This window comes from Micromonospora sp. NPDC050686, assembly GCF_040654475.1.
Lineage (GTDB): Bacteria > Actinomycetota > Actinomycetes > Mycobacteriales > Micromonosporaceae > Micromonospora.
On sequence record NZ_JBFAID010000004.1, the window covers coordinates 169,577 to 225,827 of the forward strand.

52 protein-coding genes (2 of these 52 cut by a window edge) are annotated in these 56,251 nt (G+C 73.5%); 26 read left to right on the top strand and 26 right to left on the bottom strand.

Annotated elements, in window-relative coordinates; genetic code table 11:
* Positions 1-1,194, bottom strand: partial view of a penicillin-binding transpeptidase domain-containing protein gene (locus tag AB0H57_RS06005; protein WP_357503147.1) — the 5' portion only. Its footprint begins 774 nt before the window's first position; only the first 1,194 of its 1,968 coding nucleotides appear in the window; it begins with the start codon at positions 1,192-1,194; its stop codon lies beyond the left edge, outside the window.
* Between the two features lie 276 nt (positions 1,195-1,470).
* Between AB0H57_RS06005 and AB0H57_RS06010 the strand changes: the two genes are divergently transcribed.
* Positions 1,471-6,525, top strand: coding sequence for an NAD-glutamate dehydrogenase (locus AB0H57_RS06010; protein WP_357503149.1), 5,055 nt, complete (start codon positions 1,471-1,473; stop codon positions 6,523-6,525).
* A 63-nt stretch (positions 6,526-6,588) separates the two neighbouring features.
* Here AB0H57_RS06010 and AB0H57_RS06015 read toward each other — a convergent pair whose 3' ends face one another.
* Both AB0H57_RS06015 and AB0H57_RS06020 read right to left on the bottom strand, forming a co-directional pair.
* Positions 6,589-7,380, bottom strand: coding sequence for a class F sortase (locus AB0H57_RS06015; protein ID WP_357503320.1), 792 nt, complete (start codon positions 7,378-7,380; stop codon positions 6,589-6,591).
* A gap of 79 nt (positions 7,381-7,459) precedes the next feature.
* The gene (locus AB0H57_RS06020) at positions 7,460-8,560 is read right to left on the bottom strand and encodes a hypothetical protein (protein WP_357503151.1); all 1,101 of its coding nucleotides are present in this window, start codon (positions 8,558-8,560) and stop codon (positions 7,460-7,462) included.
* A gap of 547 nt (positions 8,561-9,107) precedes the next feature.
* Between AB0H57_RS06020 and AB0H57_RS06025 the strand changes: the two genes are divergently transcribed.
* Complete coding sequence (locus AB0H57_RS06025) at positions 9,108-10,898, top strand: glycoside hydrolase family 6 protein (RefSeq protein ID WP_357503153.1); 1,791 nt, start codon at positions 9,108-9,110, stop codon at positions 10,896-10,898.
* 157 nt (positions 10,899-11,055) lie between these two features.
* Here AB0H57_RS06025 and AB0H57_RS06030 read toward each other — a convergent pair whose 3' ends face one another.
* From AB0H57_RS06030 to AB0H57_RS06040, 3 genes are all read right to left on the bottom strand, one after another.
* Positions 11,056-11,430 (bottom strand): hypothetical protein, encoded by a 375-nt coding sequence (locus tag AB0H57_RS06030; protein ID WP_357503155.1) that lies wholly within the window; start codon positions 11,428-11,430, stop codon positions 11,056-11,058.
* A gap of 355 nt (positions 11,431-11,785) precedes the next feature.
* Positions 11,786-12,763 carry a hypothetical protein gene (locus AB0H57_RS06035; protein ID WP_357503157.1) on the bottom strand — a complete coding sequence of 326 codons (978 nt, stop codon included), beginning with the start codon at positions 12,761-12,763 and terminating at the stop codon, positions 11,786-11,788.
* A 13-nt stretch (positions 12,764-12,776) separates the two neighbouring features.
* On the bottom strand, positions 12,777-13,373 hold the full coding sequence (locus AB0H57_RS06040) for a hypothetical protein (RefSeq protein WP_357503159.1): 597 nt from the start codon (positions 13,371-13,373) through the stop codon (positions 12,777-12,779).
* A gap of 288 nt (positions 13,374-13,661) precedes the next feature.
* On the opposite strand from AB0H57_RS06040, the gene AB0H57_RS06045 reads away from it, so the two are divergent.
* The 7 genes from AB0H57_RS06045 (at position 13,662) to AB0H57_RS06075 (ending at position 22,315) form a co-directional block, all read left to right on the top strand.
* A complete protein-coding gene (locus AB0H57_RS06045) occupies positions 13,662-16,151 on the top strand; it encodes a nitrate- and nitrite sensing domain-containing protein (protein ID WP_357503161.1) in 2,490 nt (829 codons plus the stop codon).
* Positions 16,148-16,567, top strand: a complete 420-nt coding sequence (locus tag AB0H57_RS06050; protein WP_357503163.1) for a roadblock/LC7 domain-containing protein — start codon at positions 16,148-16,150, stop codon at positions 16,565-16,567. Before AB0H57_RS06045 ends, AB0H57_RS06050 begins: the two co-directional genes overlap by 4 nt.
* Positions 16,557-16,946, top strand: a complete 390-nt coding sequence (locus tag AB0H57_RS06055) for a DUF742 domain-containing protein (RefSeq protein WP_357503165.1) — start codon at positions 16,557-16,559, stop codon at positions 16,944-16,946. Before AB0H57_RS06050 ends, AB0H57_RS06055 begins: the two co-directional genes overlap by 11 nt.
* A gap of 28 nt (positions 16,947-16,974) precedes the next feature.
* Positions 16,975-17,529 carry an ATP/GTP-binding protein gene (locus AB0H57_RS06060; protein ID WP_357503322.1) on the top strand — a complete coding sequence of 185 codons (555 nt, stop codon included), beginning with the start codon at positions 16,975-16,977 and terminating at the stop codon, positions 17,527-17,529.
* A gap of 128 nt (positions 17,530-17,657) precedes the next feature.
* The gene (locus AB0H57_RS06065) at positions 17,658-18,692 is read left to right on the top strand and encodes a lactonase family protein (RefSeq protein WP_357503167.1); all 1,035 of its coding nucleotides are present in this window, start codon (positions 17,658-17,660) and stop codon (positions 18,690-18,692) included.
* A 191-nt stretch (positions 18,693-18,883) separates the two neighbouring features.
* Positions 18,884-20,626, top strand: a complete 1,743-nt coding sequence (locus tag AB0H57_RS06070; RefSeq protein WP_357503169.1) for a substrate-binding domain-containing protein — start codon at positions 18,884-18,886, stop codon at positions 20,624-20,626.
* A 204-nt stretch (positions 20,627-20,830) separates the two neighbouring features.
* Positions 20,831-22,315, top strand: a complete 1,485-nt coding sequence (locus tag AB0H57_RS06075; RefSeq protein ID WP_357503171.1) for a sugar transferase — start codon at positions 20,831-20,833, stop codon at positions 22,313-22,315.
* Between the two features lie 37 nt (positions 22,316-22,352).
* Here AB0H57_RS06075 and AB0H57_RS06080 read toward each other — a convergent pair whose 3' ends face one another.
* The gene (locus AB0H57_RS06080) at positions 22,353-23,483 is read right to left on the bottom strand and encodes a PP2C family protein-serine/threonine phosphatase (RefSeq protein ID WP_357503173.1); all 1,131 of its coding nucleotides are present in this window, start codon (positions 23,481-23,483) and stop codon (positions 22,353-22,355) included.
* 97 nt (positions 23,484-23,580) lie between these two features.
* Here AB0H57_RS06080 and AB0H57_RS06085 point away from each other — a divergent pair, with 97 nt between their 5' ends.
* The gene (locus tag AB0H57_RS06085; protein WP_357503175.1) at positions 23,581-24,096 is read left to right on the top strand and encodes a MarR family transcriptional regulator; all 516 of its coding nucleotides are present in this window, start codon (positions 23,581-23,583) and stop codon (positions 24,094-24,096) included.
* A 127-nt stretch (positions 24,097-24,223) separates the two neighbouring features.
* Here the strand turns inward: AB0H57_RS06085 and AB0H57_RS06090 are convergent, their stop codons facing one another.
* Positions 24,224-25,408: a PP2C family protein-serine/threonine phosphatase gene (locus AB0H57_RS06090; protein ID WP_357503177.1), complete on the bottom strand. Its 1,185-nt coding sequence runs from the start codon at positions 25,406-25,408 to the stop codon at positions 24,224-24,226.
* Positions 25,409-25,441: 33 nt separating this feature from the next.
* On the bottom strand, positions 25,442-26,701 hold the full coding sequence (locus AB0H57_RS06095) for an ROK family protein (RefSeq protein WP_357503179.1): 1,260 nt from the start codon (positions 26,699-26,701) through the stop codon (positions 25,442-25,444).
* Positions 26,702-26,754: 53 nt separating this feature from the next.
* Between AB0H57_RS06095 and xylA the strand changes: the two genes are divergently transcribed.
* From xylA to AB0H57_RS06110, 3 genes are all read left to right on the top strand, one after another.
* The gene (xylA, locus tag AB0H57_RS06100) at positions 26,755-27,942 is read left to right on the top strand and encodes a xylose isomerase (RefSeq protein ID WP_357503181.1); all 1,188 of its coding nucleotides are present in this window, start codon (positions 26,755-26,757) and stop codon (positions 27,940-27,942) included.
* Positions 27,943-27,954: 12 nt separating this feature from the next.
* Positions 27,955-29,442 carry a xylulokinase gene (gene xylB / locus AB0H57_RS06105; RefSeq protein ID WP_357503183.1) on the top strand — a complete coding sequence of 496 codons (1,488 nt, stop codon included), beginning with the start codon at positions 27,955-27,957 and terminating at the stop codon, positions 29,440-29,442.
* Between the two features lie 135 nt (positions 29,443-29,577).
* On the top strand, positions 29,578-30,993 hold the full coding sequence (locus AB0H57_RS06110; RefSeq protein ID WP_357503324.1) for an MFS transporter: 1,416 nt from the start codon (positions 29,578-29,580) through the stop codon (positions 30,991-30,993).
* 52 nt (positions 30,994-31,045) lie between these two features.
* Here AB0H57_RS06110 and AB0H57_RS06115 read toward each other — a convergent pair whose 3' ends face one another.
* From AB0H57_RS06115 to AB0H57_RS06135, 5 genes are all read right to left on the bottom strand, one after another.
* A complete protein-coding gene (locus AB0H57_RS06115; protein WP_357503326.1) occupies positions 31,046-32,725 on the bottom strand; it encodes a glycoside hydrolase family 13 protein in 1,680 nt (559 codons plus the stop codon).
* 82 nt (positions 32,726-32,807) lie between these two features.
* Entirely contained in the window at positions 32,808-33,884 is a 1,077-nt protein-coding gene (locus AB0H57_RS06120) for a LacI family DNA-binding transcriptional regulator (protein ID WP_357503185.1), read from the bottom strand.
* A 62-nt stretch (positions 33,885-33,946) separates the two neighbouring features.
* The gene (locus AB0H57_RS06125) at positions 33,947-34,906 is read right to left on the bottom strand and encodes a carbohydrate ABC transporter permease (protein ID WP_357503187.1); all 960 of its coding nucleotides are present in this window, start codon (positions 34,904-34,906) and stop codon (positions 33,947-33,949) included.
* A gap of 1 nt (position 34,907) precedes the next feature.
* Positions 34,908-35,954 (bottom strand): sugar ABC transporter permease, encoded by a 1,047-nt coding sequence (locus AB0H57_RS06130; RefSeq protein WP_357503189.1) that lies wholly within the window; start codon positions 35,952-35,954, stop codon positions 34,908-34,910.
* A 68-nt stretch (positions 35,955-36,022) separates the two neighbouring features.
* Positions 36,023-37,366 carry an ABC transporter substrate-binding protein gene (locus AB0H57_RS06135; RefSeq protein ID WP_357503191.1) on the bottom strand — a complete coding sequence of 448 codons (1,344 nt, stop codon included), beginning with the start codon at positions 37,364-37,366 and terminating at the stop codon, positions 36,023-36,025.
* A 258-nt stretch (positions 37,367-37,624) separates the two neighbouring features.
* Between AB0H57_RS06135 and AB0H57_RS06140 the strand changes: the two genes are divergently transcribed.
* Positions 37,625-38,398: a peptidoglycan DD-metalloendopeptidase family protein gene (locus tag AB0H57_RS06140; RefSeq protein WP_357503193.1), complete on the top strand. Its 774-nt coding sequence runs from the start codon at positions 37,625-37,627 to the stop codon at positions 38,396-38,398.
* Between the two features lie 46 nt (positions 38,399-38,444).
* On the opposite strand, the gene AB0H57_RS06145 is transcribed toward AB0H57_RS06140, so the two are convergent.
* The 5 genes from AB0H57_RS06145 to AB0H57_RS06165 all read right to left on the bottom strand — a co-directional run bounded on the left by AB0H57_RS06145 (position 38,445) and on the right by AB0H57_RS06165 (position 41,077).
* Positions 38,445-38,942, bottom strand: coding sequence for a TspO/MBR family protein (locus tag AB0H57_RS06145; RefSeq protein ID WP_357503195.1), 498 nt, complete (start codon positions 38,940-38,942; stop codon positions 38,445-38,447).
* A gap of 155 nt (positions 38,943-39,097) precedes the next feature.
* On the bottom strand, positions 39,098-39,241 hold the full coding sequence (locus tag AB0H57_RS06150; protein WP_222955619.1) for a GPGG-motif small membrane protein: 144 nt from the start codon (positions 39,239-39,241) through the stop codon (positions 39,098-39,100).
* A 42-nt stretch (positions 39,242-39,283) separates the two neighbouring features.
* Positions 39,284-40,006: a metallophosphoesterase gene (locus tag AB0H57_RS06155; RefSeq protein ID WP_357503197.1), complete on the bottom strand. Its 723-nt coding sequence runs from the start codon at positions 40,004-40,006 to the stop codon at positions 39,284-39,286.
* 13 nt (positions 40,007-40,019) lie between these two features.
* The gene (locus tag AB0H57_RS06160; protein ID WP_255609217.1) at positions 40,020-40,229 is read right to left on the bottom strand and encodes a hypothetical protein; all 210 of its coding nucleotides are present in this window, start codon (positions 40,227-40,229) and stop codon (positions 40,020-40,022) included.
* Between the two features lie 62 nt (positions 40,230-40,291).
* On the bottom strand, positions 40,292-41,077 hold the full coding sequence (locus AB0H57_RS06165; protein ID WP_357503199.1) for a nucleotidyltransferase: 786 nt from the start codon (positions 41,075-41,077) through the stop codon (positions 40,292-40,294).
* Here AB0H57_RS06165 and AB0H57_RS06170 point away from each other — a divergent pair.
* Positions 41,028-41,774, top strand: coding sequence for a dTMP kinase (locus tag AB0H57_RS06170; protein WP_357503201.1), 747 nt, complete (start codon positions 41,028-41,030; stop codon positions 41,772-41,774). The genes AB0H57_RS06165 and AB0H57_RS06170 overlap by 50 nt on opposite strands.
* Positions 41,775-41,789: 15 nt before the next feature.
* On the opposite strand, the gene AB0H57_RS06175 is transcribed toward AB0H57_RS06170, so the two are convergent.
* The gene (locus AB0H57_RS06175; RefSeq protein WP_357503204.1) at positions 41,790-42,473 is read right to left on the bottom strand and encodes an SDR family NAD(P)-dependent oxidoreductase; all 684 of its coding nucleotides are present in this window, start codon (positions 42,471-42,473) and stop codon (positions 41,790-41,792) included.
* A gap of 309 nt (positions 42,474-42,782) precedes the next feature.
* Between AB0H57_RS06175 and AB0H57_RS06180 the strand changes: the two genes are divergently transcribed.
* The 3 genes from AB0H57_RS06180 to AB0H57_RS06190 all read left to right on the top strand — a co-directional run bounded on the left by AB0H57_RS06180 (position 42,783) and on the right by AB0H57_RS06190 (position 46,010).
* Complete coding sequence (locus tag AB0H57_RS06180) at positions 42,783-43,697, top strand: MurR/RpiR family transcriptional regulator (protein WP_357503206.1); 915 nt, start codon at positions 42,783-42,785, stop codon at positions 43,695-43,697.
* Positions 43,694-44,650, top strand: coding sequence for an N-acetylmuramic acid 6-phosphate etherase (gene murQ, locus AB0H57_RS06185; RefSeq protein ID WP_357503208.1), 957 nt, complete (start codon positions 43,694-43,696; stop codon positions 44,648-44,650). The genes AB0H57_RS06180 and murQ overlap by 4 nt, the downstream gene beginning before the upstream one ends.
* A gap of 370 nt (positions 44,651-45,020) precedes the next feature.
* Positions 45,021-46,010, top strand: a complete 990-nt coding sequence (locus AB0H57_RS06190; protein WP_357503210.1) for a sigma-70 family RNA polymerase sigma factor — start codon at positions 45,021-45,023, stop codon at positions 46,008-46,010.
* Between the two features lie 80 nt (positions 46,011-46,090).
* Here AB0H57_RS06190 and AB0H57_RS06195 read toward each other — a convergent pair whose 3' ends face one another.
* Positions 46,091-47,092: an NlpC/P60 family protein gene (locus AB0H57_RS06195; RefSeq protein ID WP_357503212.1), complete on the bottom strand. Its 1,002-nt coding sequence runs from the start codon at positions 47,090-47,092 to the stop codon at positions 46,091-46,093.
* 499 nt (positions 47,093-47,591) lie between these two features.
* Between AB0H57_RS06195 and AB0H57_RS06200 the strand changes: the two genes are divergently transcribed.
* On the top strand, positions 47,592-48,107 hold the full coding sequence (locus AB0H57_RS06200; RefSeq protein WP_357503214.1) for a DUF6232 family protein: 516 nt from the start codon (positions 47,592-47,594) through the stop codon (positions 48,105-48,107).
* A 9-nt stretch (positions 48,108-48,116) separates the two neighbouring features.
* Here AB0H57_RS06200 and AB0H57_RS06205 read toward each other — a convergent pair whose 3' ends face one another.
* Entirely contained in the window at positions 48,117-48,446 is a 330-nt protein-coding gene (locus AB0H57_RS06205) for a DUF3817 domain-containing protein (protein WP_357503216.1), read from the bottom strand.
* Between the two features lie 26 nt (positions 48,447-48,472).
* The gene (locus tag AB0H57_RS06210) at positions 48,473-48,889 is read right to left on the bottom strand and encodes a hypothetical protein (protein ID WP_357503218.1); all 417 of its coding nucleotides are present in this window, start codon (positions 48,887-48,889) and stop codon (positions 48,473-48,475) included.
* 121 nt (positions 48,890-49,010) lie between these two features.
* Between AB0H57_RS06210 and AB0H57_RS06215 the strand changes: the two genes are divergently transcribed.
* The 3 genes from AB0H57_RS06215 to AB0H57_RS06225 are packed head-to-tail and all read left to right on the top strand — an operon-like array spanning position 49,011 to position 50,225.
* Positions 49,011-49,325: a DUF6158 family protein gene (locus AB0H57_RS06215; protein WP_357503220.1), complete on the top strand. Its 315-nt coding sequence runs from the start codon at positions 49,011-49,013 to the stop codon at positions 49,323-49,325.
* Positions 49,325-49,648, top strand: coding sequence for a hypothetical protein (locus AB0H57_RS06220; protein WP_357503222.1), 324 nt, complete (start codon positions 49,325-49,327; stop codon positions 49,646-49,648). Before AB0H57_RS06215 ends, AB0H57_RS06220 begins: the two co-directional genes overlap by 1 nt.
* 34 nt (positions 49,649-49,682) lie before the next feature.
* Positions 49,683-50,225 (top strand): DUF1360 domain-containing protein, encoded by a 543-nt coding sequence (locus tag AB0H57_RS06225; RefSeq protein WP_357503224.1) that lies wholly within the window; start codon positions 49,683-49,685, stop codon positions 50,223-50,225.
* Between the two features lie 53 nt (positions 50,226-50,278).
* Here the strand turns inward: AB0H57_RS06225 and AB0H57_RS06230 are convergent, their stop codons facing one another.
* From AB0H57_RS06230 to AB0H57_RS06240, 3 genes are all read right to left on the bottom strand, one after another.
* Complete coding sequence (locus AB0H57_RS06230) at positions 50,279-50,488, bottom strand: hypothetical protein (protein ID WP_357503226.1); 210 nt, start codon at positions 50,486-50,488, stop codon at positions 50,279-50,281.
* A gap of 71 nt (positions 50,489-50,559) precedes the next feature.
* The gene (locus AB0H57_RS06235) at positions 50,560-50,784 is read right to left on the bottom strand and encodes a hypothetical protein (protein ID WP_357503228.1); all 225 of its coding nucleotides are present in this window, start codon (positions 50,782-50,784) and stop codon (positions 50,560-50,562) included.
* A gap of 28 nt (positions 50,785-50,812) precedes the next feature.
* On the bottom strand, positions 50,813-51,922 hold the full coding sequence (locus AB0H57_RS06240; protein WP_357503230.1) for a 3-deoxy-7-phosphoheptulonate synthase: 1,110 nt from the start codon (positions 51,920-51,922) through the stop codon (positions 50,813-50,815).
* Positions 51,923-52,242: 320 nt separating this feature from the next.
* Between AB0H57_RS06240 and AB0H57_RS06245 the strand changes: the two genes are divergently transcribed.
* The 4 genes from AB0H57_RS06245 to AB0H57_RS06260 form a co-directional block, all read left to right on the top strand.
* Positions 52,243-52,458, top strand: coding sequence for a hypothetical protein (locus tag AB0H57_RS06245; protein WP_357503232.1), 216 nt, complete (start codon positions 52,243-52,245; stop codon positions 52,456-52,458).
* Positions 52,459-52,569: 111 nt separating this feature from the next.
* Positions 52,570-53,862 (top strand): pitrilysin family protein, encoded by a 1,293-nt coding sequence (locus AB0H57_RS06250; RefSeq protein WP_357503234.1) that lies wholly within the window; start codon positions 52,570-52,572, stop codon positions 53,860-53,862.
* Positions 53,859-55,205 carry a pitrilysin family protein gene (locus AB0H57_RS06255; RefSeq protein WP_357503236.1) on the top strand — a complete coding sequence of 449 codons (1,347 nt, stop codon included), beginning with the start codon at positions 53,859-53,861 and terminating at the stop codon, positions 55,203-55,205. The genes AB0H57_RS06250 and AB0H57_RS06255 overlap by 4 nt, the downstream gene beginning before the upstream one ends.
* A 108-nt stretch (positions 55,206-55,313) precedes the next feature.
* On the top strand, positions 55,314-56,251 hold the 5' portion of the coding sequence (locus tag AB0H57_RS06260; protein ID WP_357503238.1) for an aspartate-semialdehyde dehydrogenase. 88 nt of this gene lie beyond the right edge of the window; 938 of the gene's 1,026 nt are visible here — the first part of the coding sequence; its start codon is at positions 55,314-55,316; its stop codon lies beyond the right edge, outside the window.

Below are 56,251 nucleotides of genomic sequence, written 5' to 3' on the forward strand. Positions count from 1 at the left end.
CTGCCCGGCCGGCCCCGGACCGTTCGCCACGGCCACCACGGCGCCGTCACTGATCCGCATCGCGACCAGGGCGGCCCGTCGCTTCTCCCCGCGCAGCGCCGTGTCGGCGGCGTTCTGGGTGGCGACGTCCAGCGTGGTCCGCACCGGCTCGCCGGCCTTCGGCTCGACCGTGAACAGGACCTTTCCGGCCGGCTCCGGCTGGCCGTCGGGGCGGGTCCGGGTGACGCTCACGGTGAGTCCGGCCGTCCCGCCCAGCCGCTCGTCGTACCGGCCCTGGAGGCCGCCGTGGCCGACCAGGTCGCCCTCCCGGTAACGGTCCGGGTGGGCCTTCAGGTCGTCGGCGGTCGCCTGGTCGACGGAGCCGAGCAGGGCTCGGGCGAACTCCCGGGTGGGCGCCAGCTGGCGCTCGCTGGACGGGAACTTCACCCCCGGCAGGTCGTAGATCCTGGGCTTGATCTGCTGGTACGCCTCGTCTCGCAGGGTCACCACGCCGACCAGCGCGGTGGGCTTCGCCGAGGCGAGGCGCTTCGGCAGGTCGGCGAGGTCGACCGGGGGCGTGATCGGCGGGCGGATGGCCTTGAAGGCGGCGTCCAGCTTCGCGATCGTGCCGGGCACGTCGGACACCTGGTTGGGCTGGATGCTGACGTCGATCACTCTGCGCGGCGCCACGATCGGCTGACCGGCGGCGTCCAGGATGCTGCCGCGGGTGGCGCCGTTGCGTGCCACCACCAACCGCTCGCCGGTCTCGAGCTGCTCGTGCACCAGGGTCGGCTCCCAGATCACCTGCCACTTGTCGTCGCCGCCCCGGCGCAGGTTCAGCTGCCGGTCGTACGCCCACTTCGCGCCCTGCGGGAGCGCCCACTCGACCCGGTAGCCGGCGGTGGCGATGTCCTTCGTGATCTTCGGATCGCCGGAGCGGCGCAGCGTCGGCGGGGTGGCGGCCAGCTCCCCGGAGAGGTCCTTGAGCTCCTTGCCGACCTCGCCGGCCGGCACCTTCGCCCCGGTCGGGTCGACGAAGCCCACGGCGTTCAGGTCGCCCGAGCGCCAGCCGGCCAGGAACGCGTCGACGCTGCCCTCCGGGCCGTCCCCGCCGGAGCACCCGGTCAGCGCGCCGGCGGCCAGCACGACAGCGGTCAGTGGGGCCAGCATCGCCCGAACGGGTGAACGGCGGCGGTCGGGGTACGACACGGGCATGGAGCTTCCCTCCGGTTTTGGGCTGTCCTGCACGGTAGTACGCCCTGGCCGTTCGCACCGCCCGCCCGGTGCGCGACAAGGTGGTCGCGCCATGTGATGAACATCGCCGCGCGGGGTAATCCGCGAGCGGCCAACCTCGTGCCCGCAACGGGCGAAAGGACGAAGTCCCGGACCGGACGTCCGGTCGGAGGTCCGCCGACACACGGAAAGGGCGGCGGGCCTAGGCTTGGGCGGCAGAGTGACCCACAACGCGGTGGGTCGAGGGGAGTGGCACCGATGGACCGGCGTCCGGCGATCAAACCGGGACCCGACCTCCGGCAGGATGACACCGGCCGGGACGACGACAGCTTCGATTCGGCGACCGACGGGGACGGCTACGGCCGCCTCGACACAGGAGTGACCGGGATGACCGGTTCGAGCATCGACACCATCTACGATCTGGGTCTGCCGCCGGAGGCGTTGGGCGACGACGTGGAGGACGCCGAGCTCGACGAGCCGGTGCCGAACGCGGAGCGCCTGGTGGCTCAGGCGGTGGCGTTGGCCGGCGACGACCACGACGCGGCGACCCTGGTCAGCCGCTTCTGGCGGTTCGCGCCGGACGAGGAGCTGATCGGCTTCACCGCCGAGGAGATGCTGGCGGCCGCCCGGGCACACCGGGAGTTGGCCCAGCAGCGGGTGCCCGGCGAGTTGAAGCTGCGGATCCACGAGCCGCACGCCGACCAGCACCACACGGTCGTCGAGATAGTCGCCGACGACATGCCGTTCCTGGTCGACTCGGTGACGGCGCTGCTCAACACCCACCACCTGGACGTGCACCTGCTGGTGCACCCGTTGGTGGTGGTGCGCCGGGAGCCGCTGGGCCGGCTGACCGAGGTCTGCGCCGACGTCGAGCCGGACGACGCCATCGCCGGCGACCTGATCGAGAGCTGGATGCGGATCGAGATCGACCCGGTCCGCGACCCGGCGGAGCGGGAACGGCTGCGCCGCGAGTTGCAGCGGGTGCTGACCGACGTGCGGGAGGCGGTGGAGGACTGGCCGAAGATGCGCCAGCGCGCGCTGGCCCTCGCCGACGAGCTGGCCGCCGCCCGCACCTCGGACAACCGCCCGCCGGTGCCGGAGAAGGACATCACCGACTCGGTGGAGCTGCTCCGCTGGTTGGCCCACGACCACTTCACCTTCCTCGGCTACCGGGAGTACCGGCTGGTCGACGCCGCGGAGGGCGGGCAGGCGCTGGAGGCGGTGCTCGGCACCGGGCTGGGCATCCTGCGGCAGGACTCCCCGGAGGCCCGCTCGCTGAACTCCATGACGCCGGAGGCGCACGAGAAGGTCACCGAGAAGCGCCTGCTGATCATCACCAAGGCGAACTCGCGGGCCACCGTGCACCGGTCGGCCTACCTCGACTACATCGGGTTCAAGATCTTCAACGACGCGGGCGAGGTGGTCGGCGAGCGGCGCTTCCTCGGCCTGTTCTCCACCGCCGCGTACCGGACCAGCGTCCGGGAGCTGCCGGTGGTCCGCCGCAAGGTGGCCGAGGTGCTCGACCGCTCGGGCCTGAGCCAGCGCAGCCACTCCGGCAAGGACCTGCTCCAGATCCTGGAGACCTACCCGCGCGACGAGCTGTTCCAGATCAAGACCGACGACCTGTACCACGCGGTGATCGGCGTGCTGCGGATGGCCGGCCGCCGGCAGCTGCGGGTCTTCCTGCGGCGGGACGCGTACGGGCGGTTCATCTCCTGCCTGATCTACCTGCCGCGGGACCGGTTCACCACCCAGAACCGGCTGCGCATGCAGGACATCCTGCTTCGCGAGCTGAACGGCGTCGGGGTGGACTACACCACCCGGGTCACCGAGTCGATGCTGGCCCGGGTGCACTTCATCGTGCGTACCGACCCCACCAACCCGCCCGGCGACATCGACGCCGACCTGCTCGCCGAGGAGTTGGCCGACGCCACCCGGCTCTGGGACGACGACTACCGGCTGGTGCTGGAGCGCAAGCTCGGCGACGAGCAGGCCAAGCACCTGTTCGCCCGGTACGCCGACGCGTTCCCGGAGGGCTACAAGGACGGGCACACGCCGTACGAGGCGATGAAGGACCTGGCCAAGCTGGAGCTGCTGGAGGAGCCCGGCCAGCTCGAGATGCACCTGTTCCGCAAGCAGCTCGCGCCGCGCGTCAACGACTCCGGCCGGGACGCCGACGAGAGCATGGACGTCCGGTTCAAGGTCTACCGGTACGGCGAGCCGATGATGCTCTCCGCGGTGCTGCCGGTGCTGCACTCGCTGGGCGTGAAGGTGGTCGACGAGCACCCGTACGAGGTGGACCGGGTCGACGGCCGGGTCTTCCTGTACGACTTCGGCCTGCGCCTCCCCGAGGCGCACCAGGAGCTGGCCGAGGTGCGCCCGCACGTGGAGAACGCCTTCGCGGCGGCCTGGCGGGGCGAGGCCGAGGTGGACGGCTTCAACGAGTTGGTGCTGCGCGGCGGCCTCACCTGGCGGCAGGTGGTGGTGCTGCGGGCGTACGCGAAGTACCTGCGGCAGGCCGGCACGGTCTTCTCGCAGGACTACATGGAGTCCACCTTCATCGCGTACCCGCAGATCACCCGGCTGCTGGTGGAGCTCTTCGAGGCCCGGTTCGCCCCGGGCGCGGCCACCCTGGACGAGCGCCGGCAGCGCGGCGGCGAGCTGGTCGCCGCCATCGGTGAGGCGCTGGACGAGGTGGCCAGCCTCGACCAGGACCGGATCCTGCGGGCGTACCTGACGCTGATCCAGGCCACCCTGCGCACCAGCTTCTACCAGAAGCCGGTCGGCGGCCGGCCGAAGCCGTACGTGGCCTTCAAGCTGGACCCGCAGGCCATCCCGGACCTGCCGGCGCCGCGGCCGAAGTTCGAGATCTTCGTGTACTCGCCCCGGTTCGAGGGCGTGCACCTGCGGTACGGCCCGGTGGCCCGTGGTGGCCTGCGCTGGTCCGACCGGCGGGAGGACTTCCGCACCGAGGTGCTCGGCCTGGTCAAGGCCCAGATGGTGAAGAACGCCGTGATTGTGCCGGTGGGCGCCAAGGGCGGCTTCGTGCTGAAGCAGAAGCCGGGGGACCGGGACGAGGCGGTCATCTGCTACAAGGAGTTCATCTCCGCCCTGCTGGACGTCACCGACAACATCGCCAGCGGCGAGATCGTCCCGCCGGCCGACGTGGTGCGGCACGACGCGGACGACCCGTACCTGGTGGTGGCGGCGGACAAGGGCACCGCATCGTTCTCCGACATCGCCAACGAGATCTCCGCGGCGCACCACTTCTGGCTGGGCGACGCGTTCGCCTCCGGCGGTTCGGCCGGCTACGACCACAAGAAGATGGGCATCACCGCCCGGGGCGCCTGGGAGTCGGTGAAGCGGCACTTCCGGGAGCTGGGCCACGACACCCAGACCCAGGACTTCACGGTGACCGGCGTCGGCGACATGTCCGGCGACGTCTTCGGCAACGGGATGCTGCTGTCCAAGCACATCCGGCTGGTGGCCGCCTTCGACCACCGGCACATCTTCCTGGACCCGGATCCGGACGCCGCCACCTCGTGGGAGGAGCGCAAGCGGCTGTTCGAGCTGCCCCGGTCGTCCTGGGCGGACTACAACCCGGAGCTGATCTCGGAAGGCGGCGGCGTCCATCCGCGTACCGCCAAGTCGGTGCCGATCACGCCGCAGGTCCGCGCGGTGCTCGGGCTGGACGACGACGTCACCCAGCTCAGCCCGCAGGAGCTGATGAAGGCGATCCTGACCGCGCCGGTCGACCTGTTCTGGAACGGCGGCATCGGCACCTACGTCAAGGCGTCGACGCAGACCAACGCCGAGGTCGGGGACAAGTCCAACGACGCCATCCGGGTGGACGGCAAGAGCCTGCGCTGCCGGGTGGTCGGCGAGGGCGGCAACCTGGGCTTCACCCAGCACGGCCGGATCGAGTACGCCGTCGGAGGCGGCCGGATCTACACCGACTTCATCGACAACGCGGCCGGGGTGGACTGCTCCGACCACGAGGTGAACATCAAGATCCTGCTGAACACGGCGGTCGCCGACGGCGCGCTGACCGTCCCGGAGCGGGACGAGCTGCTCGCCCAGATGACCGACGAGGTCGCCGAGCTGGTGTTGCAGGACAACTACGACCAGGCCCGGGCGCTCAACACGGCCCAGGCCCAGGCCGCCTCGCTGCTGCCGGTGCACCGGCGGATGATCACCGATTTGGAGCGGGCCGGCCAGCTGAACCGGGCGCTGGAGGCGCTGCCGCCGGACGAGGAGCTGGCGGTGCGCACCGAGTCCGGGCTCAGCGCGCCGGAGTTCGCGGTGCTGCTGGCGTACGTCAAGATCGTCCTGGAGAAGGAGATCCTGGCCGAGGGACTCGCGGACGAGGAGTGGACGACCGAGGTCCTGGTCAACTACTTCCCGACCCCGATGCGGGAGCGCTTCGCCGACCGGATGGCCCGGCACCGGTTGCGCCGGGACATCGTCACCACGGTCCTGGTCAACGAGGCGATCAACCGGGGCGGCATCTCGTTCGTCTTCCGGGTGGTCGAGGAGACGGCCGCCTCGGCGGCGGACGTGATCCGGGCGTACGTGGTGGTCCGCGAGGTGTTCGGGCTGCGCGAGGTGTGGGACGCGGTCGAGGCGCTGGACAACAAGGTCTCGCCGGAGCTGCAGACCGCCGTCTACCTGGACACCCGGCGGCTGCTCGACCGCGCGGTGCGCTGGCTGGTCACCAACCGGCGCTCGCCGATCGACGTGCCGGCGGAGATCGCCCGGCTGCGTGACGGCGTCGCCCGGCTGCTGCCCGGGCTCGAGGAGCTCTTCTACGGCAGCGAGCGGGAGTCGATCGTCGCGCACATGGACGGGATGATCGGGAAGGGGCTGCCGCGCGGGCTGGCCGAGCAGGCGACCCGGCTGATGTACAGCTTCGGCCTGCTGGACGTGGTGGAGACCGCGGCCAGCCGGCGGCGGGAGGTCGGCGAGGTGGCTCCGGTCTACTTCGTCCTCTCCGACCGGTTCCGGGTGGACAGCCTGCTGTCGAAGATCTCCCTGCTGCCGCGCGAGGACCGCTGGCAGACCCTGGCCCGGATGGCGCTGCGCTACGACCTGTACGCCGCGCTGGCCGCGCTCACCGCGGAGGTGCTCGACTCCACCCCGGACTCGCTGCCACCGCACGAGCGGGTGCAGCAGTGGGAGCAGTCGAACGCGACCTCGATCCACCGCGCCCAGCGGGCGATGGGCGAGTTCGACGAGTCCCGGGCCGACCTGGCGGCCCTGTCCGTGCTGCTGCGGCAGATCCGTACCCTGGTGCGGACCTCCGCCGCCGCCTGATCCACGACGCGGCGCGGCCCGGTGCGGGGGATCACCCCACGCACCGGGCCGCGCCCGATCCGCTCAACTCGTCATCGTGGCGTAGACGACGATGTTGTTCAGGTAGCTGCCGGCGGCCTGGTCGAAGGTGCCCCCGCAGGTCACCACCCGCAGGCCGGCCTGGTCGTTCGGGCCGTAGACCTGGTCGGCCGGGAACTGGGTCTTCGGCACCGACGCCACCTGGTCCACGGTGAAGGTGACGCTCCGCCCGTCCTGCCGGGCGACCGTGATGGTGTCGCCGGGTTGCAGCGCCCCGAGGTTGAAGAAGACCGCCGGCCCGATCTTCGCCGAGTCGACGTGGCCGACGATGACCGTGTTACCGGTCTCGCCGGGGCTGGCCCCCGGTTCGTACCAGCCGGCCTTGAGGGCGTCGTCCAGCGGCGGCACCTGGACGGTGCCGTCCGGGTTGGTGCCCAGGGACATGATCTCGGCCTGCACCCCGATCCGGGGGATCGAGATGGTGGTGGGGGCGGATCGGGCCAGCGGGGCGGGCCCGGCCGGGCCCGCACCGGGTACGTCCGGCGCGGCGGCCCCCAGTGGCAGGGGCGCGTCCGGCGTGCGGGCGGCGTCGGGGGTGCCGGCGGGGTCCGGCGCCAGCGCGACACCGGGGGCCGCCGCGGCGCCGGCCGCCGGCGTGGTCGCCGCCGGGTCCGGTGCGGCGGTCTCCGCCGAGGGCTGCTCGATGCCGGCATCCGGCCAGGCCGGAACGGTCCCGGTGGTCGTCGTGACCGGGCCGGCCTGGGCCAGTGGCTGCGGTGGGCGCAGCGGGAGGGCGCCGCCCCGGGTCGAGGCGCCGATCATCCCGGCGCCCATCATGGCCAGCAGGACGACGACGGCCGTGCCGGCGGCGCGCCACGGTCTCCCGTGACGGCCGCCGGCCGGTGTCGCCGTCCCGTCAGACGAGCGAACCATCGGTCCGACGCCGACGCATCAGCACGATCCCGCCGAGCGCCGCGGCACCCAGCATGCCGGCCCCGCCGGCGGCCATGCCCGTGTCCAGCCCGGTGCTGGTCATGCCACCGTCGCCGCCGTCCACCCCGCCGCGGGGCAGGACGACCAGCTCGCCCTCGCCGCAGGAGCCCTGCAGCTCGTAGCGGCCGGGCTTGGCGTGCTCGTCCACCCTGGCCTCGCCGTAGTAGACGAAGTCCCGCTTGTGCTCCCAGTCGTCCTCGCCCCGGCCGTACTCGTCGGCCCAGCCGGATTCCTTCTGGTCCTTCTTCCAGGAGTTCTCCTCCTGGCCGTACTTGTCGTTCTCCTTCTTCCAGGAGTCCTGGCCGTACTCGTCGGCGGCGTGGTCGCCGCGCTCCTCGCGGCCCTGCTCCTCGCCGTAGCCCTTCTCGTGGTCCTTCCAGTCCTTGCCGGACTCCTGGCCGTGCTCCTCCTTGCCCTCGCCCGGGTGGCCCGGCTTCTCTCCGGAGTCGTCGGCGGCGAACCCGCCGCCGTGGCCGTCCATCTGCGGCTCCCAGGGACCGTTCTCCGGGCCCTGCTCGCCCTTGCCCTGCTCAGGCTTGCCCTGCTCGCCCTTGCCCTGCTCGCCCTTGCCCTGCTCGCGCTTGCCCTCTTCGGGCTTGCCCTCTTCGGGCTTGCCCTGCTCGCGCTTGCCCTGCTCGTCCTTGCCGTGCTCCTCGCGGCCCTGCTCCGGTTCGCGCCGGTCGCCCTTGTCCTCGTCGCGCCGGTCGCCCTTCTCCTCGTCCCGCCAGTCGCCCTTGTCCTTGTCGCGCCAGTCACCCTCGCCGTCGCGGGCCTCGTGCAGCTTCACCTTGCCGGTGACCTTGGACCAGACGAAGGCGTGCTCCTGCTCCTTCGAGCAGATCTCGGTGAGTTCGACCTTGTCGCCTGCCTTTACGACGTGCGGCTTGGCGAAGACCTTCCCGTCCCGGTCCTCGCCGTCGTGGTGACCGCCGTCCGCGAACGCGAAACCGGGCGAGAACACCAGGAGGGACGCGCCACCCAGGGCGGCGCCCGCAACGACCTTCCCGAGCATCTTCTTTGCCATGACCTGCGTCACTCCATCCCTGTTGTCCTGAGCTCGGCAACATCCGAGCTACGACCGACGTTAGACCGGTTCATGAGTTATGTGGGGAAACATTCGTGTTTTGGATTTAGCTGAGCTTGATCCGTATTCGGGTGCTACGACACATCTGCCGGGTTGCCGCCCGGCCCCGCCTTGCCGCCTGCCCCGGGCGGCCTCGGTCGCCTTGTGGCGTCCGGCGGGAGTTGGGCGGGCCGTCCGGTCCGCGGGTCCCGGGTTCACGCGCGGCGAGCGATCGAGGCATTGCCATGGAAGCGCTCCCATGCGAGAATCGCTTGCACGCGGTTCGGGGAGCCACACCGCGCCGAGTCAGACGCCGAGGGCACCGGTCCATCCGGGCGGCGTCGGGCCGCCGACCGGCAAGCACCGGTCGCTCACCACCACCACGCCCGTCCGGGTCGGGCGCCCCTCGAAGAAACCCGTGGCACCGACGTTCCGTCCCACCGGACGCCGCCGGGCCGATTTCGCCGGGCCGTACGCGGATCCGGTCTCGCCCAAGGAGATCAGTGGCATGAATTTGTGGAGAAGGCTGTCCGGCCGTAGCCGGGCGCTCGCGCTGACCGGCGCGGGCGTCCTGGTGGCCGGTGGACTGGTGACCCTTCCGGTCACGGCGGCGCAGGCCGCGACCCAGTGCAGCGTGGACTACACCACCAGCGACTGGCCGGGTGGCTTCACCGGCACCGTGACGATCAAGAATCTCGGCGACCCGCTGAGCTCCTGGAACCTCGGCTTCAGCTTCCCGAACAGCGCGCAGAAGGTCGTCAACGGCTGGTCGGCCCGATGGTCGCAGAGCGGCCAGAACGTCACCGCGCAGAACGAGTCCTACAACGGCTCGCTGGCCAGCGGGGCCAGCACCACCATCGGCTTCAACGGGTCCTGGAGCGGGAGCAACCCGAAGCCGACCTCGTTCACCCTGAACGGGACGGTCTGCAACGGCGGCACGCCGCCCACCAGCACGCCGCCCACCAGCACCCCGCCGACCACCACCCCGCCGACCACCACCCCGCCGACCAGCCCGCCCCCCACGACGCCGCCGCCGGGGCAGAAGGTGGACAACCCGTACGCCGGGGCCAAGGGGTACGTGAACCCGGAGTGGAAGGCCAAGGCCGAGTCGGTCTCCGGCGGCAGCCGGGTGTCGAACAACCCGACCGCGGTCTGGATCGACCGGATCGCCGCCATCAACGGCACCCCGAACAGCAGCTCCAACGGCGCGATGGGCGTCCGTGACCACCTGAACGCCGCGCTCGCCCAGGGCGCCGGCTACATCCAGTTCGTCATCTACAACCTGCCCGGCCGGGACTGCTCCGCGCTGGCCTCCAACGGCGAGCTGGGCCCGGACGAGCTGCCCCGCTACAAGGCCGAGTACATCGACCCGATCGCCGCGATCCAGGCCGACCCGAAGTACGCCAGCCTGCGGATCATCAACATCGTCGAGATCGACTCGCTGCCCAACCTGGTGACCAACACCTCGGGCAACGCGGGCGGCACGGTCATGTGTGACACCGTCAAGGCCAACGGCGCGTACGTCAACGGCGTCGGCTACGCCCTGGCCAAGCTGGGCGCGATCGGCAACGTCTACAACTACGTCGACGCCGCGCACCACGGCTGGATCGGCTGGGACAGCAACTTCGGCCCGGTCGCCGACCAGCTCCTGGCCGCCGCCAAGGCGTCCGGCAGCACGGTGAACAACGTGCACGGCTTCATCGTCAACACGGCGAACTACTCCGCACTGCGCGAGCCGTACGTCAAGGTCACCGACTCGGTGAACGGCCAGACGGTCCGGCAGTCCAAGTGGATCGACTGGAACCAGTACGTCGACGAGCTCTCCTTCGCCCAGGCGTTCCGGAACAAGCTCGTCCAGGTCGGCTTCAACTCCGGCATCGGCATGCTGATCGACACCTCCCGCAACGGTTGGGGCGGCACCGCCCGGCCCACCGGCCCGGGCCCGAACACCAGCGTCGACGCCTACGTCGACGGCGGGCGTGTCGACCGCCGTCACCACACCGGCAACTGGTGCAACCAGGCCGGCGCGGGCCTCGGCGAGCGGCCGAAGGCCGCCCCGGAGTCGGGCATCGACGCGTACGTCTGGGTGAAGCCCCCGGGCGAGTCGGACGGCTCCAGCACCGCCATCCCGAACAACGAGGGCAAGGGCTTCGACCGGATGTGCGACCCGACGTACACCGGCAACGCCCGCAACGGCAACAACCTGAGCGGCGCCCTGCCCAACGCCCCGATCTCGGGTGCCTGGTTCGCGTCGCAGTTCAGCCAGCTCATGCAGAACGCCTACCCGCCGCTCTCCTGACCGGCGCAACGGCTTACCCGCCGCTGCGGGAGTGAGGCACCGCGGCGGCAGGTTCCCCGGGGCCCCCGGCCCGACCCCCTCCGGTCGGCCGGGGGCCCCACCCCGCGCCCACCACCCGGCGGCCCGGCGCGAGCGCGTCGTGCCGCCGACGAGCGGCTCAGGGCACGGTGCGCTCGATCGCCGCCCGGCCCAGCTCGGCCAGGTCGCGCCGGGCCCGGTCCAGGTTCTCCGGGGTCAGGTCCTGGCCCCGGGCCCGCACCAGGTCCTCCGGGTCCCAGGGCTGCTCCGCGCCGGTGCGGATGTTGTCCCCGCCGGCGCCCGTGCCGGTCCCGGTGGCGCCCGTGCCGGCCGCGTACGGGTCGCCGAGCAGATCCTCGGTCGCCGCGCCGGTCTCCCCGGGCTCGGCGAAGGACGGGTTGTCCGGGTCGGTGCCGCCGCCGGTGACCAGCTGCGGCACCGTGGTCTCGTCGTCCACCGCCGCCGCCACCTCGGGGCTCTCCTCCAGCGGCCGTTCCCGGTCCCGATCGGTCATCGGTCTGCCCTCCTGTCCGGCTTCGTGACTGCCCTGAGGTACCCGCCGGGGGCCGGGACATGCCGGCTACGGGCGCTCCTCGCCGTAGTGCGGCTCCGGCGTCTCGTTGGGGCTGAGCCACTGCCAGGCCAGCGTGATCAGGCCGAAGACCAGCATGACCGGGCCGGCCGACAGGTTGATCCGCAGGCCCTGCGGCCTTGTCGATCTCCGCCGCGGCGGTGCCGGGTCATCGCAACCCGTTCGCGCCGAGTCCGCTCTGACCCCGTTCGCGCCGTTTCACGCTCGGCGCGTGGTCCGGGTAGCTGACAGAGCAGCCGGCCGGTCCACCGGCCGGGGGGCTCCCGTGGTCGTGGCCTCAGCGTCCGAGCACCCGGTCCAGGAAGTCGCGGTACTGGCGCACGGCCATCCGCAGCTGCTCGGTGTCCGCCGAGCCGGCGTCCTGCCAGCCGCCCAGCTTGTCCCGCTGCGCGGTCAGCGCCGAGGAGAGCGCCTGGATGGCCTCCTCCACCAGCGACTGCGCCTCGCCCGCGGCGGCCCGCGGGTCGTCGACGAAGCGCAGCTGGACGTCGCGCCAGCGGTCCCGGAAGCGCTGCGCGACGGCCGGCTCGAAGAGGGTCGCGGCGTCGGTCGGCACGCCCCCGGCCGCCGGTCGGGCCGCCGCGGCGAGGCCGGCGCCGGCCACCCCGGCGGTGCCGGCCGCGGCCACCCCGGCCTCCGACGCGGTACGCGGGTGTGTACCCGTCTCCGACTCCCGGTGCGCCCCGGGTTCGACTCCGGCCGCCCGGTCCTCGGCGTCCGGGTCGACCATGGCCGGGCTGGCGCTGCCGTACCCGGCCCCGTCGGCGGCGAGCGTGCCGTCCCGCCGCTCGTCGCCGGTCTCCTCCGCCCAGTGCTCCCGGCTGTGCAGCCGGTCGCCCGCCGTCGGGTCGGCCCGCTCGTCGTCGAAGGCGTCGGTACGCCCCGGCGCGCCGTCACCCGGCCGGGCAGTGTCCTCGCCCCGCGGGTCCCGCTCGTCGGCCGGCCGGCCGCTGGCCATCGCCGAGGCGGCGACGGCGTCGCCCACGGTGGCCGCGCCGAACGCGGTGGGCAACGGCGCCGGCTCGTGGAACTCCGGCCGTCCGGCCTCCTCGTCGCCCATCCGGTCGCCGACCGGCTCGTCGGCCAGCGCCGGATCACCGAAGGTGCCCCGGTCGTCCAGGGACTCGTCGGGCACCTCGGCCCGGTCGTGCGGGTGCGGCTGATCATCGGTGGTGGCGCCCGGCGGGGGCACCGCCACCGGCGCGGACCGTACGGCCTCCGGGTGGTCGCTGTTGGCCTGCTCTTCCTGGCGCATCACGGAAGTCCTCTCAGCGGGTGGTGACGTCGTCGTTCGGACGGTCCGGGTGGTGCTGCCCGGGCAGCTGCCGCCCGACCGGCTCGTCGCCGAGCAGGTCGGCGACGAGGGACCGGTAGTGGACCAGGGCCTGGCGGAGCTCCTCAGTGCCGGCCTCGCCGCGCTCGTTGGCGAGCCGGATCTCGTGGGCGTCCCGGTAGTGGGTGAGGGTCCGGGCGTGCTCGACGGAGAGGTGGGCGATCTGCTCGGAGAAGTCGCCGGTCGGGTAGCCGCGCTCGGCGATCAGCCGGCTGACCAGCTCGTCGGCCTCGCTGACGGTCTCGGCGGGGGAGTCGACGAACCGGACCTGGAGCTCCTCCCAGGCGGCCGCGTACGTCGCCCGGGACTCGGGGGTGAGCGGGTTGAGTTCGAGCTCGGCATGCCGGCGTTCCCGGTCGCGCAGCTCGCGCTCGGCGGCGCCGCGGCTGTCCTGCTCGGCGACGACGCGGTCGTACTCGGGGCCGAAACGCTGCCGGAGCGCTCGGCGGCGGGAGGCGGTAACGGCCACGGCGACCAGCGCCGCGACCACCAGGACGACGAGAACCAGAACGACTATCTGCGTGGGCGACATGGCTCCTCCTTCGCCACCGGTATTCCCTCCCGCCGCTGATCGCCAATCCCGATTCGGCCGACTTTCCTGCCTTCCGTCAGAACTTGAGCCGTCCCAGAAAAGCTCCGGGCCGATCGCCCCGGGTGCCCCCGGGCCTTCGGGCGGTGATCGTCGGCGAGACAGCCGGTAGTGCTCCCGACGGCGATTACGTATCCTGCCCGAGGCGTCCGTGCCGTGCCTGGCGCCGCGGCCAGCTTTCGCCTGGCCGGAGCCGGTGCCACTGCTGCCACACCTTCCGGGCGAGGTTTGATGAACACCCGCGACTGGCCGATCCGCTCCAAGCTGACCGCGCTGGTCGTGGTCCCGGTTACCGCCCTGCTGGCGCTCTGGGTCTTCGCCACCTCGCTCGCCTTCGGCCCGGCGCTGGACCTGCTCTCCGCCCGGACCCTCCTCTACGACCTGGGTCGCCCGGGCGAGACCGTGGTCGCCGAGCTGCAACGCGAGCGCCGGCTCTCCGTGGTGCAGCTCGCCCGCGGCGCCCCGCTGCCCGCGCTGGCCGAGCAGCGGGCGCGGACCGACACCGCCGTCGCCGAGCTGGGCCGCCGGATCGGCGGCGACCGGCTGCGCGACGCTGCCAACGACCTGCTCGACGCCCGCCTGGACAGGCTCACCGGCGAGCTGGCCGCGCTGCCCGCCGGGCGGGAGTTCATCGACGGGCGGACGGTGGACCGACTGGGCGCCATCGGCCTGTACAGCAGCATGATCGATTCGGCCTTCCAGGCGTTCGCCGGGATGGCGTCGCTGCCCGACGCCGACCTCAACCGGCAGGCGCTGGCGGTGACCGCGCTCGGCCGCTCGCGGGAGCTGCTCGGCCAGGCGGACGCCCTGCTGGCCGGCGCGGTCACCGCCGGCCGCTTCGCCGAGGGCGAGCCCGAGCAGCTGGTCCGCGTCATCGACAACCAGCGGTTCCTGGTCGAGACCGCGCTGGTCGACCTGCCGGCCGAGGATCGCGCCGCCTACCAGCGGCTGGCCGAGTCGGCGGAGTTCGTCCGGCTGCGCGCCCTGCAGGACGGGCTGCTCCGCGCCCGCTCGGCGACCCGCCCGCAACTCGACGTGGCGGCCTGGCAGGCCAGTTACGACGCCGTGCAGCAGCGGCTGCGCGAGTTCGAGCTGGCCGAGGCCGACGGGCTGGCCGACCGCTCGGTGCCGGTCGCGATCGGGATCCTGGCCCGGCTGGCGGTCGCCGGGCTGGTCGGGTTGACCGCGGTGGTGGCTTCCGTCCTGGTCGCGGTGCGGGTGGGTCGCTCGCTGGCGCGACGCCTCACCGCCGTACGCGGCGCGGCGCTGGACATGGCCGACCAACGGCTGCCCGACGTGGTGGCCCGGCTGCGCCGCGGCGAACAGGTCGACGTCGACCGGGAGGCGCCGCCGCTGGACCACGGCGCCGACGAGATCGGTCAGGTGGGGCGCGCGTTCAACCAGGTACGGCGCACCGCCGTGCGGGCCGCGGTGGACGAGGTGACGCTGCGCCGCGGGCTCAACGAGGTGTTCCTCAACCTCGCCCGGCGCAGCCAGGGGCTGGTGCACCGCCAGCTGGCCCTGCTGGACCGGATGGAACGGCACACCGAGGATCCGGACGAGCTGGCCGCGCTCTTCCAGGTCGATCACCTGGCCACCCGGTTGCGCCGGCACGCCGAGGACCTGGTCATCCTGGCCGGGGCGGCACCGAGCCGGGGCTGGCGCGAGCCGGTCGCCATGGTGGACGTGATCCGCGGCGCGATCTCCGAGGTGGAGTCCTACGACCGGGTCGACATCACCGCGGTGCAGCCGGCCGGCGTGGTCGGACGGGCGGTGGGCGACGTCATCCACCTGCTCGCCGAGCTGATCGAGAACGGCACGGCGTACTCCCCGCCGGACACCCGGGTTTCGGTCGCCGGGGTGGCCGAGGCGAACGGCTACGCCGTGCGGGTGACCGACCAGGGCCTCGGCATGCCGGCCCGGGCCCTCGCGGACGCGAACAGCCGGCTGGCCCGGCCGCCGGAGTTCGATCCGGCCGACAGCGCCCGGCTCGGGCTGTTCGTGGTGGCCCGGCTCGCGGCCCGGCACGGCATCGAGGTGCGGCTGCACGTCGCCGCGCCCGGCGGGGTGACCGCCGAGGTGCGGATACCCGCGGATCTGATCACCACCGAGCCGCCACCCCCGGCGATACCCGCGGCGGCGGCCCGGCCGGTCCGGGCCACCCGAACCGCCACCGTGCCCCGGGCCCGCACCGGTGGCGGGTCCCGTACCCGCCCGGCGCCGGCGCGGGCCTCGCTGGTCGAACCGGCCGACGAGCCCGACGGGCTGCCCCGGCGGGTGCGCCGGCGGGGGCCGGCGGCTCCCGTCCGGTCGGTCGGGGAGCCGGCGGCCCGCTCGCCCGAGGAGGCTCGCCGGGCGATGGCCGCACTCCAGGCCGGCACCGCCCGGGGGCGCCGCGACGGCGCCCGCTCCGACGGACCGGCCGGGGCGTCCCCCGCCCCGGGCCCGCATTCCGCCCCGGGCCCGCACCCCGCCCCTGGCCCGCACCCCGCCCCTGGCCCGCACCCCGCCCCTGGCCCGCACCCTGCCCCGCACCCCGCCCCGGGGGCCGGCGCCCCGACGCCGGCCGGGAACGGCCCGGAGACGCCGGCCGGGTCCGGCACCCCGGCGGGCGACACCGACCGAACCGGGGGCGGGCAACCGGCCTCCGAACCGGCTCCGCCGGCCCCGGCGCCGGCCGGGGAACCCCGCACCGCGACCGAGAGGGACACCCGGACGTGAACACGACGAAGCAGGGCCCGGCCCTGGACTGGCTGCTCGACGAGCTGGTGGCCCGGGTACCGGCCGCCCAGCAGGCGGTCGTGCTCTCGGCCGACGGCCTGCTGCTGGGCGCGTCGACCCACCTCGACCGCGACGACGCCGAACACCTCAGCGCGCTCGCCTCGGGCTTCTCCAGCCTGGCCAAGGGCGCGACCCGGCACCTGGCCGGTGGCGCGGTCCGGCAGACCGTGGTGGAGATGGAGTCGGCGTACCTCTTCGTGACCGCGGCCGGGCAGGGCGCCTGCCTGGCCGTCGTCAGCGAGGCCGACGCGGACATCGGCCTGGTGGCCTACGAGATGGCGATGCTCGTCATCCGGGTCGGCGAGTACCTGAGCGCGCCGGCCCGGACGGAACCGGAGGTGTTCGATGCGGGCTGACCGACCGCGGTCGCGGCACGAGTGGGTGGACGGCGCGGCCGGCCCGGTCGTCCGCCCGTACACCCTCACCGGCGGCCGGGTGCGGTCGCCGGCGCTGGGGCTCGGCCTCATGGCGTTGGTCCGTGCCGACGCGGGCGTGGACCCGGCGGCCCACCCGCTCCTCCAGCCGGAGCACCGGCGGCTGGTCGAGCTGGCCCGGCGCGCGGTGCCGGTGGCGGAGCTCGCCGCCCAGCTCGACCTCGCGGTCGGCGTGGTCCGGGTGCTGCTGGGCGACCTGCTCACCCGCGGGCTCGTGACGGTGTACGAGCCGGCGTCCGTCCCTCGCCCGTACGACGACGACATCCTCAAGGCGGTGGTCAGTGGACTCCGTGCGCTGTGACCGGGAGGTACCCGTGGACCGGATCCCGATGGCCCTGAAGATCCTCGTCGCGGGGGGCTTCGGGGTCGGCAAGACGACGCTGGTGAGCGCGCTGAGCGAGGTCCGGCCGCTGCAGACCGAGGAGATCCTCACCGACGCCGGCAGCGACACCGACGACATCTCCGGCGTGGAGGGCAAGAGGACCACCACGGTGGCGATGGACTTCGGCCGGATCACCATCAACGAGGATCTCCAGGTCTACCTGTTCGGCACGCCCGGTCAGGACCGGTTCTGGTTCCTCTGGGACGAGCTGGCCTTCGGTGCGCTCGGCGCGGTGGTGCTGGCCGACACCCGCCGGCTGGCCGACTGCTTCCCCTCCATCGACTACTTTGAGCAGCGCGGCATCCCGTTCGTGGTGGGGGTGAACTGCTTCGAGGGCGCCCGCCGGTTCGGCCTGGAGTCGGTGCGGCGCGCCATCGACCTCGATCCGGACGTGCCGCTGCTGCTCTGCGACGCCCGCGAGCGGCAGTCCGGCAAGCTGCTGCTGATCTCCCTGGTCGAGCACGTGGCGCGGCAGCGCGGCGAGCCGGTGCCGGTGGCCTGATCCGGTGCCGCGCCCACGGTCACCGTCGGCGAATCCGCGGAAACAGGGCTGAGATCGGCGATCCTGGGAAACGGTGATCCTGGGAGAGCGGAACAGCGACGGTGAAGTTCGGCGGAAGGGTGGGTCCGGTGGCGGATCAGGGCACGATCGTCCACATCGGCGGTTACACGGCGCACAGCGACGGGCGGGCCGAGGGCATCCTGGCCGCCCGCCGGGACCCGGCCACCGGGGCGCTGACCCCGCTCGGCACGGTGGCCGTCACGCCGTCGCCGTCCTTCCTCGTCCGGCACCCCGCCCGGCCCGTGCTGTACGCGGTCAACGAGCTGCCCGAGGGGGAGGTGACCGCCTTCCGGGTCGGCCCCGACGGCGCCCTCGACCCGCTGGGGGTCCGGCCCACCGGCGGGGCGGAACCCTGCCACCTGGCGGTCGCCCCGGACGGCCGGCACCTCTTCGTGGCCAACTACGGCGGGGGCAGCGTGGCCGTCTTCCCGCTCGACCCGGCCGGCGTTCCCGGCGAGCGCAGCGACCTGGTCCGGCACGAGGGGCACGGGCCGGACCCGGAGCGCCAGGACCGGGCGCACACCCACATGGTCTCCCCGGACCCGGACCGGGGGCCGCTGCTCGCCGTCGACCTCGGCACCGACTCGGTCTACCGGTACGACCTCGACGCCGACACCGGGCGGCTGTTGCCCACCGGCCCCCGGATGCGCACCGCGGCGGGGGCGGGCCCGCGGCACCTGGCCCGGCACCCGGACGGGCAGCGGGCCTGGCTCGTCGGCGAACTGGACGGCACGGTCACCGCGTACGCGCTGCGCGACGGGGCGCTGCACCAGCGCGGCCGGGTGGACGCCAGCGGGCGGGCCGGGCACGTCCAGCCCTCCGAGGTCGGGGTCGGGGCGGACGGCCGGTTCCTCTACGTGGGCAACCGCGGCGTCGGCACGGTCGCGGTCTTCGCGCTGGCCGGCGAGCTGCCGGAGCTGATCGCGGAGGTGGACACCGGCGGCGGGTGGCCGCGGCACTTCGCGCTGGCCGGGGAGCACCTGTACGTGGCCGACGAGCGGGCCGAGATGATCAGGATCTTCCGGGTGGACCCGGTGACGGGCGTACCGACCGTGGTGGGTGAGCCGGTGGCCGTGCCGAGCCCCACCTGCGTGCTGCCCTGAGCCGCCGCGGTCGGCCTTCGGTGATCGGGAGGCCGCCGTCCGCAGTGGACTCGGAACGCCACGAGACTGACCGACCACTCACTGTAGCAGTTTGGCGATCAACTGTTGCTCCTGAGTAACTTTCGTCCGAACGGTTGTGGCGGTAACCCCACGAGATACGCAAGATGGTCACCGTGTCAGGCCGCCATCGCATGCGTTCAAGTATCCGAGGAGCAGGAGCCGCCGCGGCGGCCACCGCGCTCGTCGTCGTCGTCGCGGGATCCTGGTTCGGTTACCAGCAGCTCGCCCAGCCGGCCTGCGCCGGCAAGATCGAGCTCTCGGTGGCCGCCGCCCCGGAGGTGGCGCCGGCGATCCAGGGCGCCGCGGCCCAGTGGGTCTCCGACGGTGCCGCGGTCGGCGGTACCTGCATCGCGGTGAACGTGGCCGCCTCCGACTCGGTCGACGTGGCCGCCGCGGTGGCCAGCAAACACGGCGCCCGCCTCGCCGGCGTCGGCCAGGCCAGCGGCACGGCGATCACCCCCGACATCTGGGTGCCGGACTCCTCGACCTGGCTGCTGCGGCTGAAGACCGGCGGCGCCGCCGCCTTCGCCCCCGGCAACGGACAGTCCATCGCCCGCAGCCCGGTGGTGGTCGCGGTGCCCGAGCCGGTGGCCACGTCCCGCTTCGGCTGGCCGGAGAAGAAGGTCACCTGGATCGACCTGCTCCGACAGGTGAGCAGCGACAAGCCGATAAGAGCCGGGATCGTCGAACCGACCCAGGACGCGGCCGGCCTGTCCGGGCTGCTCTCCTTGACCGCGGCCGCCAGCGGCTCGGGCGGCGACGCCCAGAAGGCCACCACCGGCGCACTGCGCGCGCTGGCCACCGGCCGGTCGGCGCTGCGCCAGGACCTGCTCGCCCGCTTCCCGCGCTCCACCGACCCGACGGCGGTCGCCAGCGGTCTCGGCGCCGCCGCGCTGTCCGAAGAGGACGTCATCGCCTACAACCAGACCAAGCCGCCGATCCCGCTGGCCGCGCTCTACCTCGAGCCGTCGCCGATGCCGCTGGACTACCCGTACGCGGTGCTGCCCGGCATCGAGCCGGCCAAGGCCTCCGCTGCCCGGGTGCTCTACGAGCTGCTCACCACGCCGGGCTTCCGCAACCGGCTGGCGGCGCAGGCGCTGCGGGCGCCCGACGGCAACTGGGGTGACGGGTTCAAGGCGCCGCAGGGCGCGCCGAGCCCGGCCGGGGGCGCGAAGACGGTGCCACCGGCGGGCGGCACCGCGGCCGGCGGGCTGGACCCGGTGGCCATCGAGCGTGCCGTCTCCGGCTGGTCCATCGCCACCCAGTCCGGCCGAATGCTCTGCGTCATCGACGTGTCCGGCTCGATGAAGGAGCCGGTGGCCAGCGCCAACAACGCCAGCCGGGCGCAGGTCACCGTCGCCGCGGCCAGCCGGGGCCTGGGGCTGTTCGACGACTCCTGGTCGATCGGCCTGTGGACCTTCTCCACCAAGCTGATCGGCAACCAGGACTGGCGGGAGGTGGTCCCGATCGCGCCGCTGTCCAGCCAGCGGGGCAAGCTCGAGCAGGGGCTCGCCGGCGTGAAGCCGTCGCGGGGGAACACCGGCCTGTACGACACGATGCTGGCCGCGTACAAGGCGGTGCAGGACGAGTGGGAGCCGGGCCGGGTCAACTCGGTGGTGCTCTTCACCGACGGCAAGAACGACGACGACGACGGCATCAGCCAGGCGCAGCTGCTGGCCGAGCTCAAGCGGATCGCCGACCCGGAGAAGCCGGTGCAGGTGGTCATCATCGGCATCGGTGGCGAGGTCAGCAAGGCCGAGCTGGAGGCGATCACCAAGGTCACCGGTGGCGGCAACTTCGTCACCGAGGACCCGTCGAAGATCGGCGACATCTTCCTGAAGGCGATCGCGCTGCGGCCGAACGCCCCCCGCTGACCACCCTCGGACGTCGCCCCCGCCGCACCGGAAATCCGGTGCGGCGGAAGGCTTTTTGGCCCCGTGCCGAGCAAGGGAACAGACGGTAACCCGTCGAAAGCAATCGGCCACCGTAATTGTCCGGCAAGATGTCGGAAGCGCTTCGGAGCCGCCCGCCCGCACCGGGCCGGTCACCGGCCCCGGCGACGGCGGAGGGGAGGCCCGGTGGCCACGGCGACACTGTTGACCCCGAGCGGAACGTCGTCACGGCCGGCGTACGAGACACCGCGCTCGGCGGCCCGCGCCGCCCAGCGCGGGTACCTGCACAACCTGGTGGTGCTGGACACGGCGGTGCTGTCGGTGGCGGTGGTGGCGGGCTACCTGCTCCGCTTCGGCGCCGCCGACCCGAGCGGCTCGACCGTCCCGTACGTGCTGCTGGCGCCCGGCCTGGTGGCCACCTGGCTGGTGTCGCTCAAGGCGCTGCGCTGCTACGACGACCGGGTGGTCGGGTACGGCGCCGACGAGTACCGCCGGATCAGCACGGCCAGCCTGCGGATGGCCGGTGGCCTGGCCATCGCCGGGTACATCACCGACGTCGGGGTGTCCCGGGGCTTCCTGGCCATCACCTTCGCGCTGGGCACCGTCGGCCTGGAGGTGGCCCGGTTCGTGGCCCGCAAATGGCTGCACCGGGCCCGTCGGCGGGGCACCGGCTGGTCCCGCAAGATGCTGGTGGTGGGGGACACCGCCCACGTGCTGGAGCTGGTGCACACGTTGCGCCGGGAACCGTACGCCGGCTACCACGTGGTCGGCGCCTGCATCCCGGACGCGCTGCTGGCCCCGGTCCCGCAGCGGCTGGACGACGTGCCGGTGGTGGGCTCGTTCCGCGGCATCCCGGAGGCGGCCACCGCGATCGGCGCGGACACCGTGGCGGTCACCGCCTCCGGTGAGCTGACCGCCGCCCGGTTGCGCCGGCTGGGCTGGCAGCTCGAGGGCACCGGCGTGGACCTGGTGCTGGCCCCCGCGCTGACCGACGTCGCCGGTCCGCGGATCCACACCCGGCCGGTGGCCGGGCTGCCGCTGATCCACGTCGAGGCACCCGAGTTCCGGGGCGCCCGGAAGCTGGTCAAGGGCCTGGTCGACCGGACCACCGCGGCGCTGGCCCTGGCCCTGCTGCTGCCGCTGCTCGCGGTGATCTGCCTGGCGGTCAAGCTGGACAGCCGGGGGCCGGTGCTGTTCCGGCAGGTCCGGGTGGGCCGGGGCGGCCAGGAGTTCGGCGTCTTCAAGTTCCGCACCATGGTGGTCAACGCCGACGCGCTGCTGGCGGAGCTGGCCGCCCGCAACGAGACCGACGGGCTGCTGTTCAAGATGCGCGACGACCCCCGGGTCACCCGCGTCGGCCGGCTGCTGCGCAAGTGGTCCCTGGACGAGCTGCCCCAACTGGTCAACGTGCTGCTCGGGCAGATGAGCCTGGTCGGTCCCCGTCCACCGCTGCCCTCCGAGGTGGCCCGGTACGACGGCGACGTGGCCCGCCGGCTGCTGGTCAAGCCGGGCATGACCGGGCTCTGGCAGGTCAGCGGCCGGTCCGACCTGAGCTGGGAGGACGGCATCCGGCTCGACCTCTACTACGTGGAGAACTGGTCGCTCGCCGCCGACCTGACCATCCTGTGGAAGACGGTCGGCGCGGTGCTGCGGGGCCGCGGGGCGTACTGACCGGCGCGATCCCGGCCGGTCAGTACGCGCGGGCCGGTCAGGGCTGCGGGCCGAGCCAGTCCAGGCACACCACCACGGCGTCGTCGACCAGGTCACCGGCGACGAAGGCGCGCAGGTCCCCGAGGAGCGAGCGGACCGCGTCCAGCGGTGCCATCGGGCCGGTACGCCGCAGGAAGCGGTCCAGCGCGCTCTCGCCGTACCGGGCGTCGGTGCCGGTCGCCTCCATCACCCCGTCGCTGAGCACGAAGAGCCGGTCCCCGCGGCGCAGCTCGAACCGCTGCGGGCGGTAGTCCGTTCCGTCGAACATGCCCAACGGAAACTGCTGCTCCAGCGGCTGCTCGGTGATCTCGCCGGCGCGTAGCAGCACCATCCGGGGCGAGCCGGCGTCCACCACGGTCATCGCCCCGTCGGCGAGGTCCAGCTCGATCAACAGGGCGGAGACGTGCTGGTCACCCCGGTGCTGCGCATAGATCGCCTGGTCGGCCAGGGCCGCCTGGTCGGCCAGCGCCAGCCCGGCCCGCCGGGCGTTGCGCAGGGCGTGCACGGCCAGCGAGGTGAGCATCGAGGCGGCGACCCCCTCGCCCATGCCGTTGATCACCGCCAGCCACAGCCGGTGCCCGTCGTCGGACCAGTCGAAGCTGTCCCCGCGCACCGCGTACGCCGGCTCGAGCTGCCCGGCCAGGCTGAACGACGGCCGGATCCGGCTGCGCCCGGGCAACAGCTCCCACTGGATCTCGGCGGCGAGCGTGAGCCGCCGGGTCCGCCGGGCGGTCCGGTAGAGGTCCGTGCTGGCGGTGACGGCCGCCAGCTCGTGGGCGAGCGCGGTGGCGATGCCGGACAGCTCCGCGACGAGCGCCCGGTCGTCGCGGACCGGGCCGAGCCGCAGCACCCCGCGTCGCTCGCCGCGCATGCTGACCGGGAAGTAGCCGGTGCCGTCGGCGACGACCGGCTGCTGGTGGTCGAAGCAGCGCCAGGCGGGGTGGCCGGGCGAGGTGATCGGGTCACCCTTCGTGAACGGCACCAGCGCCGAGAGCCGGTAGTCGACCTGGAGCAGCTCCGCACGGATGACGCCGTACGCCCGGTCCAGCTCAGCGGTGAGCCGGTCGAGCAACAGGTCGGCGGGCGCGTCGATCAGCACCCTTCGTGCCTCGTCGTCCGGTCCGCTCATCACGTGCTCCTTCCGCCCAGGTCCCATGCTTTCTCACCGGGGGTAGTCTCGACCCACCATGGCTCATGTACCCGCTCCCAGCGGACCAGAAGCGAGTATGGCCGCCGCGCTCGACGAGGCGGCGGCCACGCTGCTCGGTGTCTGGGAGGCCGCCCGGGAACGGACGACGAGTCGACTCTCCACCGCCCAGCTACGCGCCGTGATGGTGGTCGAGCAGCACGACGGGATCAACCTCCGTCGGCTCGCCAACCGCCTCGACATGCTGCTCTCCTCCGCCAGCCGGCTCTGCGACCGGCTGGTGGCCGCCGGCATGCTGGAGCGCGAGCCGAGCCGGGCCGACCGGCGGGAGATCTGCCTGCACCTCACGCCGGAGTCGCGCGGGCTCCTGGCCGAGCTGCGCGACGACCGGAGACGGCGGCTGGCCGAGATCCTCGCCGGGATGAGCCCGGACGGCCGGGAGGCGCTGCTGGCCGGGGTGGCGGAGTTCGACGAGGCCGCCCGCCGGCGGCAGGAGGCCGGGGAACCGCCGCGGGAGTTACCGGCCCCGGCCGGTCCCGTCGACCCGGGGCCCGGCTGGCAGCTCGACGTTCCGCCCGTCATCCGGTCCGCCTGACCGGGCCCGGCTGACGGCCGGGGACGGGCGCGGGCGGGCGCCGACTCCCCGCATGTTGGCCTGTCCAGGGCGGGGATGGGCGCGAGCTGCCGCATGTCGTGCTGTATGTCTTGGCCGTCGAGCGGCGTCACCTGCGTTTCGTGGCACCGATGACGAGCATCGCGATGTCGTCCTGGCCGGGCCCGTCGAGCCACTCGTCGACGAGTTGGAGCAGCCGTTCCACCACCACCGCGGGCGGCAGGCCGGCCGCCGAGGCGAGCGCCCGGCGCAGCCGCTCCTCGCCGAACATCCGGATGTCCGGCGGCCCGCCCCGGGCGTCGGTCACCCCGTCCGTATAGGCCAGCAGCAGGTCCCCGGGCGCCAGCCGTACCTCTGCCTCGACGAACCGGGGCGCGGCCAGCGCGCCGACCGGCATGCCACCGACGGTGACCTGGCTGACCGTGCCGTCGGCGCGGGCCACCAGCGGGGCGGGGTGGCCGCCACCGGCGAACCGGATCCGCAGCCCGCCGTCGGGTTCACCGGTGAGCGTGCCGAGCAGCAGGGTGGTGAACTGGGCGCGCCGGGCCGCGTCGGGCGAGTCGAGCATCGTCCGGTTGAGCAGCTCCAGCAGTTCCCGCGGCCGGTTCTCGACCAGCCGGAGCGTCCGCAGGGACTGGCGTACCCGGCCGGTGAGCACGGCCGCGCCGACACCCTTGCCACAGACATCGCCGAGGGCGAACATCGCCCCGTCGACGGTGCGGAAGACCTCGTAGAAGTCGCCGCCGATGCGCAGGCTGTCGCCGGCCGCGCGGTACCCGCCGGCCAGGCTCGCCCCGGCCACGGCCGGCAGCTCGGGCGGGAGCAGGCTCTGCTGAAGCACCCGGGCCAGGTGGGTCTGCTCGCCGTACAGCTCGGCGGCGGCCAGGGCCGCGCCGGCCCGGGCGGCGAACTCGCGGGCCAGCTCGATCTCGCGGCGGTCGAAGCCGGGCCGCTCGGGGCGCCGGATCAGGATCAGCGCGCCCGCCGGGCCGCCGGCGCTGAGCATCGGGTTGACCAGTACGGTGCCCGGCCGGCCGAACCCGGCGGGGAGCAGCGGGGTGAGGTCGGCCAGTTCGGCGTCGAGCCACGGGGTGGGCTCGGTGGCGACGCCGTCGAGCGCCTCGGCGAGCCCCGGCACCGAGCCGGCCAGCCCCCCGCCACCGACGCCGGTGACCGGGGCCGGCTCGCCGTCGGCGTACCGGAGCCAGTGCGGCCGGTGGTCGGTGGGCGGTGGGTGGTGTGTTCGGCGTCGAAGGTAGTGCGCTCCTCGGTCCGGACCGTTGCCTTCCGGCAAGGGTACCGACGGGCATCCGCGCCCAGCCAGCGGTCAGCCGGAGCGGGCCAGCCAGCCGACGGGTCGGGCGATGACCGCGCGGACCACCGAGCCGGCCCCGCCGACGGCGGCCGAGCGGGGGCCGAGCGCGGCCGGGCGGACGGTGACCTGCGCCCACGGCGCGGTGAGCACCCGGCGGGACAACTCGGTGAGGATGGCCGGGCGTAGCCACGGCGCCAGGGTGGCGTATCCACCACCGAGCACGACCGTGTCCAGGTCGAGAAGGTTCACCACGGCGGAGACCGCCACCCCGAGTGCCGTGCCGGCGTCGTGCAGCGCGGTCAGGGCGGCCTGGTCGCCCTCGGTGGCCAGGCCGGCGAGCGTGGTGGTCGCGGTGTCCGCCGGCAGGTCCGTCCCGGTCAGCCCGGCGGCGGTGAGGATGGCCTCCTGGCCGGCGTACCGCTCCAGGCAGCCCCGGCCGCCGCAGCGGCAGGGCCGGCCGTCGGGGCGGACCGGAACGTGGCCGATCTCGCCGCTCCAGCCGCGGGCGCCCCGGAAGAGCGAGCCGTTCAGCACGATGCCGGCGCCGATGCCGACCTCACCGGAGATGTGCAGGAAGCTGGGCGCGCCGGGCGGACCGGCGTGCAGCTCGCCCAGGGCGGCCAGGTTCGCCTCGTTGTCGACCACCAGCGGCGGCACCCCCGGGACCGGATCGATCCGCAGTCGGTCGGCGAGCAGGCCGGGGACGTCCACGTCCCGCCAGCCCAGGTTCGGCGCGAGCCGGACCAGACCATGCGCGTCGACCAGGCCGGGCACGGCGAGGGTGGCGCCGGCGAGGACCAGGCCCTCCCGGTCGGCCGCCGCGCGGGCGCCGGCGGCGAGGGCGGCGAGCCGGGCCAGGGCGTCGGCGGGGGACACCGGCCGCAGGTCCGCCCGGTGTACGACGTGGTGGCGCACCGTGCCGGCGAGGTCGACCACGCAGGCGGCCAGGTAGTCGACGTTGACCTCCAGGCCGAGCCCGGCCGGTCCGTGGTCGGCGAGCACCAGCCCCCGGGCCGGCCGCCCGGCCCCGCTGCGGGGCGCCGGTGCCGCCTCGCTCACCAGCCGCCCGCCGATCAGGTCGTCGACGACGGCGGAGACGGTGGCCCGGGTGAGCCCGGTGTCGGTGGCCAGGTCGGCGCGGGAGGGCGGCCGGGCGGCGGCGGCGATCTGGCCGAGGACCACGGCGAGGTTGAGCTCGCGCAGGCTGCCCTGGCGGACCGCCCCGACGGCGCTGGTGCTCGTCACCCCTTGACACTGCCACACGGCGGTCATTTAATTCAACCACTGAACAAATTGCGGCCTTGCCCACCACCCCGGAGGTTCCCATGGCACCCCGTCCCACCCCCGCCGACAAGTTCTCCTTCGGTCTCTGGACCGTGGGGTGGCAGGCGCGTGACCCGTTCGGCGACGCCACCCGCCCGGAGCTGGACGCGGTCGAGGCCGTGCACCGCCTCGCCGAGCTCGGCGCGTACGGGATCACCTTCCACGACGACGACCTGTTTCCCTTCGGCGCGGACGCCGCCACCCGCGACGCCCAGATCGCCCGGTTCCGCAAGGCCCTCGACGAGACCGGCCTGGTCGTGCCGATGGTCACCACCAACCTCTTCACCCACCCGGTGTTCAAGGACGGCGGCTTCACCAGCAACGACCGCGACGTCCGCCGGTACGCGCTGCGCAAGGTGCTGCGCAACGTGGACCTCGCCGCCGAGCTGGGCGCGCGCACCTTCGTGATGTGGGGCGGCCGGGAGGGCGCCGAGTACGACGTGGCCAAGGACGTCCGGGCGGCGCTGGACCGGTACCGGGAGGCCGTCGACCTGCTCTGCCAGTACGTCCTCGACCGCGGCTACGACCTGCGTTTCGCCCTTGAGCCCAAGCCGAACGAGCCGCGCGGCGACATCCTGCTGCCCACCATCGGGCACGCGCTGGCCTTCATCTCCACCCTGGCCCACGCCGAGATGGTCGGGCTCAACCCGGAGGTCGGCCACGAGCAGATGGCCGGGCTGAACTACGCGCACGGCATCGCCCAGGCGCTCTGGCAGGGCAAGCTGTTCCACCTCGACCTCAACGGCCAGCGCGGCATCAAGTACGACCAGGACCTGGTCTTCGGCCACGGCGACCTGCTCAACGCGTTCGCCCTGGTCGACCTGCTGGAGAACGGCGGCCCGGACGGCGCGCCCGCGTACGACGGGCCGCGGCACTTCGACTACAAGCCCTCGCGCACCGAGGACATCGCCGGGGTGTGGGCCTCGGCGGAGGCGAACATGCGCACCTACCTGCTGCTCAAGGAGCGGGCGGCGGCGTTCCGGGCCGACCCGGAGGTGGTCGAGGCGCTCGCCGCCAGCAAGGTCGCCGAGCTGGCCACCCCGACGCTGGGCTCCGGCGAGGGCTACACCGAGCTGCTCGCCGACCGGTCCGCCTTCGAGGAGTACGACCCGGAGGCGGCCGGCGCCCAGGGCTACGGCTTCGTCCGGCTCAACCAGCTCGCCGTCGAGCACCTGCTCGGCGCGCGCTGAGGCGGGCCCGGCATGCCGCTCGTCGCGGGGGTCGACTCGTCGACCCAGTCCTGCAAGGTCGTCGTCCGGGACGCGGAGACCGGCGCGCTGGTCCGGCAGGGCCGCGCGCCGCACCCGGACGGCACCGAGGTCGACCCGCGGGCCTGGTGGGAGGCGCTGCGCGCCGCCGTCGCCGAGGCCGGCGGGCTGGCCGACGTGGCCGCCGTCTCGGTCGCCGGCCAGCAGCACGGCATGGTCTGCCTGGACGAGGCGGGCGAGGTGGTCCGCCCGGCGCTGCTGTGGAACGACACCCGCTCCGCCGACGCGGCCCGGGAGTTGACCGCCGAGGCGGGCGAGGACGCGGCGGGTCCCCGGTTCTGGGCCGAGGCGACCGGCAGCGTGCCGGTGGCCAGCTTCACCGCCACCAAGCTGCGCTGGCTGGCCCGGCACGAGCCGGACAACGCCGCCCGGGTCGCCGCCGTCTGCCTGCCGCACGACTGGCTGACCTGGCGGCTGGCCGGTGCGCCCGGGCTGGCCGCGCTGCGCTCCGACCGGGGCGACGCCAGCGGCACCGGCTACTGGTCCCCCCGGACCGGGGAGTACCGCCTGGACCTGCTGGAACAGGCCCTCGGCCGGCGGGTCCGGGTGCCGGCGGTGCTCGGCCCGGCCGAGGCGGCCGGGCACCTCGACCCGGACGTGCTCCCCGGCCCGGCCGGCGCGCCGGCGGGACCGGCCTCCGCAGCGGGGTCCGGCACCACCGCCGCGCCGCCGGTCCTGCTCGGCCCCGGCACCGGGGACAACGCCGCCGCCGCGCTCGGCGTGGGGGCCGGCCCGGGGGATGTGATGGTCTCCATCGGCACCTCCGGCACGGTGTTCGCCGTCGCCGACGCCCCGGCCGCCGACCCGTCCGGCATCGTGGCCGGCTTCGCCGACGCCACCGGCCGGTTCCTGCCGCTGGTCTGCACGCTCAACGCGGCCCGGGTGCTCGACACGGCCGCCGCGCTGCTCGGCGTCGACCTGGCCGGGCTGGCCGAGCTGGCGCTGGCCGCCCCGCCCGGCGCGGACGGCCTGGTGATGGTGCCGTACCTGGAGGGGGAGCGGACCCCCAACCGGCCGGACGCGACCGGCTCGGTGCACGGGCTGACCCTGCGTACCGGGACGCCGGCGCACCTGGCCCGGGCGGCGGTGGAGGGGATGCTCTGCGCGCTCGCCGACGGGCTGGACGCGCTGCGCGGGCAGGGCGCCCGGGTCGACCGGGTGCTGCTGGTCGGCGGGGGCGCCCGCTCCGAGGCGGTGCGGCGGATCGCCCCGCAGGTCTTCGGCTGCCCGGTGGTGGTGCCACCGCCCGGCGAGTACGTCGCCGACGGCGCGGCTCGCCAGGCCGCCTGGGTCGTCCTGGGCGGTCCGACCCCGCCCGGATGGTCACTGACCGGTGCCGAGGAGTACGTGGCCGACCCGGTGCCGGCCATCCGCGACCGGTACGCCCAGGCTCGCGACCACACCGTGGCCCGCCTCGGCTGACGACCACCGCCTCGGTCGATCCGGGGGAACCGTTCGCCGAGGAGATCGGCGGGCCCCGGTTCTCCTGGATCGACCCACCGGGCATGCTGGTGCGGTGATCGTGGCGGTGGCGGGGTGAGCGGGGGCAACGCGGGCGTGCGGCGGCGGTCGGGTGGCTGGCTGGGCGGGGGGACCGTCCACCGGTTCTACAGCGTCGTGGTGTTCGTGGTGCTGGCCTCGCTGGACAACGTGGCGATCGGCCTGGTGCCCCCGCTGTACGAGCCGATCTCCGGCGCGCTCGGCGTGCCGCAGCGGCTGCTCGGCCTGGTCACCGCGGTGAGCTTCCTGGTCAGCGCGGTCGCCGCGGTGGGCTGGGCGTACGTGGGGGACCGGAGCAACCGCAAGCGGCTGCTGATGGTGGGCACGCTGATCTGGGCCGCCGGCACCGGCGGCAGCGCGTACGTCGGGGACTATCCGACGTTCCTGGCGGCCCAGCTGGTGGCGGCGGTCGGCCTCGGCGCGGTCGGCTCGGTGGGCTTCTCCGTGGTCACCGACCTGATCTCGCCGCGCCGGCGTGGGCTGGTGATGAGCTTCTGGGGGCTCTCCCAGGGCGTCGGCACCCTCGCCGGCACGCTCACCGGCGGCCTGCTCGGCGCCACCGACTGGCGGCGGCCGTTCCTGCTGCTGACCGTGGTGGGACTGGCGGCCACGGTGGCGTACCTGTTCACCTTCGACATCCAGCGCGGGCAGAGCGAACCGGAACTGGCTGCGGTGCTCGACGCCGGCGGCGAGTACGACTACCGGATCACCCGCGCGGACCTGCCCCGGATCCTGGCCCGGCGGACCAACCGGTGGCTGATCCTCCAGGGCCTGACCGCGCAGGCGGCGTTCGGCTCGCTGGTCTGGCTGCCGGTGCTCTTCGCCGAGCGGGCCCGGGCCCAGGGCTACTCGCCGACGACCGCGGTGGTGGTGGGCAGTGTCTTCGCCACCCTGTTCCAGCTCGGCGGGGTGCTGTCGATCGTGGGCGGCCTGGTCGGCGACGCGCTGCAACGGCGTACGCCGAGCGGGCGGGCCCTGGTCGCGGCCGTGGGCATCCTCGCGGCCGTGCCCTTCTACCTGGTGCTCTTCTTCGTGCCGATCCGCATCGACGTGCCCGACGGAGCGGGCTCCGGCGCGGTGGTCCGGGCGGTGCTGGCCAGCGTGGTCACCGAACCCACGGTCGGGCTGAGCCTGCTCACGGCCGTCCTCGCCCTGGCGCTGACCTCGGCCAACTCGCCGAACTGGTTCGCGCTGATCGCCGACGTCAACCCGCCCGAGCACCGCGGCACGGTGTACAGCCTGGGCAACCTGGTGAACGGGGTCGGCCGGGCGGCCGGCAACGGGCTGGTCGGGGTGGCCTTCCACGCGCTGCGGGCGGCGTTCCCGCCGCCGCTGAACTACGCGGTGGGGCTGGCCGCGTTCCAGCTCTTCTTCCTGCCCACCGGGATCATGTACTGGCTGGCCGCCCGCACCTCACCCAGGGACATCCGCGCCGTTCACCACCTCCTGCACAGCCGCGCCGACCGCGGGTAAGGAGGGGCCCCGCTTAACGCATTCTGTATAGGCGGGGGCCCCTCCCAACAACTCAGGTGCGGAGCCAGACCGTCACGTCGGTGGGCACCCGGCCGTCGGGGTCGAGCGGGGCGCTGGACGCCAGCAGCTCGCCCGCCGGCGCCGGCACCGGCGCCGACCCGAAGTTGGTCAGCACGGTCACCCCGTCGTTGGCGAACGTCAGCACCTCGTCGCCGGAGGAGAGCCAGCGCAGCGTGCCCCGGCCGAGCCCGTGCTCCCGGCGCAGCCGCAGCGCCGTGCGGTACAGCTCGTACGTCGAACCGGGCACCCCGCGCTGCCGGTCCAGCGCGTACTCGGCCCAGCTCGGCGGCTGCGGCAGCCAGCTGGCGTCGGTCGGCCCGAAGCCGTACGACGGCGCGTCGGCCTCCCACGGGATGGGCACCCGGCAGCCGTCCCGGCCGGGGACGGTGTGCCCGCTGCGCGCCCAGGTCGGGTCCTGGCGGGCCTCGTCCGGCATCGTGGTGTGCTCCGGCAGGCCCAGTTCCTCGCCCTGGTACAGGTAGGCGGAGCCGGGCAGGGCGAGCATCAGCAGGGTCGCCGCCCGGGCCCGGCGCAGCCCGGTCGGGGCGTCCGGCTGGGGGTCACCCGCGCCGATGCCGTTCGGCCGGCCGCCGGTGAGGGTGGTGGGAAGGCCGAGCCGGGAGGCGTGCCGCACCACGTCGTGGTTGGAGAGCACCCAGGTGGTGGGCGCGCCGACCGCGTCGGTCGCCTCCAGCGAGCGGGTGATCACCGCGTACTGGGCGGGCGCGGTCCAGGCGGCCAGCAGGTACTCGAAGTTGAACGCCTGGTGCATCTCGTCCGGGCGCACGTACCGGACCAGCCGCTCGGCGGGCTCCACCCACGCCTCGGCGACCAGGATCCGGTCCCCGCCGTAGGAGTCGAGCAGTCGGCGCCACTCCCGGTAGATCTCGTGCACGCCGTCCTGGTCCCACATCGGCGGGCGGGGCTTCGCCACCTCCGCGCCGGAGAGGATCTCCTGCGGCTCCTGCCAGTCGGCCAGGTCGGCCTGCTTGATGAGGCCGTGCGCGACGTCCACCCGGAAGCCGTCCACGCCGCGGTCGAGCCAGAACCGGAGGATGTCCAGGAACTCGGCCCGCACCTCGGGGTGGTCCCAGTTCAGGTCCGGCTGGGCGGTGTCGAACAGGTGCAGGTACCACTGGCCGGGCCGGCCGTCCGGGTCGGTGACCCGGGTCCAGGCGGGCCCGCCGAAGACGCTCTGCCAGTCGTTCGGCGGCTGCGCGCCGTCCGGCCCGAGGCCGTCGCGGAAGACGTACCGGGCCCGCTCCGGGCTGCCCGGACCGGCGGCCAGCGCCGCGGTGAACCACCGGTGCGCCGAGGAGGTGTGGTTCGGCACCAGGTCGACGATGACCTTGAGCCCCTTGGCCCGCGCCTCGGCGATCAGCTTGTCCGCGTCCTCCAGCCTGCCGAACAGCGGGTCGACGTCCCGGTAGTCGGCCACGTCGTAGCCCGCGTCCGCCTGCGGCGACGGATAGAACGGGGACAGCCACACCGCGTCGACCCCCAGCTCGGCGAGGTGGCCGAGGCGGGCGGTGATGCCGGGCAGGTCGCCGAAGCCGTCGCCGTCGGAGTCGGCGAACGAGCGCGGATAGATCTGGTAGATGACGGCTTCGGTCCACCAGCCGGTGGCCGGGCCGCCGGTCGTGTCCTGGGTCGTCGTCGGTGTGGTGTTCAGGGCGGTCTCCCGTGTGTCGAGCCGTGTGGCGCGGCGCCGGATGGTTCCTTCAGTCTGCCCGCGAGCGCGCGGGCGGACCTGTTCAGTCTGCCCGGGGTGGCGCGGTGGATTCCCGGACGACCAGGCGGGTGGGCAGGATCACCGGGGCCGCCGGCGCGGGCCGCGCCGCAACCGCGCCGCCGCGGGGGCGGGGGGCCGGCCCGGCGTACGGCTCGACGTCCCGGCCGCCCAACGGGTCGAGCAGCAGCCGGGCGGCGAGCAGTCCCTGCTCCGCGGCGGGCTGCGCGATGGTGCTCAGCCCGAGCACCGCGGACAGGTCGTGGTCGTCGATGCCGATCACGCTGACGTCCTGCGGCACCCGCAGCCCGGCCTCGCGCAGCGCGGTCAGTGCCCCCATCGCCATCTCGTCGCAGGCGGCGAAGATGGCGGTGGGCGGCTCGCCCCGGGCCAGCAGCTGCACTGTGGCGCGGTGGCCGCCGTCGATGCTGAACATCGACTCCACGTCGAGGCCGGGGTCGGCCGGGAGGCCCGCCGCCCGCAGCTCCTCCCGGTAGCCGCGGCGCCGGTCCAGGTGGGCGGTGAAGGCGAGTTCGTCGTCCGGGTCCCCGGAGATGTGCGCGATCCGCCGGTGCCCCAGGTCGAGCAGGTGTCGGGTGGCGGCGCGGGCGGCGGCGACGTCGTCGATCCGGACGCACGGCCAGCCGGGTACGTCGGTGCCGGAGCTGACCGTCACCCCGGGCAGCTCGAGGGCGGCCAGCGCGGACCGGTCGGCCGGCCGCAGCGGGGTGGCCACCAGCATCACCGCGTCGACCCGCTTGTGCAGGTTCGCGGTACGCAGCACCCGCTGCCGGGTCTGCTCCCGCCCGCCGAGGTTGTGCAGCAGCAGGTCGTAACCGGACTGGTGGAGGAACTCCTCGACCGCCTCGACGACGGTGCTGAAGAACCACCGGGTGATCCGGGGAACGATGACCGCCACGGTCCCGGTCCGGCCGCCGGCCAGGCGCGACGCGCTGGGCGAGACCGCGTACTGGAGTTGTTCGGCGGCGGCGAGCACCCGGCGGCGCGTCGCGGCCGAGACGGTCGGCAGCCCGCGCAGGGCCCGCGAGACCGTGGCGGTCGACACCCCGGCCAGCCGCGCGACGTCGTCAATCTTCGTCACGGCACCCTGTTTCCGAGCCAACCCCGCCGCCGCCCGGGAGCCGGGCGGCGGCGGTGCGTGGTTCAGCCCTTGACGCTGCCGGCGAGCAGGCCGCGGACGAAGTAGCGCTGCAGGGACAGGAACACGATCAGCGGTACGACGATCGAGACGAAGGCGCCCGCCGTCAACCGTTGCCACTCGTTGCCCCGGGTGCCGGCCAGCTCGGCGAGCCGGACGGTCAGCGGGGCGGTCTCGTTGCCACCGCCGGCGAAGATCAGCGCCACCAGCAGGTCGTTCCAGACCCAGAGGAACTGGAAGATGCCGATGGCCGCCAGCGCCGGGGTGATCAGCGGCAGCACGATGGTGCGGAAGATCTTCGGGTGGGTGGCCCCGTCGACCCGGGCCGCCTCCATCAGGTCGCTGGGCAGCTGCGAGACGAAGTTGTGCAGCAGGTACACCGCGAACGGCAGCGCGAAGCAGGTGTGCGCGAACCACACCTGGGCGAACTTCTGCTCGTCGACCAGGTCCCAGGCGGGGAGCAGCTGGACCCCACCGACGGTGACCCCGGTGGAGAAGAACCGCAGCAGCGGCACCAGCGCCATCTGCAGCGGCACGATCTGCAGCGCGAAGATGCCGATGTAGACCCAGTCCCGGCCCCGGAAGTTGATCCAGGCCAGCGCGTACGCGGCGAGCGCGGCGAAGGCCAGCGGGAAGAGCACCGACGGGATGGTGATGGCCAGCGAGTTGATGAAGTAGCTGGCCAGCCGTCCCGACGAGGAACCGCTGAAGAGCACCTGCTGGTAGTTCTCCAGGGTGAACTGCGGGTCGCGGAAGAACGTCCACCAGCCGGTGGTCTTGATCTGGTCCTCGGGCCGGAACGAGGAGACGAACAGGCCGAAGGTCGGCACCGTCCAGAGCAGCGCGATCACGATCGAGACGAGGGTCGCGGTGCGGCTGTTCAGCCGCTTGCGGACCCGGCCGGCCCGGGTGGGCTTCCCGGCGGCCTGTGCGCCGACTCCGACGGTGGGCGTGGCGGTGGTCATCTCAGCCCTCCCGCTGCTGACGCAGGTTGCGGATCTGGAAGATCACCAGAGGTAGGACCAGGACGAACAGGAAGACCGCCAGGGCGGAGCCCCGCCCGGTCTCCTGGTACCGGAACGCCTGGTTGTACATCTCGTTGGCGATCACACTGGTGTCGTAGTTGCCGTTGGTGGCGGTGCGGACGATGTCGAAGACCTTGAGGGTGGCGATGGACAGCGTCACCACCACCACGATCAGCGCCGGGCGGATGCTCGGCATGGTGATCCGCCAGAACATCTGCCACGGGGTGGTCCCGTCCAGCCGGGCCGCCTCGATGATGTCCGCCGGGATGGCCTTGATCGCGGCGGAGAGCACGACCATGGCGAAGCCGGCCTGGATCCAGATCATGATCACGATGAGCAGGAAGGTGTTCAGCGGCGACTCGAGCAGCCACTGCTTCGGTTGCCCGCCCAGGCTGACTGCGATCTGGTTGAGCAGGCCGATCTGGTCACCCTCGCCCCGGTAGGCGTAGACGAACTTCCAGATGATGGCGGCGCCGACGAAGGAGATCGCCATCGGCAGGAAGATCAGGGACTTGGCCACCGCCTCGAACCGGGCCTTGTCCACCAGCACCGCGTAGATGAGACCGAACGCGGTGGCCACCAGCGGGACCAGGATCACCCAGGTCAGGGTGTTGGTGAGCACCTGGATGATCGAGTCCTCGGAGAACATCCACCCGTAGTTGTCCAGGCCCACCCAGCTGCTGCCGTCGCGGTTCATGACCGACAGCAGCGTGGTCCGGATCGCCGGCACGACCAGCCCGATCATGAGCAGCAGCAGCGTCGGCAGCAGGAAGAACAGGGCGAACAGCCCCTCCCGGGGCTTGCGCCGGCGGGGCAGCGGCGTGCCGCTCGTCGAGGCGGCGACCAGTTGCGCCTCCTGGCGGCGGGCGAACCAGGCCGGCACCACGTCGAGGAGCAGGAGCAGACCGCCCACCACCGCGACGAAGGCGATCAGCCCGTACATCAGCATGAGGAACTTCGGCGTCTCCCCAGCCCAGTCGAACTCCATCGACCCTCCTTGGGTCCGAGATCGAGGGTGGCCCGGCCCGCCGGAGCGGACCGGGCCACGCCGTCAGATCACTTCGGCCAGCTGCTCTCGATGCCCTGGAGCACGGTGGCGGTGTCCTTGCCGTTGATCCAGTCGACCATGCCCTTCCAGAAGGTGCCCGCGCCGACCGCGGCCGGCATCAGGTCCGAACCGTCGAACCGGAAGACGGTCTTCGGGTCCTGGAGGATGCCCACGGAGAGCTTGTCCACCGGGTTGGGGACGTTGTTCAGGTCGAGCTTCTTGTTCGCCGACACCCAGTCGCCGATCTTGGCGCGGCTGTTGGCGTACTCGCCGGAGGCCAGGTAGGTCTGCACCGCCTGGACCTCGGGACGGTCGGCGAAGGCCGCGACGAACTCGCCGCCGCCGAGCACCGGCTTGCCCTGGGCCGGGTCGATGGCCGGGAAGTAGAACGCGAAGACGTCGCCGTCCTCGGCCACCTTGGTGCCCTCCGGCCACTGGTTGGCGTAGAAGGACGCCTGGCGGTGCAGGGCGCACTTGCCGGTGGTGATCGGCGTGCCGGCCTCCTGGAAGGAGGTGGTGGCGATGCTCTTCACGCCGCCGAAGCCGCCGTTGACGTACTTCTCGTTCTTGAGGATGGTGCCGGCCCGGTCGACCGCCTCGGCGACCTTCGGGTCGTTGAACGGGATGCCGTGGGTGGTCCACTGGTCGTAGACCTCGGGACCGGCCGTGCGCAGCAGCACGTCCTCGATCCAGTCGGTGGCCGGCCAGCCGGTGGCGTCACCGGACTCGATGCCGGCGCACCACGGCTTGGTGCCGGAGCCCGCGATCTCGTCGCTGAGCTTGATCAGGTCGTCCCAGGTCTCGGGGACCTTCCAGCCCTTCTCCTGGAACGTCTTGGGGGAGTACCAGACGAACGACTTGACGTTGGAGCCCAGCGGGGCGCCGTAGAACTTGCCGTCGACGGTGCTGTACTTCAGCCAGTCGGGGGAGTAGTTCTGCTCGGCCATGGCCTTGGTGTCGGCGCCGGCCTCCTTCAGCTTGCCGGCGTCGGCGAACCGCTTGAGCAGGCCCGGCTGCGGGATGAAGGCGATATCGGGGGCGTTGCCGCCGTCAACTCGGACGGGGAGCTGGGCCTCGAACTCGGCCGAGCCCTCGTGGTCGATGTTGATGCCGGTGCAGTCCTCGAACTCCTTCCAGGACTGGTCGAGGCGGTCGGCCTCGATCTCCCGGATGGACGAGTAGATGGTGACCTTCTTGCCGTCGTTGCCCTTGTACTTCTCGTATTGCGAGCACTCGGCGGAGCCCGTTTTGTCGCTGCCCTTGTCGTTGCCCGTGCCGCAGGCGGTGGCGCCGAGCGCCAGTCCGAGCACGCCGGCGATCGCGAGAGCCTGGCGTGATCTGGCAAACGCCATGCCGTTCTCCTTCCTTGCCGGCGCGGTCGCAGGTCGGAGGACCCGAGCGCCGGTCCGATGGGTGATCCTCACATGTAAGCGCTTGCATGTGGTTGGGTCCACCCCCTGCCGGACACGGCCCGGTAACAATCCAGTAACCGCTCACCGGCCGTGGATGCGCTCCCACGCAGGGTGTGGGCCGGCGCGCCTTTTCATCGATGCAGGTTTCTGTCACGCTGTGGCATACGTATTGAAGAATCTCGACATTGGAGGTGTCGGATGCGTGGACGTTGGTCGAGCCTGGCCGCGGCGGCCCTGCTCGTCGCCGGATCGTTGCTGGTGCCGGCGGGGCCGGCGCTGGCTGCGCCGGCCTTCAAGGTGCCGTTCCCGTGCGGGCAGTCCTGGTCCGGGCAGACCCGCAGCGACCACAGCCCGGCGTACGCGGTGGACTTCAACCGAACCGACGACCTCGGCGACCCGGTGGTGGCCAGCGCACCCGGCACCGTCGACCGGGTCACCGACCTCGGCGGCACCAGCTACGGCAAGTACGTCCGGATCGACCACGGCGGCGGCTACACCACCTACTACGCGCACCTCAACGGCTTCAACGTCTCCGTCGGCCAGAGCGTCGGCTACGGCAGGGTGATCGGCTGGGTCGGCAGCACCGGCGGCTCGACCGGCCCGCACCTGCACTACGAGCAGCGGCTCAACGGCAACGACATCCAGGTGCGGTTCAACGGCACGCTCGCGCTCTACTGGGGCACGAAGACCTACACCAGCGACAACAACTGCGCAGGCACCGCCACCGGCACGGTGAACACCGCCGGCGCCGACCTGACCGTCCGGTCCGGTCCGGGCACCGGCTACGCCCCGGTCGGCTCGGTCGCCGACGGCGCCAAGGTGACCATCTACTGCCAGACCTCCGGCACCACCGTCACCGGCACGTACGGCACCAGCAGCATCTGGGACCGGATCGGCACCGGGCGGTACATCTCCGACGCGTACGTCTACACCGGGTACGACGGGTACATCCCCAACGTGCCGCGCTGTTGATCCGGTCGGGCCACCCGCTCGGCGACGGCCGGTGGCCCGGCGCCGGTCAGCCGTTGAGGCGCCAGACGGCGAAGTTCAGCGCCGCCGCGAAGGTGACCCAGGCCCAGTAGGGAAGCATCAACAGGGTGGCCGGCCGGGACACCCGCCAGAACAGCGCCACCGTCAGCCCGATCGCCAGCCACAGCACCACGACCTCGGCGAACGCCAGGCCGTACTGGCCGGCGCCGAAGAAGAGCGGGGTCCAGCCGGCGTTGAGCACGAGTTGGGCCGCCCAGGCCCAGAGCGCGGGCCCGAAGCCGACCCGCTGCCAGACCAGCCAGCCGGCGACGGCGATCAGGAGGTAGAGCACGGTCCAGACCGGGCCGAACAGCCAGTCCGGCGGTGCCCAGGCCGGCCGCTCCAGGGCCTTGTACTCGGCCGAGGTGCCCCGTACGCCCAGCCCGCCCACGGCCGCGGCGGCGAACACCGCCGCGCCGAACCCGAGCAGCGCCCACCACCTCCGGGCCCCGGTCCTGCGCCCGCGCGCACGTTCCGACGTCTCCATGGTCGAGGCCTTGCCGATTGGAAGGCGGGCAAACCCCTGCCGGCCGCCTGCGACACGGCACCGGGGTCGTCGGGTCCGGAAGCTCCTGTCTGGGAGGACGAGGCTCCGGGCCCGACGACCCCGGTGGGTCGAGAGGTGGTAGGGGTAGAGGGGGATCAGGTGAAGATGCTGACCCCGCCGGGGCCGACGAGCAGACCGACGACGATGAGGACGATGCCCCACAGGATCTGCCGACGGAACAGCGCCAGGATGCCGGCCACGACCAGTACGACTGCGAGAATCCAGAGAATCAGCTCCATGGTCGCTGAGTACCCGGGTGTCCGAACTCGGAAACCTGATGCTCAGTCCAGTTGATCTCCCAGGTGGAAGATGCTGTAGGCCTGCTTGATGACCGGGTGGGCGACGTTGCGCACCCGTACGCCGCCCGGCGTGGTGCCCCGCTCGGTGCCGTGGTGGGCGTGCCCGTGCAGGGCCAGCGAGGTGGGCGCCGAGTCGATCGCCTGCCCCAACTGGTAGCTGCCCAGGAACGGGTAGATCTCCAGCGGCTCCCCGGCCAGCGTGTCCGGCACCGGGGAGTAGTGGGTGAGCGCGACCAGCAGGTCGCAGTCGAGCCCGCGCAGCGCGTTGCCGAGCGTCTCGGCGCTCTCGTTGGTGGTCCGCACGAACGCCTTCATCTCCGGCTCCCCGAAGTCGCTGGCGCAGCGGCCGGCGAACCCGCCGCCGAAGCCCTTCACCCCGGCCACGCCGAGCCGGCCACCAGGGCACTCCACCACCATCCCGTCCCCCTCCAGGACGGTGATGCCGGCGTCGGAGAGCACCTTCACCACCTGCGGCACCTGGTCGCACTGGTGGTCGTGGTTGCCGAGCACGGTGATCACCGGCACCCCGAGGTCGCCGAACTCCTGGGCCACGCAGCGCGCCTCGGATTCGGTGCCGTGCCGGGTCAGGTCGCCGGCGAGCAGCAGCACGTCGGCGCAGTCCGGCAGCTCCTCCAGGGCCGGCCGGAACCGCCCGACCACGTCCTGGTCCACGTGCACGTCGCCGACGGCGGCGATGCGGATCATCCTGGTGACCTCCTTACGGCAGTTCCTCGACCTGGGTGGGCGCCTGGGTGCGGATCACCCCGATGTCACTGGTGATCGGCACGTCCGGGAACCGCTCGGCCACCCGGCGCAGGATCTCCTCCCGCCGGTGCGGGCTCTCCACCTCGCCGTACAGCACCAGGCCGCGTTCCCGGCGGACCACAGTGATGCCCTGCTCGGCGACGGCCGGGTCCTCCGCCAGCATCCGGTGGATCTCCGCCTCGACGTACTCGTCGGCTGATTCGGCGCCGCCGTTCTGCCGCTCGGTCACACCGTCTCCCTTCCTCCGGGCGTGCCGGAGCCCGGCACCACGTCCAGTCGGTCGAGCAGCACCAGGAACGCCTCGGCGTACGGCGAGTGCTGCGTCTCCTTCCGTACCCGTTCCCAGTCGATCTGTTCCCGCAGCGAACGGGCCAGCGGAAGGGCCCGGGCGAAGTCGCAGTAGTGCTGGGAGAAGCTGAGCAGCTTGTGCACCATCAGCTGGGTGGCCGAGAGCACCGGCATGTGGATCGCGTCGACCGGCCGGACGATGGTGTCGGTGAAGGTCTCCTCGGTCACCGGGGTTTCGATCGGCCGGTGGATCAGGTCCACCATCCGGCCCTCGTCGTAGACCTTGACCAGCCAGTCCTCGGGCGGGCGCTCGGCGGTGAAGCCGGCCGCGACCAACTCCTCCAGGGCCCGTTCGACGTCCTCCTCGCGGATCAGGAAGTCCACGTCGTGCTCGCTGGAGTGCCCACCGTGGGCGTACACCGCGAAGCTGCCGCCGAGCGCGAACGGGATGTCCGACTGCTTGAGCACGGCGGCGACTCGTTTGAGCGTGTGCAGCAGGCTCTCGTCCCCGCGCTCGGCCATCTGCGTCTCCCGTCGGTCATGGTGGTGGGACAGGCGGTCGGATCGGGTTTGCGTACCCGGCATTCGGGTCGTCCACACCTGGCCACGTGGCGGACTTCGCGGAAGGGGACAAAACGGCCCGGAGGTGCGCCGTTCCGATAACCTGGTGAAGGTGTCAGCAACCGTGCGGGGTCGGCGTCGCCGGCCCCGATTGCGCAGCATCGCCCTGATCGGGATCGACGGCTCGGGCAAGACCACCCAGGCGCACCGGCTCGCCGACGCGCTCACCGCCGGCGGGCGTCCGGCCACCTACCACCGCAACGCCGGCGGACGCCGCTGGCTGGGCCGGGTGGCGCGGCGGCTCGGCCGGCCGGACGCACAGCGCCTGGTCGGGCGCGGCGGGCTGCTCGCCGTCGAGTCGGTGCTGCGCTGGCTGGCGATCGCGGCGGCGCTGCTGAGCTGCCTGGTGACCGGCCGGACGGCGGTGATGGACCGCTACGCCGCCTGCCAGTACGTCAGCATGCGGGCGCACGGCGGCCAGCGGTGGGAGCGGCTGGCCCGGGCCGGCTACCGGCTCTTCCCGCCGCCGCAGGTCACCTTCCTGCTGGCCGTCGACCCGGCCGAGGCGTACCGGCGGATCGAGCGACGCGGCACCGACCACGAGGCGATGGACTACCTGACCGCCGCGGCCACCGCGTACCGGACGCTGCCGGAGTACCCGTCGTTCGTGGTGGTCGACGCCGGCGCCCCGCCCGAGGAGGTCACCCGGCGGATCCGGGCCCACCTGGCCGGCTGGCTGCCGGAGAACACCCGGACGTCGCGGCCCGCGGGCGAGGCCGGGCCGGCCGTACCGGCCGACCCGGTCGCGCCGCCGTTGCCGCCGCTCGGCGTGGCCGCGCCGGCGCAGGCCCAACCGTAGGGACGGCGGCCCGGCTCAGGCCCGGCCGTGGACCGGCACGGCGGCGCCGCTGGTCGGCGCGGAATCGTTCGAGGCGAGGAACCGGATCACCGAGGCGATCTCCGCCGGGGGCACCCAGCGCCCGTGATCGGCCGCCGGCTGCGCGGCCCGGTTGGCCGGAGTGTCGATCACGCTGGGCAGGACGGTGTTGCAGCGCACCCCGGCCGACCGGTACTCGACGGCCACCGCGTTGGCGAACGCCAGCACCGCCGCCTTGGCGGTGACGTAGCCGGCGGCGCCGGGAAACGGTGCCAGGGCCGCCCGCGCCGAGACGCAGACCACCGATCCGCCCCCGGCCTCGACCAGGTGCGGCAGGGCGGCCCGGGTGACCAGGTACGTGGGGCGCAGGTTGACGGCGAGCAGCCGGTCGAACTCCTCGATCGGGGTCTCGTGCACCAGCCCGCCGCTGGCGTACCCGCCGACCAGGTTCACCACCGCCCGCAGCGGGGCGGCCCGGTCGGCGGCGGCCACCTCGACCGCGTGCGCCGCGCCGGCCGGATCGGTGACGTCCGCGGTCACCCGGACCGGTCCGCCGGCCGCCGTGGGCCGGTCGGTCCGCGACGGTACGACCACCCGCCAGCCCGCGGCCAGGAAATCCGCGGTCACCGCCCCGCCCAGCCCGCCCGTCCCACCGGTCACCAGCACGCTGCGCTCGGCCATCGCCCACTCCCTCCTCGGCCCACCCGCAAGGAAGGGCCCCCGGTTGACGCCTCCGGTATAGCAGGGGCCCCGCTCAACCGATGGATCGGCGGGTGCGCGGCCGCCGGCATGGGCCGGCGGCGCGGGGGCGGAGCGGCTGGCCGGACCGGGAACGGCAGCCGGGCGGGAGGCGGGGTCGACCGGACCGGGGGAGGCGGGGGTCGCCTGCCGGTGGGATGCTCTGCGCGGGTCCGCCACGGCTAGGCGTACTTTTGTCGGAAAAGCCCAGTCGTGGTTGACGGTCGCCGCTCGTGAAAGTAAGTTTCATCCGTGGCGAAGAGTCCGAAGATTTCCGCGAGTCAGGAGCCCGGTGGACTGATCGTCCACATCAGCGGCCTGCTCCCGTCACTGTCCCCCGCAGAGCAGCGGGTGGCCCGCCTGGTCGTCGCGGATCCGGCCGACGCCGCGCGGCGTACGATCACCGACCTCGCCACCGCCGCCGAGACCTCGGAGGCCACCGTCATCCGGTTCTGCCGGTCGGTCGGCATGGACGGCTACCCGCAGCTGCGGATCCGCCTCGCGGCGGAGGCGGCCCGCCGGGTCGAACCGACGGACGCCCGGGTGGTCGGCGGCGACATCCCGCCCGGCGCGGACCTGGCCCAGATCATCGCCACCATCGCGTTCAACGACGCCCGGGCGGTCGAGGAAACCGCCGAGCAACTCGACCCCGCCGTCTGCGAGCAGGTGGTGGAGGCGATCGTCGGCGCCGGCCGGATCGACGTGTACGGCGCCGGCGCCAGCGGCTTCGTCGCCTCGGACTTCCAGCAGAAGCTGCACCGGATCGGCCGGACCGCGTTCTACTTCCCGGACGTGCACACGGCGCTGACCTCCGCCGCCCTGCTCGGCCGGGGCGACGTCGCGGTCGGCATCTCGCACACCGGCACCACCAGCGACGTGATCGAGGTGCTGGAGCAGGCCCGGGCGCGGGGGGCGACCACCGTGGCGCTGACCAACTTCCCCCGCTCGCCGATCACCGACGTGGTCGACTTCGTGCTCACCACGGCGGCCCGGGAGACCACCTACCGCTCGGGGGCGATGGCCAGCCGGCTGGCCCAGCTGACCGTCGTGGACTGCCTCTTCGTCGGGGTGGCCGCCCGGAACCGGGCGCGGGCCCGCAAGGCGCTCGAGGCGACCGCCGAGGCGGTCCAGTCGCACCGGGTGGGTTCCGGACGGAGGCGCGGGTGACCGCCGGCCGGGTCGGGCGGGACGAGATCGCCGCCCCGCTGCCGGTCCGCCCGGTGGTCCGGGTGGGCGCGCCCACCGAACGCCGTAACCCGCTCAGCGCCGACCTCGACCTGATGTCGACCCGGGACGTCCTCACCGTGATCAACGACGCGGACCGGCTGGTGCCCGCCGCGGTCGCCGGGGTGCTCGACGAGATCGCGGCGCTGGTGGACCTGGCGGCGACGGCGCTGCGCGACGGGCGACGGGTGCACTACTTCGGCGCCGGCACGTCCGGCCGGCTCGGGGTGCTGGACGCGGCCGAACTCGTGCCGACCTTCAACTCGCCCCGGCACTGGTTCTGCGCCCATCTGGCGGGCGGCCCGGACGCGATCTGGCGGGCGGTGGAGGACGCCGAGGACGACGCCCAGGGCGGCGCGGCGCAGGTCGCCGAGTGCGTCCGCCCGGGTGACGTGGTGGTGGGACTGGCCGCCAGCGGGCGCACCCCGTACGTACTGGGCGCCCTTGCCGCCGCCGGGTCCCAGGGGGCCGCGACCGCCCTGATCTGCGCCAATCCGGACGCGCCGGCCGCATCCTCGGTCGACGTGTTCATCGGCGTGGACACCGGGCCGGAGGTGGTCACGGGGTCGACCCGGATGAAGGCGGGCACCGCGCAGAAGCTGGTGCTGAACATGTTCTCCACCGCGGTGATGGTCCGGCTCGGCCGGGTCTACTCGAACCTGATGATCGACATGGTGGCGACCAACGCCAAGCTCCGAGGCCGGATGATCTCCATTCTGGTGGAGGCGACCGACTGCCCGGAGGATCTCTGCCGACGCGCCCTGAACGAGGCCGACGGCGACCTGAAGACCGCGCTGGTCTCCCTGGTTTCCGGGGTCGAGATCCCGGCCGCGCGGGCCGCGCTGGCCCGCTCCGCCGACCAGGTACGCGGCGCCCTCGACCTGCTCGCCTCCTGACCGAGGCCCTCGGCGCGCCGCCCGCCGGCGGGTGAGACGCGGAACACCTCGTCGATGGGACTTGGCGCACGCCCCGGATTGTTCGACAAGCGTGGGGGTAATCGTCTCCCCATGAATGAACCGGCCGGCCCACCGGCGCGTAGATGGCGGTAACGAGCGCTCGATTCGCCTCTTCGTCCCAGGTCGGGCGGCACATGAGGCAACGGCGCTGACAGCAAACGTGGACCGTGCTCCCAGCTAGTACTCAGGCATTCGTGACACTTTCGATCCAGCACATGGAATCCCCGACACGTCCCATCTGTTGTGCAGGTGTCAGGTCAGCACCGGGGGGCACTGCGGACGGCGCGGGAGGGAGCTGACGGACGTGGGGATGGCAAGGAACCGGGCAACCGGCGCGAGCGAGGGGACCGTGGCAATCGTGGACAAGAACATCGGCATGCGTACCGACGAGGTCGCCGAGGAGCGGGACCTGGTCGGCGTCTACCTGCACGAGATCTCCCGGACGCCGCTGCTGGACGCCGCCCGGGAGGTCGATCTCTCCAAGGCGATCGAGGCCGGCCTCTACGCCGAGCACCTGCTCGGCCAGGACCGCGTGCCGGCCGGCGTCGACCGGGAGGACCTGGAGCGGCTGGTCGTCGAGGGCGAGCGGGCGAAGGATCTCTTCATCCGGGCCAACCTGCGACTGGTCGTGTCCATCGCCCGCCGCTACGTGCGCTCGGGCATGCCCATGCTCGACCTCATCCAGGAGGGGAACACCGGCCTGGTCCGGGCGGTCGAGAAGTTCGACTACGAGCGGGGCTACAAGTTCTCCACCTACGCCACCTGGTGGATCCGCCAGGCGATCAGCCGGGCGATCGCCCAGCAGGAGCGCACCGTGCGGCTCCCGGTGCACCTGGTCGAGGACGTCAACCGGATGCGCAACGTGGCCCGGCAGCTCACTCGTGAGCTGGGCAGCGACCCGGAGCCGGAGCAGATCGCGGCGGCGCTCGGGGTGACCGTCGAGCGGGTCAACGAGCTGGTCCGCTGGTCGCAGGACACGGTGTCGCTGGACACCCCGGTCGGCGACGACGGCGACACCAAGCTGGGTGACCTGGTGGCCGACAGCGACGCCCCGTCGCCGGAGGAGATCGTCCTCACCGGGCTGGAGCGGCAGCGGATCGAGGGACTGCTCAACCACCTCGACGACCGGTCCGCCGGCATCATGCGGGCCCGCTACGGCCTGGAGGACGGGCGGGAGCACTCGCTGACCGAGGTCGCGTCGCGCTTCTCGCTCTCCCGGGAGCGGATCCGCCAGCTGGAGATCCAGGCCCTCGGCCGGCTCCGCGAGCTGGCCCGGGCCGAGGGGCTCCAGGCGGCCTGACCGCCCGGCGCTTCGACCGAGACCCGACACGGCCGGCGTCCCCTTCCCGGGGGCGCCGGCCGTTCGCCGTGTCCGGGGCGTCAGCCGACCCGGCCGTAGCCGTACGGGGTCGACATGTCCATCGACCGCTTGCGTACGTTGCGGCCGGCGCTCGGCGCGTCGATCACCTGTCCACCGCCGACGTAGAGCGCGACGTGCCCGAGGCCCGAGTAGAAGACCAGGTCGCCCGGGCGCAGGTCGCCGCGTCCGATGTGGCTGACCTTCCGCCACTGCATGGCGGCGTTGTGCGGCAGGGACCTGCCCGCGGCCCGCCAGGCGGCGAGGGTGAGGCCGGAGCAGTCGTACCCGTCGGGACCGTCGGCCCCCCACCTGTACGGCTTGCCGATCGCGCCGTACGCGTACCGCACCGCGGTGCCGGCGTCGCCGCTGACGGCGGGCGCCGACGTGGCCTTGACGGTCCGCTCGGACTTGACCGGTGGCGGCTCCGGGGCCGGCTCGGGCGCCTCCGTCGCCCGGCCGTACGCCTCGCGGCGCAGCTCGTAGAGGTCGGCCAGGTCCTTCTCGATCTTCTGCCTGGTGGCGGTCAGCGTGCGGGCCTGGGTGGCCTGCTGGGCCAGCGTGTGCTCCAACTGATTCTTCTCGGCCAGCAGGCGCCGCTGGTTCGCGGTGTAGCCGGCGATCCGCTCCTGGCGCTGCCGGGTCAGCCGGTCGACCACGCTGAGCCGGTCGGCCAGCGTGCCGGACCTGCCCGGCTCGAGCAGCGCCTCGACGTCGCGCAGGCCACCGGTCTTGTACGCGTTGACGGCCAGCTCGGCCACGTCCGCGCGGCTGCGTTCGGCCTGCGCCGCCAGCGGCCCGAGCCGGGTCTGGATGGTGGCGGCGGTGGCCCGGTTGGCCTTCATCCGCTCGTTGAGCGCGTTGTACGACTCGACCACCCGCTCCAACCGGGTGGATGACTCCTCGATCCGCGCCGTCAGTTCGGCGGGGGTCGGCTCGGCCCGGACGGCCGACGCCGGTGCGATCAGCGCGGCCGCGAGGCCGGCGACCGCGATGGTGCGCAGCAGGATCCGTAGGGACGACAAGAGCGGAAGGCTCCTCTCCCAACCGCCGTCGGAGAGCTGCTGACGCCCCGGCGGCACCGCCCCGGGGCCTCCCGGGTGGGGGCTGTGGACCGGTCCGGCTCGCTCACCGTAACTCGGGACAGGAGCGACCCGCAGGGGAAGCAGGGGCGAAAGTTGCATAACGCCGCAGGTGTGACGAACGTGAAACACGCTCGGTGCCGGTGCTCGCGGGGCGCGGAAGGCCAGCCGCCCGGCTCGTACGGATCGGCCGGATTGGTCGTTGTCGGCGGATGTCGCATCGAGCGCCGTGCTCAGGGCGGATAAAACATGAAATGCGCCGCTGATATCCGGCGGGCCGCTCGCCGCTCGGCGGCCACCGCCCCGGCAATCGAGGGGCCGGCGGGTGCGGGCCGGCACGAGAATGGAGCCACCGGGCCGGACCGCCGTCGGGGGGACACCACGCTGGTGGCCGACGGTGACCTCCGGCCGGGCGTCACCGCACCGTGGGGGGAGGTCCACCGTGCAGACCAGTCACCGCGCCCACCGGGGCCGGGGCACGCCAGGCCCGAGCCGGCTGATCTACGCGCGCCCGGGCATCGTGGTCACCGTCGAGCGGTTCAGCGTCTGCCGGCAGAGCTTTCCGGTCGCCGAGCTGACCCACCTGCGCACCGACCGCGGCCCGCACGACCGGTTGGCGGTCCGGGTGGTCGCCGCCACCGCCGCCCTGATCGGCGCCGCCGGCGTGCTGCTCGGCTTCACCGGGGGACTGGAGCGGCTCACCGCCGGGGCGTACCTCGGCCTGGGCGCGTTCGCCGCGCTGCCGGTGCTGCTCGGGCTCGCCGGCGACTGGTGGCGGCCGCCGCCGTACGAGCTGTGGGGGTGGCACCGGGGCACCGAGGTGCTGCTGTTCAGCACCGACGACCCGCGGCAGCTCGACGAGGTGACCCAGGCGTTGGACCGCGCCCGCGAGGGGATCCGGTACGCCGACTGGGAGGACCCGCGCGGCGCCGCCGATCCGTGGCGCCCGGACCGCTGAGGCCGGCGGTCAGCCGGCCACCGGCTCCGGGGTGCGCGGCTGCCGCCCGGCGGTGAGCCAGCGGCTCACCCGGCGCTCGGCGTAGAAGGACACGAACGGCACCGTGCCGGCCAGCATCACCAGCAGCATCCGCTGCAGCGGCCAGTTCACCCGGCGGGACAGGTCGAACGTCGCCGCCAGGTAGAGCATGTACAGCCAACCGTGGGCGGTGCCGACCACGGCGACCACCGTCGGGCTGTCGAAGAGGTATTTCAGCGGCATGCCGATCAGGACCAGCACCACCAGCGCCACGCCCACGATCCAGGCGATCACGCGGTACCGGGTAAGGGCTCCGCCCACCGTCGTCCGTCCTTCCGAAGCCGGCCTCAGCCGGGATAGTCGCCGGGCCGGGCGCCCGGGTTGGCGTTCAACCATGACAGGTAGCGGTTGTAGTCGGCGAGGTCGCCGTCGTCGGCGCCGGCAGCCGCCGGCCGGCGGGTGACCCGCACGGGACGGCGTACCCCCGGGGTGCGGGTGGGTGGCGCGGAGCCGGCGGCCGCCGGCGGCGCCGGGGTGGCCGGCGGCTCGGGCGAGCCCTTGCGGAGCGTGTGCCGCACCTCACGCCACCAGACGAAGACCACGAAGCCGGCGAAGACCGGCCACTCGATCGCGTACCCGTAGCTCAGCGCGTTGCCCCCGGCGGCCCGGGTGACCTGCCACCAGCCGAGTCCGAGAAAGCCCACGACCAGCACGACCATGGCCACGTGGCGGGCGATCCACGCCGGTGTCCAGAGCCGCTTCATGGCATCGAGGGTACCGGGCGGGCGGGGCGTCTCCGACACCGTGTCGTAGTGCGGTGGGTTTGGTGTCACCCGCCGTGGGCATCCGTACAGACGCCAGCCCGGACGAGAACAGGGGGCGACGATGACCGAATCAGTACGCCGCGGCGGCGACGCCAGCCCGGAACAGCGGATGCCCGAGTGGGACGGTGACCACCTCGACTCGCGGGCCACCGCCGACATCGAGCCCGAACTGCTCGGGGTGGACCCGGCGGAACTGGGCGACGAGGACCTGATCCGGGAGATGCACAGCCTGCACCGCACCCGGCTGGACACCCTGCGGTACGCGGCCGACTCGGCGCTCGCCAACCATCTGCGGCGCACCGCCGAACTGGAGACGGAATACCTGGCCCGGCACCCCGGGCGCGAGGTCGACCCGAGCCGGCTGCGGGACGCCTGATGGGCACGCACGCCGAACGCGGCATGTCGGCGCCGCCCGAGGTGGTGTTCAACACCGCCACCGACCCGGACCGGGCGGCGGCCTGGCTGCCGGAGCCGCTGCGCCGCACCGGGAGCCAGCGCCTGGCGGACGTCGACGCCGAGGAGATGCGGGCCCGCTGGACCTGCGACTCCGCCGGCTGGTCCGCCGACATCGACGTCGAGCCGGGCGACGCCGGTGGGGCCCGGGTCCGGCTGGACCTCTCCGGCCCCGACCACGGACTGGCCGACGAGATCCTGGCCAACCTCGCCCGCGAGGTGGCGGACAACCTGACCGCCGGTTGAGCCGGCGCCCTGACGAGAGATCCGAGGAGGCCGGGTGGCCGGGACTGGTCTGAAGCAGAAGGTGGCGCGGCTGCGCCAGGCGTACGCCCCGAACGAGCAGCGCCCGCTGGAGGGCTACCTGAAGGCGATGGGCACCTACGCCACGGTGACCGCGTCGCTGGTGGGTCTGGTCCGGGCGACCGGGCGGCCGGTGCCGGAGCGGCCCACCACGCAGGACGTGGTGCTGCTCGCCGTCGCCACGCACAAGCTCAGCCGGCTGCTCTCCAAGGACGCGATCACCAGCCCGCTGCGCGCCCCGTTCACCCGCTACGACCACCCGATCGGCAGCGGTGAGGTGATGGAGCAGGTCCGGGACCAGGGCAGCCCCACCCGGCACGCCCTCGGTGAGCTGGTGAGCTGCCCGTTCTGCCTGGCGGTCTGGGTGGCCACCGGGCTGACCGGGGGGCTGGTGCTCGCCCCGCGGCTGACCCGGCTGGTGGCCACCGCGCTGACCGCGGTGGCGGCCTCGGACTTCCTCCAGATGGGCTACGCGGTCGCCCAGCAGGCCGCGGAGGGCGGGCACGACGAAAAGAAGTGACCGGGTACGCGAAGAGGGGGCCCCGCCGGCCCCCTCTCTTCGCGCCCTCCCCGTCAGGTGGGGGTGGTGCCGTGGTTCTCGCCGGCCCACCCGCGCGGCGCCTCCGGCTCCCGCTCCTCCCGGTCCTCCCCGGTGATGATGTCGTCGGCGACCGCGGTCTCGTCGTGCTCGTCGGCGAAGTCCGGCTCGGGCAGGGTGTCCATGCCCTCCGGCGGCTGGCCGAGCGCCGTCAGGCGCTCGTGCCCCTCGTCGCGATCGGTCATCGGTGGTCCTCTCCGTCGTACCGGGTGGGTCGGGCCGGGGCCCGTCATGCTCGTCGACGCGGCGACCGGGCTCAGCCCACCGTCCCGCCGAGCAGGTCGGCCGCCTCGTCCACCGCGTACTCGCCCTGGGGGAGCGCGGCGATCCGGGTGAGCAGGGCGGCCGGCAGCTCGGCGGCGACGGCCCGGCGGTAGATGTCCACCTGACTGATCCGCTCCTGGCCGTGGTAGATGTCGTCGAGCAGTTCGTCGAGCGGCCGGGTGTCCGGCTGCTCCGTCACGGGCGCGTCGTCGGTCACGCCGCCCACCTACCCGGGCCCGAATCGGTCAAACCTCCCGGGCCACCCCACGGCGGGCCGGGGCGGGAAGGGTGGCGCGGCGGGCCCGGACCGCCTCGGCCAGGTGGTCCAGCACCTGTGCGGTGGTGTCCCAGCCGAGGCAGGCGTCTGTGATCGAGCGGCCGTACTCCAGCTCGCGGGTGGGGTCGAGCTCCTGCCGGCCGGGCTGGAGGAAGCTCTCCAGCATGATCCCGGTGATCCCCCGCTGGCCGGCGGCGAGCTGGGCGGCGACGTCCGCGGCGACCAGCGGCTGCCGGCGGTGGTCCTTGCCGCTGTTGGCGTGGCTGGCGTCCACCACCACCCGCTCCGGCAGGCCGGCCGCGCGCAGCAGCGCCAGCGCGCCGGCCACCGAGTCGGCGTCGTAGTTCGGCCCGTCGTTGCCGCCGCGCAGCACCAGGTGGCCGTCGGCGTTGCCCCGGGTGTGCATGATCGCCGGCGTGCCGGAGACGTCGATGCCGGGGAAGACGTGCGGTACGCCGGCCGCCCGGATGGCGTCCACGGCGGTGGCGATGCTGCCGTCCGGGCGGTTCTTCATGCCGATCGGCATGGACAGCCCGGAGGCGAGCTGACGGTGCACCTGGCTCTCCACCGTCCGCGCGCCGATGGCGCCCCAGGCGACCGTGTCGGCGATGTACTGCGGGGTGATCGGGTCGAGGAACTCGCAGCCCACCGGGAGCCCCAGCCGCAGCACGTCGAGCAGGAGCGTACGGGCCACCCGCAGGCCGGTGTTGACGTCGCCCGAGCCGTCCAGCCGGGGGTCGTTGATCAGGCCCTTCCAGCCCACCGTCGAGCGCGGCTTCTCGAAGTAGACCCGCATCACCACCAGCAGGTCGTCGGCGAGGCGGTCGGCGACCTCGCGGAGCCGGTGGGCGTACTCCAGGGCGGCGGCCGGGTCGTGCACCGAGCACGGGCCGACCACCACCAGCAGGCGGTCGTCGGCGCGGTCCAGCACCCGGCCGACCGCGCGGCGCCCGGCCAGCACGGCCGAGGCGAGCGGGGCGTCCAGGGGCAGGTCGTGGTGGAGCAGGGCCGGGGTGGTCAACGGCACGACGCGGTCGATGCGCTGGTCGATGACCGAGTCCGTCTCCGGGGTCGTCACGGTGGGCTTCCTTCCGCCGACCGCGCCCCGGGGCCGGTGCCCGGGTCGAGCCGGCTGCTCGTACGCAGAAGGGCAGGAGCTGAAGCTCCTGCCCGGCCGGCTCGAAACGCGGTGACGTCAGCTCATGGTGAGGTCACCGGCTTCGCAGCCGGCTGCCTAAACCATCGATACGAGCGCGTCACGCGGACCAGCGTACCCGACCGGCCGGCCGGCGCTCACCGCCTTCGTCGGGCTACCGGATCCTGGGAAACCCGCCGTGGGGCGGCGACGCCCCCGAGCCCCCGGAGTGCCGGCCGGACGGACGGGGTAAGAGGCCCGGCATGACGGACGAGCAGAACGACCAGGACCGGGTGGAGTCCCGCGCGCACCTGCTGCCCGAGGAGGCGGCCGTCGGCAGCGACGACCCGGAGGCGCAGGCCGACGCGATCCTCACCGAGTCGGACATCCGGGAGTCCAACCGTAACGCCGCCCCCGACACGGTCCTGGAGCACCGCACCTCGGATCAGACGGTGCCCCCGATCGAACCGCCGGACTGAGCCGGCGGGTCCGCCGGGCCGGCCCGGCGGACCCGCCGTACCCGGGACGCGGGTGCGGACGCCGCAGCGGCGCGTCCCCTCCCCGGCCGGGAGATCGGATAGCGTCGGGGCATGCCCGACAGCGGTTACCCATGGCCCATCGAGACCACCCGACTGGACAACGGCCTGCGCGTGGTGGTCAGCGAGGACCGCACCGCCCCGGCGGTCGCGGTCAACCTCTGGTACGACGTGGGCTCCCGGCACGAACCGCGGGGGCAGACCGGCTTCGCCCACCTCTTCGAGCACCTGATGTTCGAGGGGTCGGTGAACGTGGCGAAGACCGAGCACATGAAGCTGATCCAGGGCAACGGCGGCACGCTCAACGCCACCACCAACCCGGACCGCACCAACTACTTCGAGACGGTCCCCGCCGAGCACCTGGAGCTGGCGCTCTGGCTGGAGGCGGACCGGATGGGCGGGCTGGTCCCCGCGCTGACCCAGGAGACGCTGGACAACCAGCGGGACGTGGTCAAGAACGAGCGGCGGCAGCGCTACGAGAACGTCCCGTACGGCGACGCCTGGCTGCGCCTGCTGCCGCTGCTCTACCCGCCCGGGCACCCGTACCATCACGCGACCATCGGCTCGATGGCCGACCTGAACGCCGCTGACCTGGCCACCTTCCAGGCGTTCCACGCGACCTACTACGCGCCGAACAACGCGGTGCTGACGGTCACCGGGGACGCCGACGCGGCCGAGGTGGCCAAGCTGGCCGAGCGGTACTTCGGGGCCATCCCGCGGCGCGACGACATCCCCGCCGCCCCGGACGGCCGGGCCGTACCGGCCACCGGCCGGCCCGCCGCCGAGCAGGTCACCGCCGACGTGCCCGCGCCCCGGGTGTACGTGGCCCACCGCACCCACCCGTACGGCAGCCCCGGCTACGACGTGGTCACCGTGCTGGCCACCATCCTCGGCAACGGCCGGGGCAGCCGGCTCTACCAGCGGCTCGCCGACGGCGAGCGGATCGCCCAGCCGGACAGCGTCGGGGCGTACGGGGTGGACCTGGCGCACGCCCCGGCGCCGCTGATCGCCACCGCCACCGCCCGCCCCGGCGTGAGCGGGCAACGGCTGGCCGCGGGGCTGGCCGAGGTGGTCGACGAGCTGGCCACCGTGCCGGTCACCGCCGGCGAGCTGGACCGGGCCAAAGCCATGCTGAGCACCCAGTGGTGGCGACAGATGGCCACCGTGGAGGGTCGCGCCGACGCCCTCGGCCGGTACGCCACCCAGTTCGGCGACCCGGCCAAGGTGGGCGAGCGGCTGCCGGCCTGGCTCGCGGTGACCGCCGAGCAGGTCGCCGAGGCGGCCGCCGAGGTGCTGCGCGCCGACGACCGGGCGACCCTGACCTACCTGCCGGAGGAGACCTCATGACGCTGATCGCCGTCTGCCCCGGCCCGGGCGCCGCCCGCCCGTACCGGTTCCCGTCGGTGGTCCGCCGTCAGGTGGCCGGCGGGCAGGTCGTGGCCGCCCACCTGCCCGGGCAGAACCTCGCCGTCGCGCTGCTGCTGCTCGACGCCGGCGCCGGCCGGGAGCCGGTCGGCAAGGAGGGCCTCGGCGGGGTGCTGGCCAAGGCGCTGGAGGAGGGCACCGCCCAGCGGGACGCCACCGCGTACGCGCTGGCCGTGGAGGGGCTCGGCACCGAGCTGGTGACGGCGCTGGACTGGGACAGCTTCCAGGTCAGCGTCCAGGTGCCGGTGGACCGGCTGACCGCCGCCGTCGAGCTGCTCGCCGAGGCGGTCCGGACGCCCCGGCTCGACCCCGACGACGTCCGGCGGGTCCGCGACGACGAGGCGACCGCGCTGCGGATGGACTGGGCGAACCCGGGCCCGCGGGCGGACGCAGCGCTGCGTGCGGACCTGTACGGCGCCCAGAACCGCTGGGGCCGCCCGATGTACGGCGACCCGGACTCGGTGGCCGGCCTGGACGTGGAGGACGTCACCGTCTTCCACTCCGAGTGGTTCATCCGGCCGGGCACCCTGATCGTCGCCGGCGACCTGGACCGGATCGACCTGGACGCGCTGGGGGCGGCGGCGTTCGCCGGCACCGGTGGCGGCCCGGTCGAGCGCGGCGGCCCGATCGAGGTGTCGACCCGCCCCGGCCGGCGGATCATCCTGGTGGACCGGCCCGGCTCGGTGCAGTCCACGCTGCGGCTGGGGCACCCGTCCCCGCACCGGGCCCACCCGGACCACATGCCGATGATGCTCGCCGCCACCGTGCTCGGCGGCGCGTTCACCTCCCGCCTCAACCACCTGCTGCGGGAGGTGCGCGGCTACACGTACGGCGTGCACGCCGACTTCGCCGCGTCCCGCCGGTTCGGCCGGTTCGTGGTCGCGTCCGGCGTGCAGACCGCGGTGACCGCACCGGCGGTGGTCGAGGCGGTCGGCGAGATCAACCGTACCCAGTCGGGCGGGGTGACCGAGGACGAGGTGGCGGTGGCCCGCGCCTGGCGGGCCGGCCAGCTCTCGGTGGAGCTGCAGAGCCCGCGGGCCATCGCGGCGGCGCTGACCACGCTGGTCGTGCACGACCTGCCGGACGACTACCACGCCCGGCTGCGCGAGTCGCTGCTCACCGCGGACGCCGAACTGGTCTCGACGGCCGCCGCGGCGCACCTGCACCCGGACGCGCTGACCCTGGTCATCGAGGGTGACGCGGCCGTCATCCGGGACGAACTGGCCGCCGCCGGGCTGGGCGAGTTGGTGGACCACCCGGGCTGACTGGCCGCGCATCCGCCCGCCCGGCCGGCCGCCGGCCGGGCGGGCCGGGCGTCCGCGCGGTGGGAAAGCGTTCCCGGCCGGCCCAGCGGGCTGGGTAGCCTCGCGGGCATGAGGATTGGCATTGTGGGGGCCACCGGCCAGGTCGGTGGCGTCATGCGGCAGGTGCTGGCGGAGCGGGACTTCCCGGCGGAGCAGGTGCGGTTGTTCGCCTCGGCCCGGTCGGCCGGGCGGACCCTGCCCTGGCGGGACGGCGAGGTGACCGTCGAGGACGCGGCCACCGCCGACTACTCCGGGCTGGACATCGTGCTCTTCTCGGCCGGTAAGGGCACGTCCCGGGAGTTGGCCCCCCGGGTCGCCGCGGCCGGCGCGGTGGTGATCGACAACTCCTCCGCGTACCGGATGGATCCGCAGGTGCCGCTGGTGGTCGCCGAGGTCAACCCGCACGCCGCCGCCGAGCGGCCGAAGGGCATCATCGCCAACCCGAACTGCACCACCATGGCGGCGATGCCGGTGCTGCGCCCGCTGCACGCCGAGGCCGGCCTGGTCAGCCTGGTGGTCGCCACCTATCAGGCGGTCTCCGGCGCCGGGCTGGCCGGCGTCGCCGAGCTGGACGAGCAGGTCCGCAAGGTCGCCGAGGACGCCGCGGCGCTCACCCACGACGGCACGGCGGTGCCGTTCCCGGCGCCGCGCTCCTTCGCCCGGCCGATCGCCTTCAACGTGCTGCCGCTGGCCGGCTCGATCGTCGACGACGGCTCCTTCGAGACCGACGAGGAGCAGAAGCTCCGCAACGAGAGCCGCAAGATCCTGGAGCTGCCCGAGCTGAAGGTCTCCGGCACCTGCGTACGGGTGCCCGTCTTCACCGGCCACTCGTTGCAGATCAACGCCCGGTTCGCCCGGCCGATCACCCCGCAGCGGGCCCGCGAGCTGCTCGACGGCGCGCCCGGGGTGGCCCTCTCCGACGTGCCCACCCCGCTGGAGGCGGCCGGCCAGGACCCGACGTACGTGGGCCGGATCCGCGCCGACGAGACCGTCGAGCACGGCCTGGC

Coding starts and splice junctions, on each gene's coding strand:
- AB0H57_RS06010 (WP_357503149.1), top strand. CDS start 1,471: ATGGACCGGCGTCCGGCGATCAAACCGGGACCCGACCTCCGGCAGGAT.
- AB0H57_RS06015 (WP_357503320.1), bottom strand. CDS start 7,380: ATGATGGGCGCCGGGATGATCGGCGCCTCGACCCGGGGCGGCGCCCTC.
- AB0H57_RS06020 (WP_357503151.1), bottom strand. CDS start 8,560: ATGGCAAAGAAGATGCTCGGGAAGGTCGTTGCGGGCGCCGCCCTGGGT.
- AB0H57_RS06025 (WP_357503153.1), top strand. CDS start 9,108: ATGAATTTGTGGAGAAGGCTGTCCGGCCGTAGCCGGGCGCTCGCGCTG.
- AB0H57_RS06030 (WP_357503155.1), bottom strand. CDS start 11,430: ATGACCGATCGGGACCGGGAACGGCCGCTGGAGGAGAGCCCCGAGGTG.
- AB0H57_RS06035 (WP_357503157.1), bottom strand. CDS start 12,763: ATGCGCCAGGAAGAGCAGGCCAACAGCGACCACCCGGAGGCCGTACGG.
- AB0H57_RS06040 (WP_357503159.1), bottom strand. CDS start 13,373: ATGTCGCCCACGCAGATAGTCGTTCTGGTTCTCGTCGTCCTGGTGGTC.
- AB0H57_RS06045 (WP_357503161.1), top strand. CDS start 13,662: ATGAACACCCGCGACTGGCCGATCCGCTCCAAGCTGACCGCGCTGGTC.
- AB0H57_RS06055 (WP_357503165.1), top strand. CDS start 16,557: ATGCGGGCTGACCGACCGCGGTCGCGGCACGAGTGGGTGGACGGCGCG.
- AB0H57_RS06060 (WP_357503322.1), top strand. CDS start 16,975: ATGGCCCTGAAGATCCTCGTCGCGGGGGGCTTCGGGGTCGGCAAGACG.
- AB0H57_RS06070 (WP_357503169.1), top strand. CDS start 18,884: ATGCGTTCAAGTATCCGAGGAGCAGGAGCCGCCGCGGCGGCCACCGCG.
- AB0H57_RS06080 (WP_357503173.1), bottom strand. CDS start 23,483: ATGAGCGGACCGGACGACGAGGCACGAAGGGTGCTGATCGACGCGCCC.
- AB0H57_RS06085 (WP_357503175.1), top strand. CDS start 23,581: ATGGCCGCCGCGCTCGACGAGGCGGCGGCCACGCTGCTCGGTGTCTGG.
- AB0H57_RS06095 (WP_357503179.1), bottom strand. CDS start 26,701: ATGACCGCCGTGTGGCAGTGTCAAGGGGTGACGAGCACCAGCGCCGTC.
- xylA (WP_357503181.1), top strand. CDS start 26,755: ATGGCACCCCGTCCCACCCCCGCCGACAAGTTCTCCTTCGGTCTCTGG.
- xylB (WP_357503183.1), top strand. CDS start 27,955: ATGCCGCTCGTCGCGGGGGTCGACTCGTCGACCCAGTCCTGCAAGGTC.
- AB0H57_RS06125 (WP_357503187.1), bottom strand. CDS start 34,906: ATGACCACCGCCACGCCCACCGTCGGAGTCGGCGCACAGGCCGCCGGG.
- AB0H57_RS06130 (WP_357503189.1), bottom strand. CDS start 35,954: ATGGAGTTCGACTGGGCTGGGGAGACGCCGAAGTTCCTCATGCTGATG.
- AB0H57_RS06135 (WP_357503191.1), bottom strand. CDS start 37,366: ATGGCGTTTGCCAGATCACGCCAGGCTCTCGCGATCGCCGGCGTGCTC.
- AB0H57_RS06140 (WP_357503193.1), top strand. CDS start 37,625: ATGCGTGGACGTTGGTCGAGCCTGGCCGCGGCGGCCCTGCTCGTCGCC.
- AB0H57_RS06145 (WP_357503195.1), bottom strand. CDS start 38,942: ATGGAGACGTCGGAACGTGCGCGCGGGCGCAGGACCGGGGCCCGGAGG.
- AB0H57_RS06150 (WP_222955619.1), bottom strand. CDS start 39,241: ATGGAGCTGATTCTCTGGATTCTCGCAGTCGTACTGGTCGTGGCCGGC.
- AB0H57_RS06155 (WP_357503197.1), bottom strand. CDS start 40,006: ATGATCCGCATCGCCGCCGTCGGCGACGTGCACGTGGACCAGGACGTG.
- AB0H57_RS06160 (WP_255609217.1), bottom strand. CDS start 40,229: ATGCTGGCGGAGGACCCGGCCGTCGCCGAGCAGGGCATCACTGTGGTC.
- AB0H57_RS06165 (WP_357503199.1), bottom strand. CDS start 41,077: ATGCTGCGCAATCGGGGCCGGCGACGCCGACCCCGCACGGTTGCTGAC.
- AB0H57_RS06175 (WP_357503204.1), bottom strand. CDS start 42,473: ATGGCCGAGCGCAGCGTGCTGGTGACCGGTGGGACGGGCGGGCTGGGC.
- AB0H57_RS06190 (WP_357503210.1), top strand. CDS start 45,021: ATGGCAAGGAACCGGGCAACCGGCGCGAGCGAGGGGACCGTGGCAATC.
- AB0H57_RS06210 (WP_357503218.1), bottom strand. CDS start 48,889: ATGAAGCGGCTCTGGACACCGGCGTGGATCGCCCGCCACGTGGCCATG.
- AB0H57_RS06215 (WP_357503220.1), top strand. CDS start 49,011: ATGACCGAATCAGTACGCCGCGGCGGCGACGCCAGCCCGGAACAGCGG.
- AB0H57_RS06220 (WP_357503222.1), top strand. CDS start 49,325: ATGGGCACGCACGCCGAACGCGGCATGTCGGCGCCGCCCGAGGTGGTG.
- AB0H57_RS06230 (WP_357503226.1), bottom strand. CDS start 50,488: ATGACCGATCGCGACGAGGGGCACGAGCGCCTGACGGCGCTCGGCCAG.
- AB0H57_RS06245 (WP_357503232.1), top strand. CDS start 52,243: ATGACGGACGAGCAGAACGACCAGGACCGGGTGGAGTCCCGCGCGCAC.
- AB0H57_RS06250 (WP_357503234.1), top strand. CDS start 52,570: ATGCCCGACAGCGGTTACCCATGGCCCATCGAGACCACCCGACTGGAC.
- AB0H57_RS06255 (WP_357503236.1), top strand. CDS start 53,859: ATGACGCTGATCGCCGTCTGCCCCGGCCCGGGCGCCGCCCGCCCGTAC.